This is a genomic window from Vibrio sp. 10N.247.311.12, assembly GCF_041467515.1.
Taxonomy (GTDB): domain Bacteria; phylum Pseudomonadota; class Gammaproteobacteria; order Enterobacterales; family Vibrionaceae; genus Vibrio; species Vibrio crassostreae_C.
The window spans coordinates 1-57671 of record NZ_JBFSUV010000022.1; the positions used below are offsets into that span (position 1 = coordinate 1).

Consider the following 57671-nt stretch of genomic DNA (forward strand, 5'->3'; position numbering starts at 1 on the left):
TGGTGACCTACTGATTACAAGTCAGTTGCTCTACCTACTGAGCTAAGTCGGCACACTAAATTCTTTATGCTTTTGTCCGTGTTGTTACTCCCTGTTAAAGAGTGTTGACACCAACAAATCAAATTGTGGTGCCCGGAGGCGGAATCGAACCACCGACACGAGGATTTTCAATCCTCTGCTCTACCGACTGAGCTATCCGGGCAACGGAGCGCTATTAAACGGATTTTCTGCATAACCGTCAACTCCTTTTTTGAAAATAACTAAAAAAACCGTTCGTTCGTTGTTTTTTTATTCAAAAGTGAGGGTTATGTTTTACCTTGGTTAAATTCTTTTTTGAATTGCGTTACTTTTTCGAGGTATCGGCGCGACTCTTTATTTGGATGCTTCTTGGTAAGCGCCCAGTAGGCTTGGCTCGGTTGCAGCGAGTTTAAGTCTTGCATTGCTCGCTTTCTGTCCTTACTGAAGGTATTGAGTACGCCACCAGTACCGCCGTTATAGGCTGAAATCATACTGTATTCAAGCGTTAATGGGTTTTTTACGTCTTTCAAATAACGATTTTTAAGGATGTAAAAGTATGCGGTGCCAGCATCAATGTTGTTTTCTGGATTGAATAAGTACTCAGGGCTTGGTTCACCAGGTTTCTTTTTGACGTGTTCAAATACATCTCGACCAGCGGTTTTAGGTACCACCTGCATAAGACCATAAGCATTAGCCCAGCTTACGGCGTACGGGTTGAAGCTACTCTCTGTCTTGATGATAGCGTAGATTAAATCTTCAGGGATGTCATAACGCTGAGACGCTCGTCGAACGATGTCGGCATATTGATAACTACGCTGGCTAGCGTGGTCGGCCACCATTGGGATTTCAACGTAGTAGGCTTTTTTAAAGTCGACTTCTTTGGTTTTTAGGTTATTCGCGATCAGGTAATCCGCAAACTGGTTCGCTCGCCAAGTCCATTGAATGGGCTTTTTTTCTTGGTCTACGACCTGATTATAGAGGAAAGGTTTGCCTTCTAGCTTGATGCTTTTAGAAGAGAATAGATCGACATGCGCCGGATCATCTGGCGTCAAAAGGGTCGTCATGATCGCATTTTTGAGGTGTTTTTTCGGTTCGGTAGAGGAAACCGTTTCCACCGTTATCAGGCCTTGGCTAAAATTCACTTCTGAACGACTTAAGTAATTATCTATGTATTTCACATAGTTACTCTTACCTGCTATCTTGATTTCACTGCTACCCCAACGTTTTTGAATGTTGCCTGAAAAGCCATCTATTAATGAATCTAGCGCCCCGGTATCTTTTTCAAATTGTCCGGGTAGCTCAGCTAAATTCTTCACAAACCGGTTGGTTGGCTCGTAATTGACATCATAAATGCTTTCGACAAATTCACGGCTGCAGCCAGTTAATAACATGGCTGTTAGGAAGTAACTTAGCTTTTTCATAGTTCCTCATACAAAAATGACATCGCAGCGTTAACCATGATGTCATTAAAAATTGCTTAAATAAATGTCTTATTCGCTTGGTGGAGTATAGCCATCAATTACGACATCTTTACCTTCAAAAAGGAAGTTAACCATCTCAGTTTCAAGAAGTTTACGATGCTCAGGATCCATCATGTTTAGCTTCTTTTCATTGATAAGCATAGTTTGCTTGCTTTGCCATTGTCCCCAAGCTTCTTTAGACACGTTGTCAAAGATACGCTTACCTAAGTCACCTGGGTAAAGTTGAAAATCTAGGCCTTCAGCATCTTTTTGAAGGCGAGCACAAAATACAGTGCGGCTCATAGTGGTTCCTCTTATCGCGTTCGTTGATTCAAACGTCGTCGTTCAGTTCAAAGGGTAGGCTCTCAATAAGCTGCTTTACAGGAGCGGCTAGGCCAATTTCTTCCGGTTTTGATAAGTTATACCAGAGACCTTTAGCCCCTTCCATTATCAAATCTGGTTGTTTATCTAATTTCACTAATACTGGCGTGATATCTAAGTGGTAGTGGCTGAAAGTGTGTCTAAACGCAATCATGGTCTTGATCGAATTGGTTTGAGTGTCTTTGATCGAACGAAGATCTAGTTGATGTTCGATCTCTGCGTTTTCATTTTGAGGGAAACAAAACAATCCGCCCCAGATACCAGATTGAGGGCGCTGTTCGAGCCACACTTGGTTGTCGTGATACAGAATCACAAACCATGTGTCTTTTACTGGCTTTTCTTTCTTAGGCTTTTTGCCAGGGAAGTCGAGCTGTCTATCGAGCTTCTTGGCCTCACACATGCTTTCAATCGGGCACAAGGTGCACTTAGGCTTGCTACGGGTACAAACCATGGCACCCATGTCCATCATTGCTTGGTTGTACTTATCGACATCTTTGTTCGGAGTATGTGCTTCGGCGTGTTCCCAAAGCTGGTTTTCGACTTTCTTTTGCCCCGGCCAACCTTCAACGGCAAAACTTCTCGCAAGCGTTCGTTTTACATTGCCATCAAGAATCGCATGAGGAAGTTTATGAACCGATGATAAGACGGCTGCTGCTGTTGAGCGACCAATCCCCGGTAGCGCGTTCATCTCTTCGATAGACAGCGGAAATTCACCACCATATTGCTCAGCAACGATCTTGGCTGCTTTATGTAGATTGCGAGCTCGTGCGTAATAACCAAGCCCTGTCCATAAGTGGAGTACCTCATCTTGTTCGGCGTTCGCTAGGTCGATAACCGTTGGAAAGCGTTCTAAGAAGCGTTGGTAGTATGGAATCACCGTAGCAACCTGAGTCTGCTGAAGCATGATTTCAGATAGCCAAACGGTGTAGGCGGTTTTGTTTTGTTGCCAAGGCAATTCTTTACGCCCGTAGGCGTCATACCACTTTAATATGGCGGTTGCGAAAGGAGTCACGACATGCTCTATGCTTTGCTATTATTAGAAGCGAAATTGCACCACACTTAACGTTGGATGTAAAACAGACAAATTGTGTGGGAATTTATCCACGGAAAGACTTGCACCGGAGGCAATTCTTTGGATAATCCCCGCTTTGATTAATCAATGTGCAGGCAAAAATCAATGAGTGAAGTGACCACTAACGAATATACTGAAGACGGCAAACTGGTTCGTAAGATCCGTAGCTTTGTTCGCCGCGAAGGCCGCTTAACAAAAGGCCAAGAGAACGCGATGAATGAATGTTGGCCAACAATGGGTATCGACTACAACCCAGAGCTTCTTAACTGGAAAGAAGTATTTGGCAACGATAACCCGGTTGTACTAGAGATTGGCTTCGGTATGGGTGCATCACTGGTTGAAATGGCAAAGAACGCACCTGAGAAAAACTTCTTAGGTATTGAAGTTCATAGCCCGGGTGTTGGTGCGTGTTTAGGTACAGCTCGCGATGCTGGCGTAACTAACCTGCGTGTAATGTGTCACGATGCTGTAGAAGTATTTGAACACATGATCCCAGATAGCAGCCTGCATACTCTGCAACTGTTCTTCCCTGACCCATGGCACAAAGCTCGTCACCATAAACGTCGTATCGTTAAGGCTGAGTTTGCAGAGATGGTTCGCGGCAAGCTTCAACTTGATACTGGTGTTTTCCACATGGCAACAGACTGGGAAAACTACGCAGAACATATGATTGAAGTGATGAACGTAGCTCCAGGCTTCGAAAACATCGCTGAAGATGGTGATTACATCCCTCGTCCGGATGAGCGCCCGCTAACTAAGTTTGAAGCGCGTGGCCACCGTTTAGGTCATGGTGTTTGGGACATTAAGTTCAAGCGTACTAAGTAACTTCGAATCAAATTAAGTGAAGGGTAATCCGACTTAGGGTTTAACCCCTACACTTTATGGGATTGATTAAAGCCAACATTATTGTAATGTTGGCTTTTTTGTCCTTAGGCTTTTATTTCAGTAAAGGCTTAACGACAGAAAGTAATACCAATCACAGTAAGTAAGTGATCAGAAATAGCGTAGGAAAAAGGCTTGAGAACAAGGCAGCATTTTTCGATAAGTAGTTACTCTACAATCAAAAATTCTAACGCAGTTATCGAGCATTTTAACAAGCTAGAGTGAGCAGTTATTTACTACGATTGGTATATGTTACACCCCTACAAAAATAACAATATAGAAGTAAGCGCACATGAAACCAACTCAAGCTATTTTGGCCGAGATCTTAGACGAAGTTCGTCCTTTAATTGGACAGGGAAAGGTCGCTGATTATATCCCTGCACTGGCTCGCGTATCGAACCAGAAACTGGCGATCGCGGTATACACCAATGAAGGTGAGGTGATTAAAGCAGGCGATGCTGAAGAAGCATTTTCTGTGCAATCTATTTCTAAAGCCTTGAGCCTGACGCTAGCTATGGTGCTATATAAGCCTGAAGAGATTTGGCAAAGAGTAGGCAAAGAGCCTTCTGGTCAAGCCTTTAACTCGATGATTCAGCTTGAGATGGAGTATGGTATTCCCCGCAACCCGTTCATCAATGCGGGGGCAATTGTCGTTGCAGACCTACTACAAAGCCGCTTGTCTGCGCCTAGACACCGTTTGTTAGAGTTTGTGCGTCAGTTATCGGGCGATACTCATATCGTGTACGACAAAGTCGTAGCGGCTTCAGAAATGATGCACAGCGATCGTAATGCTGCCATTGCTTATTTGATGCGTTCATTTGGTAATTTTGAGAATGATGTTATCCCAGTTCTGAATAACTACTTCCATGCTTGTGCGCTTAAAATGACGTGTGTGGATTTGGCGAAAACCTTTAGCTATTTGGCGAACAAAGGTGTGTCGGTTCAGACTAAGAAAGAGATCATCACGCCAGTTCAAACTAAACAACTGAATGCTTTGCTTGCGACATGTGGTTTGTACGATGGGGCGGGTGAGTTTGCTTACCGTGTTGGTATGCCGGGCAAATCGGGTGTGGGTGGCGGTATTATTGCCATCGTTCCGGGTGAGATGACCATCGCTGTGTGGTCTCCGGAGCTTGACCCTTCTGGTAACTCTCTTGCTGGTACTAAGGCTCTAGAGTTGCTTTCAGAGCGAATTGGTCGTTCTATTTTTTAGAAGAAAGATGCGAGATGTGAGCACGGACTTCGTCCTATAGAATAGAGCGCTTCGCTTCGAGATAGACTCATACAATAAAAAGGGTTGACCCTAAAGCCAACCCTTACGTAATACTTCTCTAATTATTCGTCTTCTTCCGCCATAAAGGCTTCCAGTAGATCATTTAGGAACAGCTTTCCTTTTTCAGTGATCTGCCAGTGAGTGTCGGTTTCGTTCAAGTAACCTAGCTCTTTTGCCCACTCAATCGTTGACTGAACAGCGTCAAAACCAAGCCCAGTAGTATCGATGAAATCTTGTTTTGGACACGCTTCCATTAACCTAAAGCGGTTCATAAAGAACTCAAAAGGGCGGTCTTCATTCGGCACTTCAAACTCATCAGATAGATAAGGCTTCACCATGTTTTGGTAAGCCGCTAAATAACCTCTAGGGTGTTTAACCTTAGTCGTGCGAATGATGCGTCCATCAGCAAAACTTAGCTTGCCATGAGAGCCACAACCAATACCTAGGTAGTCACCAAAGCGCCAGTAGTTGAGGTTATGTTGACACTGATATCCCGGCTTGCTGTAGCCTGAAATTTCGTACTGCACATACCCTGCGTCTGCGAGCTTCTTATGGCCTAGGTCGAAGATATCCCAAAGGTCATCATCATCAGGCAGCGTTGGTGTTTTGTAATAGAACATGGTGTTAGGTTCTATTGTTAGCTGATACCAAGATAAGTGCGGAGGGTCGAGTTCTATCGCTTTATCCAAATCAGCCAACGCTTGTTCAATACTCTGATCGGGTAAGCCGTGCATTAAGTCTAAGTTGAAACTATTCAATCCAATCTTATGCGCTAAATGAGCGGCATTTACCGCTTCATCTTGACCATGAATACGCCCAAGTCTTTCCAGTTTCTCTTGCTCAAAACTTTGCACACCCACCGAGATTCGAGTAATGCCTGCCTTTTGGTAACCTGCAAAACGCTCAGCTTCGATAGTTCCCGGGTTGGCTTCCATGGTGATTTCTATTTCAGGTTTGAACGGGATGCGCTGTTCAATGCCTTGTAACAATCGGCCAATTCCTTCAGGAGAAAACAGGCTTGGGGTACCGCCACCAATAAAGATCGAATGCAGTGGGCGAGGCATACCATTGAGCTGATATTTTTCGATATCAGTATCGAGATCCTCAAGCAGTGCATCGATATACTCTTTTTCAGGGATCTCGGCTTTCAGAGCGTGAGAGTTAAAATCACAATACGGACACTTTTGTACACACCATGGGATGTGTACATAGAGGCTAAGTGCGGGTGGTATTAGCGCTGCATTGTGCATTACAGAGCTTGCTCCTTGAGAGTCTTGAATAGTGACGCAAGCGCTTTACCACGGTGTGATAGTTGCTTCTTACGCGAAGATTCAAGCTCTGCTGAGGCGCAGTTATCTTCTGGTACAAAGAACACAGGATCGTAGCCAAAGCCATTCTCACCGTGTTCTTCAGTAAGAATACGACCTTCCCATTTACCGTGACACACTAGAGGTGTTGGATCATTCTCGTGACGCATTAGCACCAACACACAGTGGAAACGCGCAGTACGCTTTTCAGTTTCGACACCTTGCATCGCATCTAATAGTTTTTTGATGTTCTGCTTATCGGTTGCCCCTTCACCTGAGTAACGCGCTGAATAGATACCTGGCGCACCATTTAAGTAATCAACCTCTAAACCTGAGTCGTCAGCAATGGCTGGCAGCCCTGTTTCTTTCGCTGCGTGGCGAGCTTTGATGATGGCATTTTCAATGAAAGTCGTTCCTGTTTCAGCGACTTCTGAAACGTTAAATTCACTTTGCGCGACAACGTCAAAACCAAACTCAGACAGAATATCTGCCATCTCGCGAACTTTACCTTGGTTGCCTGTTGCTAAAACAATCTTACTCATGGGAATGTAGCTCTAAATAAGTTAATAAATGAAAAGTAAGGTTTGAGCTTACTCTTCTATATAGAATTTCTGTGTGAAACGCAGTGGACCAGTGCCTTTTAGGCCTGCGTTCACATCGATGTCGAAGGTGATGTTTTCTTCGTGAGTTACGGGGAACTCAGCAAGGTAATAAATCGCATCGCCTTCTTTGATTTCTCGAAACTTCAAAGTACGGGTGTTTCCAACGAGGTTCTTCGCTGTTCCCGTAATTTTAGCCGTTGTCGCAGGCTTGCCTAGAGAAGCCTTGTCTAACACGCTGATGTTGAGGATTGCTGAGTATCCATTTCGCTTAAGTTTGTATTGCTTAGCGACTTGCGAAGTTAAGAACGTGGAATTAAAAGCCGAGTAATGAACCTCGACATCCTTAATGTTCTTAAATTGCCCTGCTGAGCTTGGTAAGGCAACAAGAGCGGTGAGTAGTGCTGTTATCCATAAACGCATAATGACTCCAATAAATAGCAAAAAGCCATCATAGGATGGCTTTGACTTCAGTTGGGATTTGGCTTGGCGAGCATATTCGAACTTGCTTGTGCCTACCGAGATCTCCCTTTTCTATCTTAATTTGCCCTTTTGCGACCTTAAACTGTTTCGCAAGGTATTTCGCTAAATGGGCATTGGCTTTGCCATCAACCGGTGGTGCAGTAATGGCAATTTTCAGTTCCTGACCGTGCAAGCCGACAATTTTGTCTCGGCTTGCTTTGGGTTGGATATAGAGCCTAAGAAGAATATCGTCTTCCTCGGCCCAAACCGCTTTTGGCATCGTCAAAGTACCTGATGTTTGTACTTGAATTATAGCTGATACCAAATAGGGCCAATCATGTCGCCCATTAGGAAGTTCGCAAATTGCAGAACAATGAACAGAACCAGTACGCTTAGGTCGAAACCACCCATGTCCGGAAGGATACGGCGGATAGGCACTAGCATTGGTTCAGTCAGTTGATGGAACACGTACTCGATTGGGCTACGACCTTGGCTAACCCAGCTTAGGATTGCACGGATAAGTAGAACCCAGAAGAGCAAGCCACCAGCTGCTTTGAGCAGAGACAGTGCACCAAAGATTAGAAAGCTAATATCGAAAACGGCAGCGCCGCCAGAGATAATCAGGTTTAGAGCAACGAACTTAAGTACACACAGCACATAAGCGAAAACAACGGTCGCCAGATCAAGGCTGCCGATTGATGGAATAACTCGGCGTAGTGGGGCAACAACCGGCTGTGTCGCTTTTACGATGAATTGTGAGAATGGATTGTAGAAATCTGCACGTGATGCTTGTAGCCAGATACGCAAGATCACAACCATGATGTAAAGATCAAAAACGGTCGAGATCAGAAAGCTCATCGAGTTCATATTGTTTCCTTTTTCGGATTTACTTGTCGCTTAGATATAACCAGAGCGGCAAAATACTTGTTTATCTTGATTGGTACTAAAACAGTTTTTCCATCTCTTCAGCTCGAGCAACTGCCGCTTGCATGGCTTTTGCTACGATGTCTGATAGTTGATGTTCGTTAAACGTGCGTAGTGCTTCTGCGGTCGTGCCGCCTTTTGATGTCACTTGTTCACGCAGTGTTGATAATTCAGTATCTGGATTTGCTACGACCATCGCTGCCGCGCCTAATGCAGACTGCTGCACTAGCTTACGAGCGGTTTCTTGGTCAAAACCTTGGTTGATTGCTTCAGCTTGCATCGCTTCCATAAACAGGAAGAAGTAAGCCGGAGCACTACCCGCCGCCGCAATGATGTTATTGACACCAGACTCTTGCTCAACCCAGCTTACTTCACCAACAGCTTGCATCAGCTGAGAAGCAAAGTCTTTATCATCTTGGCTGACAGTTGCATCGGCATAAAGACCACTCATCCCTTTACCAAGCAGTGATGGCGTGTTTGGCATCACACGAACAAGGTTCAGTTGGCAGTTTAACATCTCATTGAGTCGATTCGCATTAATACCCGCGGCAATTGAGATAACCAGTTTGTTACTGAAGTCGATATCTTGTAAGGGTTTACATACATCAGCCATCATTTGTGGTTTCACGGATAACACCACAACGTCTGCTTGCTCTGCTGCTGCAATATTATCGCTGGTGGTATTGATGCCGTATTCTTGTTCTAACGGCAGCCTTCTGGTTTCTGAAGGTGCTGTTGCAGTAATCTTTTGCGCTGGGTAACCACTCGCGACTAAGCCCGCTACAATTGAGCGAACCATGTTTCCCGCCCCAATAAAGGCGATGTTCTTATGTACCATATATAAAATCCTGAGCGTGTCGCTGCGCGGATAAGGCGAAGCGGTATCAATACTTGTACTTGTCGTTACTTACTACGGCTATTTCGCGTAATCACGAGCGCCGAAAATAGCTGTTCCAATACGAACCATTGTGCTGCCAGCCTCAACTGCTGCATCCATATCACCACTCATCCCCATCGAAAGGGTATCAATGTCTGAATACTTCGCGGCTAGCTTGTCTTTAAGCTCTGCCAGTTGAGAAAATGCATTAAGCTGAGATTGATAGTCAGATACGTTTGCAGGAATCGACATCAATCCTCTTAAGGTGAGGTTGGGGAGCGATGAAATCAACTCCGCGAGTGCAAAAACTGTCTCTTCTGAGGTTCCAGATTTGGACTCTTCACCACTGGTGTTTACCTGAATCAACACTTGCAAAGGTGGAAGTTCGCTTGGTCGTTGATCATTAAGCCTTTGTGCGATCTTATCGCGATCGACGGAATGCACCCATTGAAAGCTTTCCGCGATTGGGCGGGTTTTATTGGATTGAATTGGACCAATAAAATGCCACTCTAAATTTAGGTTAGAATGTTGTTCTGAAAAGTGTTTTACTTTATCTACACCTTCTTGAACATAGTTTTCACCAAAGGCAACTTGGCCTCCGAGTGCGGCTTCTAGAATCGCATCAATAGGTTTAGTTTTGCTGACGGCTAAAAGTTGCACGGACTCTGGAGCTCGTCCGCACTTTTGCTCAGCACTACGAATCTGTGAGGTGATTTGTTCGATATTTTGTTGAATACTACTCATAGCTGACTTTACTTAAGGGAAAATAAATGGATATCACTGAGTTACTAGATTTTAGTGTAAAGCATAACGCGTCAGATCTACATCTTTCTGCGGGTGTATCTCCAATGGTACGTATAGATGGTGAAGTAAGGAAGCTTGGAATCCCAGCTTTGAGTCATGCTGATGTGCATCGTTTGGTTTTTGAGATCATGAGCGATTCACAACGCGGCGAGTTTGAAGAAAAACTGGAAGTCGACTTCTCTTTTGAATTACCCAATGTTGGTCGCTTTCGTGTTAATGCGTTTAACCAAGCCCGTGGCTGCTCAGCTGTCTTTCGAACTATCCCTGTCGAAATCCCGACTTTAGATCAGTTAGGTGCACCTGAGATCTTCGAAAGGATTGCTAACTACGAAAAAGGGTTAGTGCTCGTCACTGGTCCAACTGGCTCTGGTAAATCAACGACTCTTGCGGCGATGGTTGATTACGTAAATCGCAACCACAATAAGCATATTCTGACGATTGAAGACCCGATTGAATTCGTTCACACCAATAATAAATGCCTAGTCAACCAGCGTGAAGTTCACCGTGATACCCACAGTTTTAAAGCGGCACTGCGCAGTGCCTTACGTGAAGACCCAGACGTGATTCTGGTTGGTGAACTTCGTGACCAAGAGACGATTAGCTTAGCGTTAACCGCAGCAGAAACGGGTCACTTGGTCTTTGGTACTCTGCACACCAGTTCTGCGGCTAAAACGATCGACCGTATTATCGATGTGTTCCCAGGTAGCGATAAAGATATGGTTCGTTCGATGTTGTCTGAATCACTGCGCTCGGTGATAGCCCAGAAGCTGCTAAAGCGTGTTGGTGGTGGTCGTGTGGCGTGTCATGAAATCATGATGGCAACACCTGCGATCAGAAACTTGATTCGTGAAGATAAGGTTGCGCAGATGTACTCGATCATTCAAACGGGCGCAGCGCACGGCATGCAGACCATGGAACAAAATGCGAAGCAGCTGATGGCGCAGGGCTTGGTTGATTCGGAAGAGGTCGAGAAAAAGATCGAAATTGAAACCTCAATGTTTTAATCAAGGTGGACACAATGGAATTGAATCAAATCCTTGAGGGAATGCTTTCTCAAAAGGCATCGGATCTTTATATCACGGTTGATGCGCCAATCCTTTTTCGTGTGGATGGTGAATTACGCCCTCAAGGAGAGAAGCTGAATGCGGCTCAAGTTGCTCAATTACTTGATGCGATGATGGAACAAGACCGACGTGATGAATATCAGCAAACGCGTGAGGCTAATTTTGCGATTGTGCGTGACTTTGGTCGTTTTCGTGTCAGTGCATTCTTTCAGCGAGAGCTACCTGGAGCGGTCATTCGACGTATCGAGACTAACATCCCAACCTTTGAGCAACTAAAGCTTCCTGATGTACTACAGGACCTATCAATAGCTAAGCGCGGACTTGTGCTGGTGGTTGGTGCGACAGGCTCTGGTAAATCGACCTCAATGGCTGCAATGACAGGCTATCGCAACACCAATCGCTCGGGACATATCTTGACGGTTGAAGACCCTATTGAATTTGTGCACGAACATAAAAAGTGCATCGTGACGCAGCGTGAGGTCGGGCTCGACACCGAGAGTTACGAAGTCGCGCTTAAGAACTCGCTACGCCAAGCACCAGACATGATCTTGATTGGCGAAATCCGTAGCCGTGAGACCATGGAATACGCGATGACCTTTGCTGAAACGGGTCATTTGTGTATGGCAACACTGCACGCCAATAATGCCAACCAAGCGTTAGAACGTATTCTTCACTTGGTGCCGAAAGAGCAAAAAGAGCAATTCTTGTTTGATCTGTCGATGAACCTGCGTGGTGTCGTCGCTCAGCAACTCATTCGCGACAAGAATGGCAGCGGGCGTCATGGTGTATTCGAGATTCTGCTGAATAGCCCTCGTGTTTCTGACTTGATTCGTCGTGGTGAACTACACGAACTGAAAGCAACCATGGCTAAATCGAAAGAGATAGGTATGCAGACCTTTGACCAAGCTTTGTATGATTTAGTGATAGCAGGCAAGATCAGCGAAGAGGATGCGTTCCACAGTGCCGATTCTGCTAATGACTTGCGCTTAATGCTCAAAACTAGACGTGGTGATGACGACTACGGAACTGGGGCGTTGGCTGGTGTGAAGATAGATATGGGGTGATAAAAAACGCCTGATTTGATTCTAGGTTAAAATCAGGCGTTCATCATATTCATCGTTCGGCTGCGTCTGTATTATCAACGCTTCTTGTTCTTAGGCTCGCTGATTACGTCTGCGTCAGTCGAAGTATGATTCATATAACCTGCATTATTGGAGCTTGTCGAACTGCATGCTGATATTGCTAGAGCTACGAAGATTGCTAGAAAAATTTTCATGTGAACTCCCACTTACCTAATAATGAATTGCTTCGACATTACGTCGTAATATCATTATAGGATCACAAAGGAGTTTAATCTTTGAGCTCTTAATTTTCGTTATGAATATTGTGCTTCAAACCAGCTCTCTAAAATGACGACTGCAGACTGGTTATCGACATTGCCTTTGCTTAGCGCTTTATAGCCGCCCATTTCAAAAAGGTCGGCTCTTGCTTCTGTGGTCGATAGTCTTTCATCATGTAGTTCAACATCGACACCAAAGCGCCCTTTTAGGCGATTGGCAAACTTCTTCGCCCTTGGTGTAATCGCGGCTAGATCTTTACCATGAAGATCGGTAGGAAGACCAACCACGATAAGATTCGGCTGCCACTCCTTAATTTGCTTTTCGATATCGTCCCAATTTGGGATGCCATCTTTGGCTTTAAAAGCTTTTAGAGGGCTTGCGGTGCCCGTGATTTCTTGTCCTATCGCACTACCGATACTTTTTGTACCGTAGTCAAATGCCATAATTGTTCGTGACATGGGGTTTCCAAATTTATCTGTGTTTGAGAGTGTCTGTTTATTTTACTTAGTTGATTTGAGCTAGGCGTGACCAGCGTCTGCTGAAAGCTGAGCTGCATTAATGCCTAACATCTGTACAGCGACTTTCCAGCGGTCAGAAATCGGTGTATCGAAGATGACCTTCGGATCGGCTTCAACGGTTAACCATGAGTTCTCGGTCAGTTCTGTTTCCAGTTGTCCGGGTTCCCATCCTGCATACCCAAGTGCGACTAAATAATTCATCGGCTCATCTTCTGTGCCCAACACCATCAAGATATCTTTTGAGGTTGTCACTGAGATTTGATCCGTCATGCTGATACTGGATTGATAGTTGCCTTTAGGTTTGTGCAAAATAAACCCACGGTCTTCTGCGACCGGTCCACCATTCAATACAGGCTTATCAAGACTTGCTTGGTTGGGTTTTGGCTGATCAGAATCAACCTCAACTTGCTTAAGCATGCTACCGACAGTGACATCAATAGGGGCGTTGATCATCAAACCCATCGCGCCTTCGTCATTGTGCTCACAAAGGTAAATCACCGAATTTTGAAAGTATGGGTCTTTCATTCCGGGCATAGCAACCAGAAAGTGGTTCGTTAAATTCATAGAGCCTCCTGCCAGTGTGTTCCCAGTAAAGGAAAAAGAGCGGCGTAAAGCCGCTCATTGTTCTTTGCCTAGATATTTCTGTGTTTTCGAATAGCTAAGGCTTTCTTTAGTTTAGGCTATTTAGCGTTAACGCGACGCTCAATTGCATCCATTAATTTACCTGTAACTGAAATATCAAAAGCGGCTTCAATTTCACGGATACAAGTAGGGCTAGTCACGTTAATTTCAGTCAGCTTGTCGCCGATAACATCAAGCCCAACAAAGATTAAGCCTTTCTCTTTCAGTGCTGGAGCAACTGCTCTTGCGATAGCCCAGTCTGTTTCACTTAGAGGACGAGCTTCACCTGTACCGCCAGCAGCAAGGTTACCTCGAGTTTCCCCTTTTGCAGGAATACGCGCTAGACAGTAAGGCATTGGCTCACCGTCAACCACAAGAATACGCTTATCACCATTGCTGATGTCTGGAACAAAAGTTTGTGCCATTGCGTAGTTCTGACCGTGGTTGGTCAAGGTTTCAATAATAACTGATACGTTTGGATCGCCTTCTTTCACACGGAAGATAGACGCGCCGCCCATGCCATCAAGTGGTTTTAGAATCACGTCGCCGTGTTCTTCTCGGAACGCTTTAATTTTTTCAGCTTTACGAGTCACGATGGTGGTCGGTGTCAGTTCAGGGAACCATGCCGTGAACAACTTCTCGTTACAGTCACGTAGGCTTTGTGGTTTGTTGACGATCAGTGCGCCGTTCTCTTCAGCACGCTCAAGAATGTAAGTTGCGTAGATGTACTCAGTATCAAACGGAGGATCTTTACGCATTAGTACCGCATCTAAATCGGATAGCGCGATAGTCTGTTCTGATTTGAACTCGTACCAACCGTTTGGATCTTCTTTTAGTTCAACAACCTTAGTGTCAGCAATGGCTACGCCTTGATCTAAATGTAGATCATCCATTTCCATGTAATGGATTTCGTAACCACGACGCTGAGCTTCAAGCATCATGGCAAAGCTAGAGTCTTTTTTGATGTTAATGGATGAAATTGGATCCATTACGATGCCAAGTTTGATCATTTTTTTCTCCTAGCCTAGATCGCCAAAACGGACTTGTAAGGCAGTAATTGCGGTTAGAGCTGCTGTTTCGGTACGAAGTACACGTGGGCCGAGTAGCGTCTCTTCAAATTTGTATTGTTCTGTCATGCCGATTTCTTCAGCCGACAAGCCACCTTCAGGGCCGATCAATAGGCGTACCTTACTGATAGGTTCTGGAAGGGTATTAATTGAGTATTTTGCACGAGGATGTAAGTTCAGCTTTAATGCTTCACTCGGTTCGCTACACCACTCTTCAAGTTGCATGATAGGGCGAATGACTGGAACCGTATTGCGGCCACACTGTTCACACGCCGCGATAGCAATCTTTTGCCACTGTGCGAGTTTTTTCTCGAAGCGTTTTGTATCAAGCTTAACGCCACAGCGCTCTGAAATTAAAGGGGTAATGGTGTTCACACCAAGCTCAACCGATTTCTGAATCGTGAACTCCATTTTGTCGCCACGTGAAATCACTTGGCCTAAATGTAAGTCTAACGGAGATTCGCTGCTGCGTTCGATGCGTTCAGAAACATTAACGGTGACATTTTTCTTTGATACTTCGGCTATCGTCGCAGGGAATTCAGCGCCACTGCCATCAAATAGAAGGACTTCTTGGCCTTCTTTCATGCGAAGGACACGACCAACATGACCCGCGGCATCTTCGCCTAAAGCGAGTGAACCTAACTGATGAATGCGTTCTGGGTGATGAATACGAGGGATTCTCATGCTGGTAAACCTATAAATATGTTCATTTGGGTATTTTGTCTCTGCCTAACATGGATGCTTTTAGTTGAAAAAACAAGGGTAGAGCAAGAGTTTCAGGGGCAATTCTGAAACTCTTGTTTGAGATAGTTAGGAATGTTGATTGTACGAGCGACGTTATTTACAAGCAGGGTAAACAAATGGGTTGTGATTACCTTGGATGGCATAGATTCGCTCATCACGAGTACATTCCCACTTGTCGACAGGAAATTGCTTGTTCCACGCCATCATTAGGTTGGTTTGTTGCTTAGATAGTTTGAAACCATACTCTTGGCTCATGTAAAGGTAAGTACGCGCGATAGAGCCTTTTGCTCTGTCTGGCGGCATAACTTTACGCTGCTTGAAGTTGACCTGCATTTCACACTGACCATAGCTCACACCATCCATGCCATTCCACTGACTGAAGTTGTAGTTGGAGCGATCACCGTTAACCTCGCCAATGGCCGGAGTTAGGTTGTGAAGGTCGGCTTCCATGGATTTGAATATTTTGTCATTGCGAGTGCAGTTCTTGCGCCCACCATCTTGCCAACACTGACGCTGGTGGCCAAATTGCCAAGCTGGAACCACGTGTTCCCACTCAATTCGACTCGCCCGCTTTTGTTGTTTTCGGACTTGATAGCCACAGCCATCAAGGTCGGGAATCCCTTTCTTTTTGTCCTTCCATGTAATGTCACAGCCGCAATAAAATGAAGTCGGATGGTCGAGGTAAATCTTCACCGCTTCTCTTTTTGCTTTGGAAAATGAGCTCGGTGGTGCGGCGAGAACGCTTTGGGTTACCAGTAGGCCAAATACTATTGTTAAGTAAAAAGATACAGGTAGGCCAAATGCTTTGAAGGTGAGTTTTTGCATAGAAAAAGACTGATAAAAGTATGATAAACATCAGTCTAGCACTCAAATGTTAGATCTCTCTATTAGATTTGTTCTACCGAGTAAATCAACCTGTCACTAGCTTAGTTGAGTTCCCGTGAAAGCTAAGGTTTGCTGGCACAATTGGCAGCGGTAGGTCGATTGATTCCGAAGTACTTTGTTGTGTCGTCTGATTGATAATGGGTAAGTGGTGCACTCACATCGATATTCAAAGGTTTTCCCTTGAACTGACGCGATTTCAAAGCTGTGAGTTGTTCTGGCTGGCACGTTGAATACTTTTTCCATCACGTATTTCCACTCGTTTCCGTGAGGCCTAACACGTCCGAAAACCTGATGCGTGATCAGGTGTGCGAGTTCATGTGGCACAACCTCGTTGATGAAGGCATCTTCATTTTCAGAAAATAGTACGTGGTTGAGCTTAATTTCGTTGAGCTGAAGGTAGGCCTTTCCCGCCGCTTTGCCTCTTAACTTGAAGGTGATAGTTGGGTGTGGAAATTCACGAGAGAAATGTTGATTTGCGATAGCTAGGCATTCGGCCAATTTCTTATTTGCTCGGTGTTGTTGCGGGGTGTAAGACAAACGTTGTTAACTCCAAATAAAAGGCCTCAGCGTTTAAACCAAGGCCTAATCATAACATTGCTTGTTGATCTAGCGATGCTTTACACGTGATGTTTTTTCTTAATGATCTCGTGATAAGCGTGCCATGTAGCATAGCCAAGTAGCGGCATGGTGACGATCATTCCGATGCCGTAGGTGGCAAAACCCACCAAAATACCGGCACAAATAATACTCGCCCAAACCACCATTGCAGGGATGTTCGATTTCACGGCATTAAAGCTAGTGAAAATCGCACTCATCACATCAACGCGTCTCTCCATCATTAACGGAATTGAAAATGCTGAGATGCTAAATATGAGGCTTGCGATAACAAAACCAATCACAGAACCCGTAATTAAGAAGGGAGCGAACTCAGCCAATGGTGCGCCTTGCACTGAAGGGTAGAGCGCGTGCAATAACGCAGCGATACGCATCCAGAATATCATCGCAACCATCAACACAATCGCAAAGGCCCATTGGTGGGTCGAGTTGCGAGTGATGGCTTTCATTGAGTGCAGTAGGCTGGCGTTATGGCCTTTTTCTCTTTCCCAAGCTGCGTCATACAAGCCTAGGGCAAGAAACGGCCCTATCAGCATGTACACGATCAGGCTTGGCATCACGACTAAGTGTGTTCCTTGCCATTGGACAAGTTGAACAATCGCAATTGCCGCTCCCATAAAGCACAATCCGTAAAATGCGCTGATTAATGGCATTCTTACTAAGTCATGCAGAGCAAGCGACAACCAATGAAAGGGTGCGGAAATACTGATTTGGTTGCAAGGAATGGTGCGAGCGTAATCCTTATCGCTGACCTTGTGTTTTTTATCGTTCAGTTCGGATGGGTGCGCGGTACGAGGCATAGATCCCCCTAGTTAAATAACGTCCTAGTTATAATTCCATAAGGCTCATCGATGTGGCTTGTGTGAGAGTTATGGTGTTGAGCTAAATTGCTCTTTGTCATCCCAGTTATTGTTCTAGCGTGCATTTAACGAGCGTTATCAGACTGAATTAATTTAAGTTAAATGTGAGCTTGATCGCCTAGGAGTTACCTTAACTATTGTCAGTAGTGCTAGAAAACACAAATTATCAGCGGCTTTTTATACTAAGTGGTTAACGGTAAAGAAGGGCGTTAGGGAAGGGTATTGTGAGTGAAAGTTCGGTAAGTACATAAAAATAAAGCCCTTACTAAGCAGTAAGGGCTTTAAAGGAACACATCGCAGTGGCTAAATTATTTTAGGCCAGCGAAGTCCGCAAGGATTGCTGCTTTGTCAGTCGCTTCCCAAGGGAACTCTTCACGACCGAAGTGACCGTATGCAGCAGTTTGCTTGTAGATAGGCTGAAGAAGGTTCAGCATCTCTTGAAGGCCGTATGGACGTAGGTCGAAGTTTTGACGAACAGCTTCAATGATGATTTCGTGTGCTACTTTCTCAGTACCGAACGTTTCAACCATGATAGATGTTGGATCAGCAACACCGATAGCGTAAGACAGTTGAATCTCACAACGGTCAGCCATACCAGCAGCAACGATGTTTTTCGCAACGTAACGTGCTGCGTAAGCTGCAGAACGGTCAACTTTTGATGGATCTTTACCTGAGAATGCACCGCCACCGTGACGAGCTGCGCCGCCGTAGGTATCAACGATGATCTTACGACCAGTTAAACCACAGTCACCCATTGGGCCACCGATTACGAAACGGCCTGTTGGGTTGATGAAGAAGTTAGTATCTTTGTTGATCCACTCAGCAGGAAGTACTGGTTTGATGATCTCTTCCATTACTGCTTCACGTAGATCCGGTGTTGTTACTGAGTCGCAGTGTTGAGTCGAAAGAACAACAGCGTCGATACCAACGATTTTACCTTGGTCGTATTGGAACGTAACTTGAGATTTCGCATCAGGGCGAAGGAAGTCAAGTTTACCGCTCTTACGTACTTCAGCTTGCTTCTTAACAAGAAGGTGAGAGTAAGTAATTGGAGCCGGCATTAGGATTGGTGTTTCGTTAGTCGCGTAACCAAACATGATGCCTTGGTCGCCTGCGCCTTGCTCTTTAGGGTCTTCTTTATCAACACCTTGGTTGATGTCTGGAGACTGCTTACCAATTGTGTTTAGAACAGCACAAGAGTCAGCGTCAAAGCCCATATCAGAATGAATGTAACCAATTTCACGTACTGTTTCACGAGTGATTTCTTCGATATCAACCCATGCAGACGTTGTTACTTCACCGCCAACCATAACCATGCCGGTTTTAACGTAAGTCTCACAAGCAACACGTGCTTTTGGATCTTGTTCCAAGATGGCATCAAGAACAGCATCAGAGATTTGGTCTGCAATTTTATCTGGATGGCCTTCTGAAACAGATTCAGAAGTGAATAGGTGCTTAGCCATGAGAGCTCCACTTTTAGTTTTTGGTGTAAATAGTTTATGGCGTCGCAAGCTAGGAAGCGCGCCATTAAATACAGTATATTTTGTAGGTGTTTCTACATCTAGACGGCTATTCTAAATTCCAGCGGTCGAATTACAAGCTCTTTTTTATGATATGTCATAACTAATCGTTTGCGTATCGATTGAGATAAGCCACTGCCAAGTGATGTAAATGTTCGAAAATTGCGAAAAATGACTGTTAAAATGCCAGTAAAACGTTTGCAGTCGCAATAGTCGTTTGAGAGAATACCCGCGCTAATTAAAATGAAAACATTAGCACTATCTCTTTTTTAAATCGCTTATGTATCCAGGAGCAGACATGCCTTCTCGTAAAGATCTAGCCAATGCAATCCGCGCACTTAGCATGGACGGTGTTCAACAAGCAAATTCAGGCCACCCAGGCGCACCTATGGGTATGGCTGACATCGCTGAAGTTCTTTGGCGTGGCCACTTGAACCACAACCCTGCAAACCCAGAGTGGGCTGACCGCGACCGTTTTATCCTGTCTAACGGCCATGGTTCAATGTTGATTTACTCTCTGCTTCACCTTGCAGGCTACGAGCTTTCAATTGAAGATCTGAAAAACTTCCGTCAACTGCACTCTAAGACTCCTGGTCACCCAGAGTACGGTTACGCTCCTGGTATCGAGACAACGACGGGTCCTCTAGGTCAAGGCATCACTAACGCTGTTGGTATGGCAATGGCAGAGAAAGCACTGGCTGCACAGTTCAACAAAGAAGGCCACGACATCGTAGACCACTACACTTATGCATTCATGGGTGATGGCTGTCTGATGGAAGGTATCTCTCACGAAGCATGTTCACTAGCTGGTACGCTAGGCCTTGGTAAGCTAGTTGCTTTCTGGGATGACAACGGTATCTCTATCGATGGTGAAGTGGAAGGTTGGTTCTCTGACGATACTCCTAAGCGTTTTGAAGCATACGGCTGGCACGTAATCCCAGCAGTAGACGGTCACGATCCGGAAGCAATCAATGCAGCTATCGAAGCAGCTAAAGCAGACCCTCGTCCAACGCTTATCTGTACTAAAACTATCATCGGTTTTGGTTCTCCAAACAAAGCTGGTACGCACGACTGCCATGGCGCTCCACTAGGTGCTGATGAAATTACAGCAACTAAAGCAGCACTTGGTTGGGAACACGGTCCTTTCGAAATCCCAGCAGATATCGCAGCTGAGTGGAATGCGAAAGAAGCGGGCGCAGCAAAAGAAGCGGCGTGGAATGCTAAGTTTGACGCATACGCAGCGGCTTACCCAGAGCTAGCAGCAGAATTCAAACGTCGTACTAACGGTGAACTTCCAGCTGAGTGGGAAGAGAAAGCAAACGCAATCATTGCTGATCTTCAAGCTAACCCTGCAAACATTGCTTCACGTAAAGCATCTCAAAATGCTCTAGAAGCGTTTGGTCAAATGCTTCCAGAATTCATGGGCGGCTCTGCTGACCTAGCGCCTTCCAACCTAACTATGTGGTCTGGCTCTAAGTCTCTTGAAGCAACTGACTTCTCTGGTAACTACATCCACTACGGTGTACGTGAATTCGGTATGACGGCTATCATGAACGGCATCGCTCTGCACGGTGGTTTCGTACCATACGGCGCAACGTTCCTAATGTTCATGGAATACGCGCGTAACGCAATGCGTATGGCTGCTCTGATGAAAGTTCAGAACATCCAAGTTTACACGCACGACTCTATCGGCTTAGGCGAAGATGGTCCTACTCACCAACCGGTTGAACAGATCGCTTCTCTACGTCTAACGCCAAACATGAGCACATGGCGCCCATGTGACCAAGTTGAGTCTGCTGTTGCTTGGAAACTGGCTATTGAGCGTAAAGATGGTCCTTCATCTTTAATCTTCTCTCGTCAAAACCTTGCACAACAAGATCGTAATGCTGAGCAAGTAGCTAACATCGCTAAGGGTGGTTACATCCTGAAAGATTGTGAAGGCAAGCCTGAGCTAATCATCATTGCAACAGGTTCTGAAGTTGAGCTTGCTGTTGAAGCTGCTGCACAGTTAACCGCTGAAGGTAAAGCAGTACGCGTAGTATCTATGCCTGCAACTGACGCGTTCGACAAGCAAGATGCTGAATACCGTGAGTCTGTACTTCCATCTGACGTTACTGCTCGTATCGCAGTAGAAGCTGGCATCGCTGACTTCTGGTACAAGTACGTTGGTTTCGGTGGCAAGATCATCGGTATGACAACGTTCGGCGAATCTGCACCAGCAGGCGAGCTATTCAAGATGTTCGGTTTCACTACTGAAAACGTAGTAAACACCGCGAAAGAGCTTCTTGCTTAATCATTGATTGCTAGCTTAGTGCTAACAATGAAATGAATAAAAAAACCGAGCGCTGAGCTCGGTTTTTTGTCTCTGGGATTTGTTTCTCCTAGACTCATCTCTATAAGCAACAGATCAATCTGTCATGAACAAGCTGAGTTATTCAAGTAATGCCTTTTGGGTAGGATTCAGTTATCATCTGTTGCACGAAATTTTGGTTAGATGTACGGAACTATGCTAAAAGTCGCGATAAATGGATTTGGACGAATAGGGCGTAATGTATTGCGCGCTGTCTATGAAAGTGGCAAAAGCCAACAAATCAAAGTAGTAGCGGTCAATGAGCTTGCTCAGCCTGACGCTATGGCTCACCTATTGCAGTACGACACCAGTCACGGCCGCTTCGGTAAGAAAATCTCTAACGATCAAGAGCACATTTATGTCCATCATGGCATTGGTGCTGAAGACAAGGGTGAGTTTGATACCATTCGTATCTTACATCTTGCTGATATTGAGCTGTTGCCTTGGCGTGACCTTGAGGTGGATATCGTTCTCGATTGTACCGGTGTTTATGGTTGCCGAGATGACGGCCTCGCGCACATTGCTGCAGGGGCGAAAAAGGTACTGTTTTCTCACCCCGGTGCCAATGACCTCGATAACACCATTATCTATGGTGTGAACCACGATACCATCGAAGCGGACCACCAAATCGTTTCCAATGGTTCGTGCACCACCAACTGTATTGTCCCTATCATTAAGGTTCTTGATGACGCCTTTGGTATCGAGTCCGGTACGATTACGACTATTCACTCTTCAATGAATGATCAACAAGTTATCGATGCGTACCACAGCGATTTGCGTCGTACTCGAGCAGCAAGCCAATCGATCATTCCTGTCGATACCAAGTTGCATAAAGGTATTGAAAGAATCTTCCCGAAATTTTCCAACAAATTTGAAGCTATATCTGTGCGTGTGCCGACGGTAAACGTAACAGCGATGGATTTAAGTGTCACAATTAATGCAAATGTGAAAGTTAATGACGTAAATCAAACCATTGTTAATGCATCCCAGTGTACATTACACAATATAGTTGACTATACTGAAGCGCCGCTCGTTTCCATCGACTTTAATCACGATCCCCATAGCGCAATCGTTGATGGTTCACAAACGCGAGTGAGCAACGGCCACTTAGTTAAAATGCTAGTGTGGTGTGATAATGAATGGGGCTTTGCGAACCGAATGCTGGATACGGTTCTTGCAATGCAAGCTTCTGAAGGCAAGAAGTAAGACCTAGAAGCAAATGTGCGGATTATTTATTTTTTAGCTTGAAATAAATACTAAGAGTCCACATATTATTAGTAGTGAAAGAATTACCAGTTGAATAATTTATAGGCTTAGCAGGGTTGCTGAGTTTCCAAAACTTTATTTTTATTTAAATTTGAGAGGACAAATCATGTCTGTGATCAAGATGACTGACCTGGAACTTGCAGGTAAACGCGTATTTATCCGTGCTGACCTAAACGTACCAGTAAAAGACGGTAAAGTAACTTCAGATGCACGTATCCTAGCATCTCTACCAACTATCAAGCTTTGCCTAGAAGCTGGTGCAAAAGTAATGGTTACTTCTCACCTTGGTCGTCCTACTGAAGGCGAATACAACGAAGAGTTCTCTCTAGCTCCTGTAGTTAACTACCTAAACGACGCACTAGATTGCGAAGTTAAACTAGCTAAAGATTACCTAAACGGCCTAGAGCTAAACGCTGGTGAGCTAGTTGTTCTTGAAAACGTTCGTTTCAACGAAGGTGAGAAGAAGAACGAAGAAGCACTTTCTAAGCAGTACGCTGCGCTATGTGACATCTTCGTGATGGACGCATTCGGTACAGCTCACCGTGCACAAGCATCTACTCACGGTGTTGGTACTCACGCTCCTGTAGCATGTGCTGGTCCTCTTCTTGCTGCTGAGCTTGAAGCGCTTGGCAAAGCAATGGACAACCCAGAGCGTCCGCTAGTTGCTATCGTTGGTGGTTCTAAAGTATCGACTAAGCTAACAGTTCTTGAGTCTCTATCTAAAATCGCTGACCAGCTTGTTGTTGGTGGTGGTATCGCGAACACATTCATCGCTGCTGAAGGCCACAACGTAGGTAAGTCTCTATACGAAGCTGACCTAGTTGAAACGGCTCAAAAGCTAATGAAAGAGTGTGCTATCCCAGTAGCAACTGACGTTGCATGTGCTAAAGCATTCGACGAAAACGCAGAAGCTGAAATCAAGCACGTTTCTGAAGTTCAAGACGACGACATGATCTTCGACCTTGGTCCAGATTCAACTGCGGCACTAGCTGAAATCATCGGCAACGCGAAAACAATCCTTTGGAACGGCCCTGTAGGCGTATTCGAATTCAAGAACTTCGAAGCGGGTACAGCTGGTATCTCTAAAGCAATCGCTGAGTCTGCAGGTTTCTCTGTAGCAGGTGGTGGTGACACGCTAGCAGCTATCGATAAGTTCGGTATCAAAGCTGACGTTTCTTACATCTCTACTGGCGGTGGCGCTTTCCTTGAATTCGTTGAAGGTAAAGTACTTCCTGCAGTAGCAATGCTTGAAGAGCGTGCTAAAGCATAATTGATTTAGAAAGGCGAGATGTGAATCTCGCCTTTTAACGTTTGCTGCATATCACACTTTTTTGCTAGAATGGCATAAGTTGTGAGCAAACGATTGCAAGTTTTTAAACTTAAGTTTTTTAATCTTAAAACGATAGAATAAATAGGACTATTTCCATGTCTAAGATCTTCGATTTTGTAAAACCTGGTGTGATTTCTGGCGATGACGTACAGAAAGTATTTGAAGTAGCAAAAGAAAACAAATTTGCTCTTCCTGCTGTAAACGTTGTTGGTACTGACTCTGTAAACGCAGTACTAGAAGCAGCTGCTAAAGTTAAAGCTCCAGTAGTTGTTCAGTTCTCTAACGGCGGCGCTGCATTCTTCGCAGGTAAAGGCGTTAAACTTGAAGGTCAAGGCGCACAAGTTCTTGGCGCTGTAGCTGGTGCAAAATACGTACACGCTGTAGCTGAAGCTTACGGTGTTCCAGTTATCCTGCACACTGACCACGCTGCTAAGAAACTTCTTCCATGGATCGACGGTCTACTAGACGCTGGTGAAGAGTTCTTCGCACAAACTGGTAAGCCTCTATTCTCTTCTCACATGCTAGACCTTTCTGAAGAGTCTCTAGAAGAGAACATCGAAACATGTGCTAAGTACCTAGAGCGCATGGCTAAAATGAACATGACAATCGAGATCGAACTTGGTTGTACTGGTGGTGAAGAAGACGGCGTTGATAACTCTGATATGGACGCATCTGAGCTTTACACTTCTCCAGAAGACGTAGCATACGCTTACGAGAAACTAATGGCTGTTAGCCCACGTTTCACTATCGCTGCATCTTTCGGTAACGTACACGGTGTTTACCAAGCTGGTAACGTTGTACTTACTCCAACTATCCTACGTGACTCTCAAGCATACTGTGCAGAGAAGTTCGGTATCGCACCTAACGCTCTAAACTTCGTATTCCACGGTGGTTCTGGTTCTTCTGAAGCAGAAATCCAAGAGTCTATCGGCTACGGTGTTATCAAAATGAACATCGATACTGATACACAGTGGGCAACTTGGGACGGTATCCGTCAGTACTCTGCTGACAACTTCGATTTCCTACAAGGTCAAATCGGCAACCCAACTGGCGAAGCTGCTCCAAACAAGAAGTACTACGATCCACGCGTATGGCTACGTGCTGGTCAAGCTTCAATGGTTGCTCGTCTAGAGAAAGCATTTGCTGACCTTAACGCTGTAGACGTACTATAATTCTTTGAATTAAGTACTCTTTAAGTTTTAAAAACCCGCTCATTGAGCGGGTTTTTTTATATCTGATAAAAACTTGTACTAAATATGTGAAAAACCTAGCGTGCGGTGAATAAATTTCGTAGTCTTTTAGTTATCGGTATTTGTGTTTATCGGTAAGTTTTAATAATTCAAAAGCTTACATAAATATGACTTTGCAATCTGTCAAAGATAGGATATCGTGCCGAAAAACTGAACTTGGTTCAGTTTATAAAAAGGACTTGGCTTTAATTTACTTTTAACACAATGACTTAACGGTAATTACACTGTTTATTATATTGCAGAGTAAATGAGGCTTAAGGCAGTTTAGCCCATAGCATATTATATAGAGGATGCACATTATGGCTGATAGTTCGACAGTGATTGAGACTCCACTTGTGGATGGTTTGTCTCAAGCAGAGCAGTGGTTAACAAATAATTCAGATTTATTTATCCAATATGGCGTAAATATCATTTCAGCACTGATAATTCTATTTATTGGTAACCTTATTGTTAAAGCAGTAGCGAATAGCGTGTCTAAGGTTCTTCAGAAGAAGAAAATGGACCGAGCAGTTGTGGAGTTCGTCCATGGTTTAGTTCGTTACTTGTTGTTTGTGATTGTTTTAATTGCTGCACTTGGTCGTTTAGGTGTTCAAACGGCATCTGTAGTTGCTGTTATTGGTGCGGCTGGTTTAGCCGTTGGTCTTGCACTACAAGGCTCACTATCTAACTTTGCTGCTGGTGTACTTATCGTTGCATTCCGTCCATTTAAGTCTGGTGACTATGTGGAAATTGGTGGTGTGGCAGGTTCAGTTGATTCTATTCAAATCTTCCAAACGGTTCTAACAACGCCAGACAACAAAATGGTTGTAGTACCTAACGGTAGCGTTATCGGCAGCCCAATCACAAACTATTCTCGTCATGCGACGCGCCGTATTGATCTAATGATTGGTGTTTCTTACAACGCTGATCTTCAGAAGACAAAAGCGCTACTGACTAAGATCTGTGAATCTGATGAGCGTGTACTGAAAGAACCTGGCGTTCAAGTTGGTGTTCATACGCTTGCTGATTCTTCAGTTAACTTCGTTGTTCGTCCATGGGTTAGCACTGCTGACTACTGGAATGTTTATTTCGACCTGATGCAAGCAATCAAAGAAGGCTTGGATAACGAGGGTATCGAAATTCCATTCCCGCAAATGGATGTACACATGAATAAAGTAGAAGCTTAATTCCTAGTTAGTTTTTATAACTATAAGCTTTTATAAGGAAAGGCGGATAACTTAGGTTATCCGCCTTTTTTGTTGGTTTCATGAAGCTAAATAGATTTACCAGTATTGCTCAATAAGTCCATCGGTAAGCACCGTTGCTATGGCGAACATCATGGTTGCGACTGCGATATCAATGCCTTTCTTAACCTTAGGTTTAGATAGCGTCGGGCCTAGTTTTGCAGCGCCTAATGACAAAGAATAGAACCAGACGAACGAAGCCAATATAGTCCCCATAGCAAATGCAATTCTGTCGTTGCCTTCAAATTGCCCACCAATGGATCCAAGAATTACCACGGTATCCAAATAGAGATGTGGGTTTAATACTGTTACTGCCAATGCCCCTAAAATAACGGTGCGCTTGCCACGCGCTAATATCTCACCTTTCGACTCATCACTGGTGCGCACTTTGAATGCACTGCGTAGTGAGAGCAAACCATACACAGTCAGAAAAGCGATGCCACCTAGTGTCACTGAGGTAAGCAGTAATTCATTTTGCGACAAGATCGCTCCGCCGCCAAAAATGCCTAATGAGATAAACAGAGTATCGAGCAGGCTACAAATCGTTGCTGTCGTTAAATGATGATTGCGTTTTATCCCTTGATTTAGGACGTACGCATTCTGAGCGCCAATAGGGATAATCATACTTGCCCCTAGACCAAAACCTTGTAATAAAAACCAAAAACTCATTTTAACCTCCACTTATTTAACGATATTTACGTGCTATATGGCGAAGATACCCCGACCCTTTAAATAAGTATAATTAATGATTTTAATCCATTATTAGAGTTGCTAATGTGGTGATGAGTTAGCTTAAAAAGGAAGCAAATTGATGCGCGGATTGGATTATAAATGGATTGAAGCACTGGATGCTGTAGTAAAACAACGTAGCTTCGAAAGGGCTGCTGAGCAGTTATATATCTCCCAGTCGGCGGTATCTCAACGCATCAAACAGCTGGAAAAGTGGTTGGCTCAGCCAGCCTTGGTGAGAGAAAGCCCGCCTAGGCCAACGCCTGCGGGTAAAAAACTACTGGGCTTATATCGCCGTGTTCGTTTGTTAGAGCACGAGCTTGTGCCTGAGTTGATGAATGAAGAGGGTAATCAACCATTATCGATATCCATAGCCACCAACGCTGATAGTTTGGCGACATGGTTGCTACCAGCTTTGTCGGATGTGATTAAGTCTCGCCAAGTCGAGTTGAACCTCGCGATTCATGGTGAGTCGAGAACCATTGAAAAGATTAAAAGTGGCGAGGTGGCCGGTGCAATCAGTTTGGAGTCTCAAGCGATTCCTGGCTGCAGTGCTGACTATCTAGGTAGGATGGATTATGTGTGCGTGGCTAGCCCTGACTTTCATCAGCGTTACTTTGCAGAGGGCGTAAACTACGCCACCTTAAGCAAAGCACCTGCGGTTTCCTATGATCAATACGATGATCTGCATAAGAAGTTTCTGCATGATCATTTTAACGTCCCGAGAGACAGTGTGATCAATCATACAGTCGGCAGTTCAGAAGCATTTGTGCGCTTGGCATTATCGGGTGTAGCCTATTGCTTGATCCCCCGATTACAGATTATCGATGAGCTCGAGTCTGGTGCTCTGATTGATATTACCCCTGGCTTTCTGCTCTCTTATCGCATCTATTGGCACCATTGGCAGCTTGAGAGCGGAGTATTAAAAGAGGTATCTCAAGCGATATTAAATTATGCCCACAACCACTTACCTCAGTAAGCTGTTGGTTTTTGCAGCGTCAAAGTTCTGTTAGAAGTCCTGTAGCGGGATTGGTTATGTGACAAATTGCTCTATGATAAAAGGACATTTGTTTAGCATAGGTCATACCTAATGAAGCTTGTACCAAAGATGTTAGCAACGTCTCTTACTCTTACTGCGGCGTTGAGTGCTGTGAGTTTTCCATCATTGGCTGACTCTCCATCCTTTCCTCATATTTCAACGACAGGCTATGGTGAAGTGATCGCTACACCTGATATGGCGACATTCTCTGTGAGAGTCGTGGAATCGACGATGACTGCTGAACAGGCTAAAAATACCGTTGATAAAGTCGTGACAGGCTTTCTAAACAAGCTACATCAAGCTGGTGTTGATGAGGCGAGTGTACACAGCTCTAACCTGTATTTATCTCCTCAATATCATTACCCGAAAGATGGCAAACCGGAACTGGTTGGCTACCGCGCCTCACGTAATGTGACCGTTCAAGTGACTGAGCTAGCTAATCTTAATGAGTACATGGATATTGCGATTGGAGAAGGCATTAATCAGATCGACAACATCCAACTGCAAGTTCGCGACCAAGCTAAGTATCAAGAGCAAGCGCGCTTAGAAGCCATTAAAGATGCGACATCAAAAGCTAAATCATTGGCGAGTGGTTTTGAGCGCGAGTTAGGTGATGTATGGCGCGTGGATTACAACGCCCAATCTTCTCAGCCAGTACTCATGCGTTCAATGGCGATGGATGCAAGAACAGAATCGAACTCTTATGAAGACTCAACGATCACCATTCGTGATCGCGTGAATGTGATCTACCAGATCGAAGAGTAATGACAGTGCTATAGAAGGTTTTGGATCATGACGACCTAATTACCTACGATAGGCCAAATGCTAAAAAGGCTCTCATGATGAGAGCCTTTTTTATGCATTTTGAGTGCGATGATTAGTGAAGAAGACGAGCACGGATTGTGCCTTCGATCTCTTTCAGTTTAAGCAGTGCTTCTTCAGAGCGATCGGCTTCTACATCGATAACGACATAACCCATATCAGCCGCAGTCTGTAGGTATTGACCCGCGATGTTGATCCCTTCCTCAGCGAAGATGGTGTTGATCTGAGTTAGGATGCCTGGGCGGTTTTCGTGAATGTGTAATAAACGAGACGTTCCAGTATGCAGTGGTAGTGATACCTCAGGGAAGTTAACACTTGATAGCGTAGAGCCGTTATCAGAGTATTTCGCTAGCTTACCAGCAACTTCAACACCAATGTTCTCTTGTGCTTCTTGAGTTGAACCACCCACGTGAGGCGTTAGGATCACGTTATCGAACTGCATTAATGGAGACTCAAACGGGTCTGCATTGGTTTTTGGTTCTGTTGGGAAAACATCAATAGCCGCACCTGCAAGGTGTCCAGACTCCAGAGCGCCACACAGAGCAGGAATATCGACTACCGTGCCACGAGCTGCGTTGATAAAGATAGAACCAGGCTTCATGCGCTCGAACTCTTCTTTACCCATCATGTCTTTTGTTTCGTTGGTTTCAGGTACATGCAAAGAGATTACGTCACACTTGTTCAGTAATTCCGTCATGGTATGAACTTGCGTTGCGTTACCCAGAGACAGTTTGTTTTCAATGTCGTAGAAGTAAACACGCATGCCAAGGTTTTCAGCAATAATACCCAGTTGAGTACCGATGTGACCGTAGCCAATAATACCTAAACGCTTACCACGGGCTTCGTAAGAGTTGTCGGCACTCTTTTTCCAGATGCCACGGTGTGCAAGCGCGTTCTTTTCTGGAATGCCACGTAGTAGCAATAGAACCTGACCAAGAACGAGCTCAGCAACGCTTCGAGTGTTTGAGAACGGTGCGTTGAACACAGGGATACCGCGTTTTGCTGCTGCTTGAAGGTTGACTTGGTTAGTACCAATACAGAAACAACCGACGGCAACCAGCTTTTCAGCTGCATCAATAACTTCTTGGGAGATATTAGTGCGAGAACGAATACCAATGAAATGAGCATCTTTTACTGCTTCAAGAAGTTCATCTTCCGGTAGCGAGCCTTTGTGGTACTCAATGTTTGTGTAACCAGCGGCTTGCAGTACTTCTACAGAAGAAGGGTGAAGACCTTCTAGAAGTAGAATTTTAATTTTTTCTTTTTCCAGTGAAACTTTGGCCATTGTTCTCGTCCTTAAAATGGAAAGGTTGGGCAAATGCGGCGCACGTGCTACAAAATGGCTGAAAGGGGAACAAATTCACCACTTTGTTAGGAGACAAACGTTTTCCCTGTGCGTCTTCTGAACAATAAAGTAACAAAAAAAAAATGTTTTGGGTAAGAAAATTACGGAATAAGACATAATTTTACAGCAATAAAGCAAAAAAAACGGCGCCCTAGGGCACCGTATGTAATGAAGTAACAGAAAAACTCAATCTTCTATGATTTATTCTTCGATTTTTGCACCTTCAGGCGTGCCGGTGATAACCACATCAGCACCACGGTGAGCGAACAGACCAACCGTCACCACACCAGCTATACCATTGATGATATCTTCTAGTTGTTTCGGGTTTTCGATCGCCATGCCGTACACATCTAGGATCACGTTGCCGTTATCGGTTGTGCAGCCTTCGCGGTAAACTGGGTCACCACCAAGCTTAACCAACTCACGTGCCACGTATGAACGTGCCATTGGGATTACTTCAACAGGCAGTGGGAATTTACCCAACACATCAACTGCTTTAGTACCGTCAACAATACACACAAACTTATCAGAGATAGCCGCTACGATTTTTTCACGAGTCAAAGCAGCGCCGCCGCCTTTGATCATATCGCGAGTTGGGTTGATTTCATCTGCGCCATCAACATAGATGTCTAGCTTAGCGACATCGTTACACTCATACACTTTGATCTCTAGCTCTTCTAGTCGCTGCGTTGAAGCAACAGAGCTTGAAACCGCACCTTTGATTTTGTCTTTCATTGTGCCTAGTGCGTCGATGAAGTGATTTACTGTAGAGCCAGTACCTACACCTACAATGCTGCCTTCTTCAACATATTGAAGTGCTGCCCAGCCAGCTGCTTTTTTCATTTCATCTTGAGTCATGCCATTCTCCTGAATAAGGTCTTGCGCTTTGAATTAATCGTTCGCGTATTGAAGTTAACGTTTATATATCGAGGTTAACGTTTGCGGCGCGATTATAGCGCTTTAATGGTTGTTTTCCCATTGCCAAGTTTTACTCGGAGTCACGATTTTAGGTAACGGAATGTCCCATTCTTCAATCGGTAGCGTATCAACATGTTGGCAATCATGAGCCAAACCAATAGGAGCTGCACCTTCGCCCGTCTCGAACCACTTTGCCAAGGTGCGATCGTAATATCCGCCGCCCATACCTAAACGATGGCCATGGGAGTCAAAGCCGACAAGGGGCGTAAGAATAAGGTCGAGTTGCTGACAAGGTTTAACCAGCATTTGATTGAGCTGAGGTTCGACAATACCGTACTTATTCAAGACCGTCGGTGTGGTTGGCGAGTAGTGTAAAAACAGCAGGTGCCCGGCAGAGAAGGGGTGCAATACTGGTAAATAAGTTTGCTTACCTTGCGCCCATAACCATTCGATTAAAGGCTGAGTATCGAGTTCGCCATCGATAGAGATATAGAGGGCAATATGCTGAGCAGACTGAATTTCATCAAGCTGCATGCACTGCTTAACTAAGTCGATACCGGATTGAGTTTGTTGGTCGCCAGATAAGGCATTGCGTTTGATACGGATCTGTTTGCGAAATTCGCTGCGTGTGAGCGTCTTCATAAGAAGGGATACCCCAAAGTGCCGTTGAGAATAGATGGCCCTTGAACCAGCGAGTTCAAGGCGGATCAGCAATGATTACCGTAGGCTTCTCGGTCGGGCCGAGCATGCTCAATAGCACTCAAGTACTAACCCTTAGGGATTGCTTATCGGCTCGGGGACGTGAATCCTCTGACAAACACTCCAGGGTAAATTTTGTGTACGCTATTGCTGTCCGTGCTTAACTTTACTGAGGACATCTGAAAGTGATGTCGTGAGCTGTTCCATTCGCTCGGTCAGTGCGTTTTGTTCATCATTTGCTTCAAACTTCTTGGTTTGTAATTCGTAGCAAATATTCAGAGCTGCGATAGTCAGCAGCTTCACTTCATTGGTTACCTTAGTACGTTCAGCCATCTCTTTCAATCGATTATCAAGATCGGCCGCCGCTGCAATCAATGACTCTTCTTGCCCTGGTGGACAATTCACTCGAGTCAGTTTTCCTAATATTTCAACGTCTACCGCTTGATTACTCATGATGGATGAACTCTTTAACGCGCTATTTTAAGGCTGTTGCCCTTCGCCATTTTTTGAGAAAGAAAAAGTGCAAGTACCGATGAGGAAGCAATCTCCTCTGAGGGAGAAACTATAGGTAAACCGCTATTAAGATTCAAGCTTTTCAGAGTGACTGTTTGTAAATGAGAGCTTGAGCACACAGTAATTCAGCAAATTGAACAATTGGTAGTCAGTCATCCTTCAATTGCTGGGGATCGATGCTTACCAGAATTGGGGTGAAGTGGTACGATTATACTATCGATATAAAGAATAACTGAGCGAGCTATCTGATGAGCGAAACTACTTTACCTGACTACCTAACGGTTGCGACTGAACTTCAATCGGCAAGTCTAGCCGTAACCCCTGCTGAGATGCACGGTTTATTAACGGGTATGTTAAGCGGAGGCTTAAGCCTTGCAGATAAAAGCTGGCAACCACTGATCTTCGATTACACCAATGAAGGCATGGGTTGGCCAGATCGCGCATTAACGCTAGCGGAAGCGACACTGAAAGTAACGACCAGTGAAATCACAGGTTCGGGTATGGAATTGTCTATGTTGCTGCCTGACGAAGACGCAAGCGCAAGCCTGTTTGATCTTGCTGACGGTGTGTCTGATTGGATTAACCACTTTATTTCTGGCTTAGGCTTGGTTGGCGCTCAATTGAACAAAGCGTCTGACAGTACAAAAGAAGCATTAGCTGATCTAGAAGAGATGGCTAAGCTAGGCATTGACGAAGAAGATGATCTGGAAGAGCAAGCGCAGCTTTTAGAGCACGTTATTGAGCACGTAAAAGCGTGTGCACTAACGATTCATGCTGAATTTGGTGCTCGCCCATCTGAAGATGCGGCGCCTACCATTCATTAATTCGTTGGCCGGTTTGAGGTTATGATGGCTCAGTATGATGTTGTAATTGCTGGTGGCGCAATGGCAGGGGCAACCTTAGCCCTTGCTTTGAATCACCTAAGCCAAGGTTCACTGTCGATTGCGGTAGTGGAGCCTTATCAGGTTGATCATCAAGCTCACCCTGGGTTTGATTCTCGTTCGATTGCTTTGTCCTATGGCACGGTGCAGATCCTGGATTCTTTGCGCTTATGGCAATCTATCGCTCCGGTCGCGACCCCGATTAAAGATATCCATGTTTCGGATCGCGGGCATGCCGGAATGACAGACATCTACAGTGAAGAGCTTGCTGTAGATGCGCTTGGCTACGTGGTCGAGTTAGCAGATGTGGGTCGAATCTATCAGCAGAAACTTGAATCAGAAGCGGCAATTACCATGCTTTGTCCTGAGTCCGTTAGTAAAGTTGAACGTGAAGAAGCGTTGACGACGATTGAACTGACAAGTGGGCAAACAGTAACCACTAAGTTACTGGTTGCTGCTGACGGTGCAATCTCAACCTGTTGCCAACAGCTCAATATCTCATTGAGTGAGCACGACTTTGAGCAAGTCGCTGTGATTGCCAATATTTTGGCGAGTGAACCTCACCAAGGTCGCGCATTTGAGCGTTTTACCCATCATGGGCCAGTTGCTCTATTACCGATGAGTGACAACCGTTTATCGCTGGTTTGGTGTTTAACACCAGAGCAAGCACAAAAAGTGATGACGCTAAACGACAATGAATTTCTTGAGCAATTGCAGAATGACTTTGGCTGGCGACTTGGCCGATTAGAGAAGGTCGGCAAGCGCGCGAGTTACCCTCTGATTCTTCGTCACCGACAGCAAAATATCTCTCATCGATTTGCGATTATTGGTAATGCCGCTCAAACGCTTCACCCAATTGCGGGACAAGGCTTTAACCTAGGCATTCGTGATGTGGCTTCCTTGGCGGAAGAGTTGTGTACTCAACTCGATGATGTTGGGCGTTACAATGGTCTTGTTAACTTTAGAAAACGTAGAGAACAAGACCGAGACGCAACGATCACGTTGACTTCAAGCCTAGTTCACCTGTTCTCAAACGATTATATGACCGCTCGCATTGGGCGTAATCTTGGGTTAGCCGTAATAGATAACCTTCCACCACTTAAAGGTCCACTTTTGCGTCATACGCTTGGCCTAGTAGAAAGATAAGGTAATAAATAATGATGCAAAGTGTTGATATCGCGATTGTTGGTGGTGGCATGGTTGGTCTAGCGCTTGCTGCTGCCCTAAAAGACAGTGACCTAAGAATCGCTGTCATTGAAGGCAGAGCGCCTAGTGAAGGGCTGAGTGAGCTGCCTGATGTGCGTGTATCCGCGTTGAGTCGTTCTAGTGAAGTGATTCTTCGTAACCTAGGTGCATGGCAAGGTATCGAACAAAGACGCGCTGCACCGTATCAAGCGATGGAAGTGTGGGAACAAGACAGTTTCGCTCGTATTGAGTTTGACTCGACACGCTTGGCTCAGCCTAATCTTGGTCATATCGTTGAAAACCGTGTGATTCAATTAGCGCTGCTTGATCAGGTTAAGAAACAAGACAATGTCAGCCTGTATATGCCCGCAACGTGTAAAACGATGGCGATTGGTGAAAGTGAAGCTTGGTTAACATTGGACAATGGTCAAGCACTGACAGCTAAGTTAGTTGTTGGAGCAGACGGCGCAAACTCTTGGGTTCGTAAGCAGCAAGATATCCCATTAACACATTGGGATTACGGACACAGTGCGATTGTCGCGAACATCAAAACCACAGAGCCGCACCACAGCGTTGCTCGTCAAATCTTCACGCCTCAAGGCCCATTGGCATTCCTACCAATGCAACCAAGCAACATGAGCTCGATTGTTTGGTCTACGGAACCAAATCGTGCCGAGAAGCTGGTATCCATGTCGGATGTTGATTTTAATAAGCAGCTAACGGCAGAGTTCGACTCGAAGCTTGGATTGTGCGAAGTGGTTGGTGACCGTTTTGCCTTCCCACTGCGCATGCGTTATGCGCGTGACTTTGCGGTAGAGCGTGTGGCTTTGGTTGGTGATGCTGCTCATACCATTCACCCATTAGCAGGGCAGGGCGTGAACCTTGGCCTATTAGACGCAGCAAGCCTAGCGCAAGAGCTGTTAAAGCTATGGTCTGCGGGTGAAGACATTGGCACCAAGCGTAATCTTCGCGGCTACGAGCGCTGGAGAAAAGCAGAGGCGGCGAAAATGATTGCTTCAATGCAGGGCTTTAAAGATCTGTTTGAAGGCGATAACCCAGCTAAGAAGCTGATTCGTGGCATTGGTATGAAGCTTGCGGGCCAATTACCGGGTGCGAAAGATGAGATCATGAAGCGCGCACTGGGTTTGTCTGGCAATCTTCCTGACTTAGCTAAGCGTCCAGTGACTCATCGATAATGACATAGTGTTCTGGTGGTATATCGAATCATCATTGATACGAAAATTGGTACGAAAAAAGGGTTGGCATAATGCCAACCCTTTTTGTTTTTAATTCTGTAGATAATCAGGTCATGCGTACGCGCAGCGCAGTTTCATGATTTCACTATTTATTTCTTTCACTGTTTGAAAGTGACGTTTTTCTGCTCGGTCTGGTAGCACTAGCTTACCGTTATCAAACTCAAATTTTCCTACGCCGTAAATGTAGATTCGTCCTTTGAAAAGTCGACTTACATGTTTAGCAATCATACTCGGTGTATAGCGCTTAAACAGTCTCATTCTTAATTATCCTTATATTTACCTAGCCTGCATATTATAGAAAAACTCCGAGATAATAATTGTGATAAGCATGGAGTTATATGCAGTAGCGTTGACGTTAATTAGATATTTGTGCTGTTCTAAGCACTTTCTTCAGTAAATATCTATTTTTACGTGAGCTCCTCCCCAAAATAATACTGAGTAGTGAACTGCCGTGAACTTTTCTGTTCAGTATTAAGCAGTGATAATGTTACAAGTATAAGAATAGGCGGGATTTTTTTGTTTGTGTAATCAAATTGTAAATTTCGGACAAAAAAAAGCCCGTCTAAAACGGGCGAATAGTCACAGATGCATTACACAAAAGTGGATACTGATGTTACTCAGTGGATTCACTTGCACTGATTTGCTTAATAGCTAGTCAGTAAATTTACAATAACGCAAATTTAACTTTGTGACTACTTATGCTTTTATTTTGAGTAACTATTTATTAATGGTGTGTTCTTCTTATGACGAGGTTCACACTAAAAATGTACTCAATGAAATATTAAAATGAAGTTTGCGAAGCATGATCTAAACGATCATCGACTGATGTCCGCGACGGTCGGTGCACATAGCGCCATAAGATCATTGAGATCCAGCGCAACGCCAGCCATTCGGTCGCCGGAGCTAATGGTTACGGTCGAGTTGTTTTGAATGGAAGGATCAAAAATGATCGGCATGTGTCTCTTGAGAGCGAGCGGACCAACACAACCCACTTTAAAACCGGTGATCGCTTCAACATCAGCGAGCGACACGCAGGTCATTCGACGGCAATTCAGTACCGAGCGTACTTTCTTGGGGTCGACAGAGCGATCGCCAGCAGTACAGGCTAACGCATACTGGTTGCCCATATCCTTGAGCAGGATGCACTTCACCATTTGAGAGGCGTCGATGCCTCGCTCTTGTGCAGTTTCTTCAATGCTGGTGGTTGGCTTGCTTTGCATCAGCAGGCGATAATTCACCTGCTGTTGATCCAGCCATTGTGTAATCTGCGTTTCCACGTGGTTACTCGTCGTCAAGGCTGTACGGCAGTGGCAGGATATTCCATGTTTGATCAGGCTGCGCGGTCAGTCGCAGCTGAACATCGTCATCAAGGTTGTTTGGCAGTACCATCAAACCAATCGCTCGGTTATCAGCAAATTGATAGACGTTTAATAGTCGGCCTGCGCCACGCCAGTTCTCACCCACACTACGTTCCAGTTCAATAGGGTTTTCTAACGACAGCACGTCCGCAGTTGTGCCCGACACAATGCGCATCTCACGCTTGTTCATGCCACGGTACTTAGCACGAGCAACCGTTTCTTGACCTGTGTAACAGCCTTTTGAAAAGCTGATACCGCCAATCGCTTGCAGGTTAAGCGCTTGAGGGATGTGCTCGTTTTGCTCTGCTTTCGATAGGTTAGGCTGAGCATCAAGAATTTCATGATATTGCCAAAGTGTTTCTGATACTTTCTCCGCAGCGCTGTTTGATACCAAGGCTTCAGCGGCTTCTTCTGTCACAAGTAGAGCCCAGCGGTTATCTGCAACTTGAACCGCTGTACCACCAGAGATAGCACGCACATTACCTTGGCTTTCTGAAATAGAATCAATGTATTGATTAGCTGACGAACCCATCACACCGATAACAACGTCAGACGTTTGCTCGATATCGACCTTAGAGAACACCGCGTACTTCTTGATTTCAACGAGCTCGACTTCAATCGCTGATTTAGGTTGCATGAGTGCGTAGCCACCGTTGTGGTGGAACAAACGAAAGATACTCCATACCTTTCCTTTTGCATCACAGTGCGCGCCTAATGTGGATTCATCATTAGGAAGAGTGACGACATCGCACGTTACTTGACCCTGTAGGTACGACTTTTTGTCATCGCCTATCATGGTAATTGCACTCCAGTCTGACACGTGTGTCATCATCAGTTCTGGAAGCGATTCATTTTGCGTGTGAGCGAGTGGCTGAAATGTGTTTTTCCAATCCATTTTATCTTTCCTAAGAATTTTATTTGGCTCTATGTTAATCCGGTTCTGTTTCTTTGTCAGCCTAGGTTTTTTTGTGAGCTTAGATAGGGACTGTGACTCACATAGTAGTTACAGGGCGTATGACTTGTTACACTCCGAGAAAGAAAAATTATAGGTGAGGATAGCCAATGTACACTGCAGAGCAGAAAGCACGAATTAAATGGGGTTGCCGTCGCGGCATGTTAGAACTTGATGTAGTCATCATGCCATTTTTCGAAGAGTGTTTTGATTCATTGCAAGAGCAGGAACAGCGCGAGTTTGTTTCTCTATTAGAGTGTGATGACCCAGATTTGTTTACTTGGGTGATGGGACACGGACGCAGTGAAAACCTAGGCCATGCATCAATGGTTGATAAAATTGTCGCACACAACCTCAGCAAGGTTCGTTAAGCTCCAACTTAACCCTTCATATTCCGCATTATTCGCAAAGGGCACTGTTTTCGGGTGCCTTTTGTTTTTCATCGTCCTGTCTTCTATTCCACTTGTTGTCAGCCTTTATTGCTTGGCTTTAATGATCCGCTTGTTCAGAAACAATCATGTGATTTTAAATAGTGTCTATGGGCGTTTTGATTACAGAGAGGATGGTGATATTCGACTCAATGACCGAACTTACCGACTCAAGTCCGTTGATAAGATCTGGGCGCAGTTCTTCGTTAAATTGCAGTTTGAATGTGGGCACTCGGTACTGCTTTGGCGGGACAGCTGTTGCGAGCGAGAATATCGCCATTTTCTGGCGAACTTACAACGAGCGCGCTAGAGAAGCCAAACTATTCGATGAAAGAAAGTATTAGATAAAAGAAAGCGTTAGACAAAAGAAAAGGGAGCACTCGGCTCCCTTTCGTTTAATCATTTTCCGCTGACGGCTAATTCGCTAAGCACGTTTAACCAATTATTATGATTGGCGTTTCTCTGGCGTCAGAATCGTTGGGCCACTGTCTTCTGCAAGTTCAGGGTAATCCAACGTGTAGTGGAGGCCGCGGCTCTCTTTACGTTGCATTGCACAACGAACCATTAGTTCTGCCACTTGTAGCAAGTTACGCAGTTCTAATAGGTTATTCGAAACCTTGAAGTAGCTGTAGTACTCATGAGTTTCTTGTTGCAGCATCTGAATGCGACGCAATGCTCGCTCTAGTCGTTTATCCGTTCGAACAATGCCCATGTAATCCCACATGAATAGGCGCAGTTCGTGCCAGTTGTGTTGAATGATAACTTCTTCATCACTGTTGGTGACCTGGCTTTCATCCCATGCTGGCAGTTCAGCGCACAGTTGAGATTGGTCGATGTTCTCAACGATATCTTTTGCTGCTGCCCATGCGTAAACCACACACTCAAGCAGTGAGTTAGAAGCCATTCGGTTTGCACCGTGTAAGCCGGTGTAGCTCACTTCGCCAATCGCATACAAGTTCGTTAGGTCGGTTTGACCCTGCTTATTCACCATGACACCACCACACGTGTAGTGAGCGGCTGGTACGATAGGGATCGGCTCTTTGGTCATGTCGATGCCCAAGTCCATCAAGCGAGTATGGATCATCGGGAAGTGCGCTGTGATGAATTCTTCAGGCTTGTGGCTGATATCAACATACATACAGTCGGCACCCAAGCGCTTCATTTCGAAGTCAATTGCACGAGCAACCACATCACGTGGCGCCAGTTCACCGCGCTCATCGAAGTCCTTCATAAAGCGAGAACCATCTGGACGACGCAAGTAAGCACCTTCACCACGCAGTGCTTCCGTTAGTAGGAAGTTACGCGCTTCTGGGTGGAATAAACAAGTTGGGTGGAACTGGTTGAACTCAAGGTTTGCCACACGACAACCCGCACGCCAAGCGATAGCAATACCATCACCTGAAGAAACATCTGGGTTAGAGGTGTATTGGTAAACCTTTGAAGCGCCGCCTGTTGCTAATACAACAAACTTAGCGCGCACGGTTTCAACATGTTCTTGGTTACGGTTCCAAATGTAGGCACCGATCACCTTGTCTTTTGAACCACCAATCTTATCTTCCGTGATCAAATCTAGCGCATTGTGGCGCTCGAAGATCTCGATATTTGGGTGGTTGTTGACGTTATCTTGTAGTGAGGTTTGCATCGCCATGCCAGTTGCATCGGCAGCGTGCAGAATTCTGCGGTGACTGTGGCCACCCTCACGAGTGAGGTGATATTTTGGTTGGCCTTCTGTGCTGTTCTCATCTTTATCAAATGGAACACCACCATCAATCAGCCATTGCACACACTCTTTCGCATTTTCAGCAATGAATTGAACTGTATCTTCTTCGCATAACCCAGCCCCAGCGATTTGAGTATCCTCTACATGAGACTCAATACTGTCCGACTCATCGAACACCGCGGCGATACCACCTTGTGCGTAATACGTCGATCCTTCGCTGCGTGGTCCTTTGCTTAATACAATTACTTTTGCATGTTCTGCTACGCGTAAGGCTAATGACAAGCCTGCCGCACCACTTCCTACCACTAATACATCACACTGATGTTCACGGTTTGCGTTCATAAAACTTATTAAATCCCGGGCTATAGTCGAGTTGTCCACTCTCAATTGACTTTGTCTTGTTTTAGGAGTTTGGCTAAGACTGTTATAATCTCTCCAGAGTCATCCTTAAACGCTATGCAAAATCAATATATAGACAGCTATCTAGAAATATTTAATTGCTCAATACCATTGCTTTTGCTCAAGTTTCCCCAAATTGATAGGGATAGCTATTTTTATTACATCACATTGTGAAACAATAATGGCAAATAATTTTAAGAAAGTTGGAACTTTCGGTATTTGGCTTAGTCACAATAGTGCTCTTGTAGACGGTGGTGTCAATACTACATTTCGCATAATTAGTACCCATATCTGTGAAGGTGAGGGTTATAACAATAGGAGTACCCGCTCGAATGAACGAGCAGCTAACCGATCAAGTGTTGATTGAGCGAGTTCAGAGTGGAGATAAGCAGGCATTTAACTTACTAGTGGTTAAGTATCAAAACAAAGTTTGTAATCTTATCTCTCGATACGTGAATAATTCCGGTGATGTACCTGATGTAGCACAAGAAGCTTTTATTAAAGCTTACCGCGCGATACCTAACTTTCGTGGCGAGAGTGCCTTCTATACATGGTTATACCGAATTGCCGTGAACACCGCTAAAAATCATATCGTTGCCCAAAGCCGTAGGCCGCCAGCAACCGATGTAGATGCAGAAGATGCAGAATATTACGAAACAGGCAGCGCGTTAAAAGAAATATCGAACCCTGAGAACTTAACGCTGTCTAAAGAATTGAAACAAGTTGTTTTTGGAGCGATTGAAGCGCTACCAGAAGACTTAAAAACTGCAATGACGTTGCGAGAGCTCGAAGGTTTGAGCTACGAAGAGATTGCAGAAGTAATGGATTGCCCTGTAGGAACCGTACGTTCGCGTATTTTCCGAGCTCGTGAAGCGGTGGAAAAGAAAATCAAACCTCTTTTGCAACGCTAGAACTTGTAATAATTATGGTGAAAATAATGGCTGATAAAGAAAAGCTTTCGGCACTCATGGATGGTGAAACGATCGATAAAGCTCTCATTGTAGATCTAGAATCTGATCAAGAAAGCATGGATACTTGGCAGAGTTACCATTTAATTGGTGATGTTATGCGTGGGGATTCGCCAGAAACTCCAGAGTGGAACATTGCTAATAGTGTAGCGGCAGCGCTTGAGAACGAGCCTGCATATGGTTCAATGTCGAACCTGCACCAAGTGAATGTTGAACCTACTGTTGCTCCAATTGAAGAGCAACCTAAACCTCAGCAAGCGAAGCGTCAGCTTCCGGCGTGGTTACAACAGTTTGGACAAGTTGCCGTGGCAGCGTGTGTTTCATTAGCCGTTGTATTAGGTGTTCAACAATATGGTGGTAGCGACCCTGCAGCACCAGAGCAGTTGCCTGTACTCCAGACGATTCCATTTGCCGGTTCTGCGGAACCAGTAAGTTTAACGCGTGACTCTGTTGAGAAACCAGCATCTGAAGCTAACTTGCAAGAGCAGCGCAAACGCGTTCATGCATTGTTAGAAGATTATGAGCTGCAGCTAAGATTAAACAGTGATGCATCGCCAATGCAAGATGCACATCTAGAATCGGACATTGAATGAAGAAAATCCTGGTCAGTGCACTGACACTGTTCAGCTTGATGTCTCCAACAGCCTTTGCAGAGGAAACCACTGCAAAGGCCTTGTTGCATCAAATGAACGAGGCCAGTCAGCATCTAAATTACGAACTCTCCTACATTTTGATAAAGAAGAGCAGTATTGAGCCTCTTGTTTATCGCCATGCGGTTAACGACGACCAACAACTTGCACACCTTGTTTATCTAAGCGGCCCTGTTCGTGAAGTCATTCGACGTGGCAACGAAGTTAGCTACATCGAGCCGGGTACAGAGCCATTTACGATTCAGTCAGGCAGCATGGTTGCGCCTGTTATTCCGATGATTAATCGAGATATCGAATCTCTGAATCAGTACTACGACTTTGTGAAAGTTGGTCGCTCTCGTGAAGCAGGTAGCACCACTCAAGTGCTGCGTGTCGTGCCGAAAGATGGCCTTCGCTACTCTTACGTGGTTTGGGTAGACGAAAAAACGAATCTTCCTTTGCGTGCCGACCTTTTGGATCGTGATGGCGAAGTGCTTGAACAGTACCGCACTATCTCTTACGTGGTGAACGATAAGATTGCTGAGGCTATGGGTGGCTTGAGCCAAGCTCAATTGCCGAAAGTTTTATCATTACCGGAAGGCTTAGTGAGTGAAACTAACTGGCAAGCGTCGTGGATTCCTGAAGGGTTTAAATCAAAAGAGCTTAGCCGCTATCAAATGGCTGCGACCGATAAAATGGTTGAAAGTCAGCTTTTCAGTGATGGACTGTTTAACTTTTCGGTTTATATCGCGGAAAAAGATGAGCATTCATTGAAAGGGCAGCTGGTGCGTCAAGGGCGTAGAACCTTGCACAGCTTAGTGAATGGCGATAAAGAGATCTCTGTGGTTGGTGACATTCCGCCGGCAACTGCAAAACGTATTGCTCAGTCAGTTACATTTAATAAATCGGTACAAGCGCAATGATGACCGCGCTGGCGACCGTTAGCTCGGTTGAACAAAAAGGTAAGCAATACTTTGTTCAATTGAGCTGCGAACAACAAACCAGTTGTAGCAGCTGTTCTTCTCAAAAAAACTGCGGTACGGGTATTGTGACCAAGGCTGTTGGCAATAAATCTTTGTTTTGGCAGCTTAAAACCAAAAGCTTAGTCAAAGCTGGACAAATCGTAGAAATTGGCTTTCCAGAAAAAAGCCTACTTCAGTCGGCGGCGATTGTTTATCTCATCCCACTTTTCATGTTGATGATTGGTGCTGGTTTTGGGCAACTCTTGTTACAACCCTTACTCCAGGGGGGCGAGGGCATTGTTATCTTAAGTGCAGCACTGTTTACTGCTGGTGGGATTGCCTTAGCGAAGCGGTTAGCCAAACCCATGGAAGACAAATCCAAGCAAGTAGTCGTCTTGATTCGAATCCTAGGTGAGTCTCTCGTCTAATTTATGATGCTTCTTGCCCTTAAATTGGGTAGAATCTGCCAACTTGATTGAAATGCCGCCACCAATGCTGACTGTAGATTGGACGCGTCGCGGCTTTCTTATTATCCCTATTCAAAGAGTTTAGTCACACCAAGCCTATGAAGCACATTCGTAATTTTTCGATTATCGCCCACATCGACCACGGTAAGTCGACCCTTTCTGACCGCTTAATCCAAGTTTGTGGAGGATTAAGTGAACGTGAGATGGCAGCTCAAGTCCTCGATTCTATGGATATAGAACGCGAGCGTGGTATTACAATTAAAGCGCAGAGTGTGACTTTAGATTACAAAGCTAAAGATGGTGAAACTTACCAACTTAACTTTATCGACACTCCTGGACACGTAGACTTCTCTTACGAAGTATCTCGTTCTCTAGCGGCTTGTGAAGGCGCACTACTTGTAGTGGATGCTGGCCAAGGTGTTGAAGCACAAACTCTAGCAAACTGTTACACAGCAATCGAAATGGAACTGGAAGTAGTGCCAATCTTGAACAAGATTGACCTACCAGCTGCTGAACCAGAACGTGTTGCTGAAGAAATCGAAGAGATCGTTGGCATCGATGCGATGGAAGCGACTCGCTGTTCTGCGAAAACAGGTTTGGGTGTTGATGATGTTCTAGAAAACATCGTGACGGCAATCCCGCCACCGGAAGGTGATCCTGAAGCGCCTCTACAAGCGTTGATCATTGACTCTTGGTTCGATAACTACCTTGGCGTAGTTTCTTTGGTTCGTATCAAAAACGGTAAGCTGAAGAAGAACGATAAGATCAAAGTAATGTCGACAGACCAAGTATGGGGTGTTGACCGTCTAGGTATCTTCACGCCTAAGCAAATCGATACTACAGAGCTAAATACTGGCGAAGTAGGTTGGGTTGTTTGTGGTATTAAAGACATCCTAGGTGCACCGGTTGGTGATACGTTGACGCTTGCAAAAGGCGGCAGCACTGAACGTCTACCTGGTTTCCAAAAAGTGAAGCCTCAGGTATACGCTGGTCTATTCCCTGTATCATCTGATGACTACGAAAACTTCCGTGACGCGTTAGGCAAATTAAGCCTGAACGATGCATCACTGTTCTTTGAACCAGAAAGTTCAGCAGCACTTGGTTTTGGTTTCCGTTGTGGCTTCTTAGGAATGCTTCACATGGAGATCATCCAAGAGCGTCTAGAGCGTGAATACGACCTAGACCTAATCACAACTGCTCCAACAGTAGTGTATGAAGTTGTAAAAACAGATAAAACGGTTCTTTACGTTGATAGCCCGGCTAAACTGCCAGCGGTTAATGACCTAGAAGAAATTCGTGAGCCAATTGCACGCTGTAATATTCTGGTACCTTCGGATTACCTAGGTAACGTAATCACACTGTGTGTTGAGAAGCGTGGCGTACAAGTAGACATGGTCTACCACGGTAACCAAGTTGCTGTGACGTACGATCTTCCTATGGCAGAAGTAGTTCTAGACTTCTTCGACCGTCTGAAGTCAACGTCTCGCGGCTATGCATCATTGGATTACAACTTCCAACGTTACGAGCCATCAAACATGGTACGTGTAGACGTACTGCTGAATGGCGAAACAGTTGATGCACTAGCTATCATTACGCACAAAGATATTGCTCAGTCTCGTGGTCGTCTACTGGTAGAGAAGATGAAAGAATTCATCCCTCGTCAGATGTTCGATATCGCGATTCAAGCAGCGATTGGTAACCACATCATTGCTCGTTCTACAGTGAAACAACTGCGTAAGAACGTAATCGCAAAATGTTACGGTGGTGATATCAGTCGTAAGAAGAAACTTCTTAAGAAACAAAAAGAAGGTAAGAAGCGTATGAAGCAGATCGGTAACGTTGAACTGCCTCAAGAAGCTTTCCTTGCAATCCTTCATGTTGGCAAAGACTAGGTATCAATCGCACTAACTATCTGCTGAACATTACTGGTTAAAATCGTTTATTTCTTTGTTGCAAAGATTGCAATTAGGCCCACTAGTCACTGCACTTTGCGCCTCGAACTAAACGATTTTTCCTGCGTAATCTCCCCAGCATTTAGTCAGCATGATTGATACAGATTAGAAATATTAAGCAGAGTGAAAGGGTTATACTCTTTCACTTTCGTTATTTTTAAAGAAATGAAATTTAAGGGATATCAATGGCTAATACATTTTCGCTTATCTTAGTGATCGTAACTCTAGTGACCGGCATTGTATGGGCGTTGGAAAAGTTTGTGTGGGCGAAGAAGCGCCAGCAAAAGCTTGCTGACGTTGAAGCACAATCGAATGGCCTAGACGCTGAAACTAGCGCAAAAGTTACGGCTCAACCTTGGTGGGTTGAGAACAGTGTGTCCATTTTCCCGGTAATTGCATTTGTTTTGGTTCTGCGTTCATTTATTTATGAACCGTTTCAAATCCCTTCTGGCTCGATGATGCCAACGCTTTTGGTTGGTGACTTCATCTTGGTAGAGAAGTACGCGTACGGTCTAAAAGACCCAGTATGGCGCACTCAACTGGTAGAAACGGGCAAGCCAGAACGCGGTGACTCAATCGTATTTAAGTACCCACCTCAGCCAAACATCGACTACATCAAGCGTGTTGTTGGTATGCCAGGTGACACCATTCGCTACAGCAGTCGTAAAGAGATCTGCATTCAGGCGAAGGGTACAAGTAGCTGTGAACCAGTGAAACTAAGTAATGTTGAAGAGAGCCAATTTATTCAAGATGGTGTGCCTCTGATTCAGCTGAACGAACAGCTTGGAGACGTAGAACACCAGATTTTAGTTAACCCATTGCGCCGCGATCGTGTGCAAGCATATCAGCCTCGCAATGGTGTTAACGAATGGGTCGTTCCAGAAGGCCAGTACTTTGTGATGGGTGATAACCGTGACAACAGTGCCGATAGCCGTTACTGGGGCTTTGTCCCTGAAGCAAACCTTGTTGGTAAGGCCGTTGCTATTTGGATCAGCTTCGAATTCGAACGCGGTTCAGACAGTGTACTTCCAACATGGATTCCTACTGGTGTGCGTTTTAATCGCATCGGTGGGATTCATTAATCGATCACATAACACATCGAGAGAGCATGAATTCTCCAATTGATAAACTAGAGAGAAAGATTGGCTATCAGTTTAATGATGCCGATCTTATCCACTTGGCGCTGACTCACCGCAGCGCCGCAGGTAAACATAACGAACGTCTTGAGTTTCTGGGCGATTCAATTTTAAGTTTTGTTATCGCTGATGATCTTTACCACCGTTTTCCTAAGGTAAACGAAGGTGATATGAGCCGCATGCGCGCAACATTAGTACGTGGTCATACATTGGCAGAACTAGGTCGTGAATTCGAACTAGGAGATTACTTAAAATTAGGTCCAGGTGAGTTGAAGAGTGGCGGTTTCCGTCGTGATTCTATTCTAGCGGATGCGGTTGAAGCGGTCATCGGCGCTGTCTATTTAGATAGTGATACCGAGACGGTTCGCGGCATTATTTTAAGCTGGTACCAATCTCGCCTAGATGCTATTCAGCCTGGAGTATCTCAAAAAGATCCGAAAACTCGCCTACAAGAGTTTTTGCAAGGTCGAAGAAATCCTCTACCTGTCTACACAGTGACTAATATTAAAGGTGAAGCACACAACCAAGAGTTTACGGTTGAGTGTGAAGTGGCAGGTGTGGATAAACCTGTTATCGGTAAAGGCACTAGCCGCCGCAAGGCAGAACAAGCGGCTGCTGAAACAGCATTAGAGCAACTAAGCAATGTCTGATAACAACCAAGATTTCGATATCGATGCATTCTTTTCATCTGATAGCAAAAAAACAGGCCTACCGGAAAACCAACACTGTGGCTTCATCGCTATTGTCGGTCGCCCAAATGTAGGTAAGTCGACGCTTCTGAACCATATTCTGGGTCAGAAGATTTCTATTACATCACGTAAACCACAGACGACACGTCACCGTATTATGGGCGTTGAAACTGAGGGTGATTACCAAGCGATCTTTGTTGATACTCCTGGACTTCATATTGAAGAAAAGCGTGCCATCAACCGCTTGATGAACCGTGCGGCGAACAGCTCATTGAGTGATGTAAACCTAGTATTCTTCCTTGTCGATGGTACTCACTGGACTGACGACGATGAGATGGTTCTGAACAAACTGAAGAAGACTGACTTCCCAGTTGTACTTTGCATCAACAAAGTAGATAACGTTCAAGACCGTACTAACGTGATGCAGCACATGATGGAAGTCTCTAAGAAGATGGACTTCATTGATGTAGTGCCAATCTCAGCGAAGCAAGGTAAAAATATTGATGTACTGCGTAAGCACGTACGTGAACATTTACCTAAAGCGACACACCACTTCCCTGAAGAATACGTGACTGATCGCTCGCAACGTTTTATGGCCTCTGAAATTATCCGTGAAAAGCTGATGCGCTTTACGGGTGACGAGCTACCTTACTCGGTAACGGTTGAAATCGAACGTTTCGATTACAACCCAGATAACGATGGCTTCCACATCAATGCACTGATTCTTGTTGAGCGTACAGGCCAGAAGAAAATGGTGATTGGTAAAGCGGGCGAGAAGATCAAAACGATTGGTCGTGAAGCGCGTATCGATATGGAAGAGCTATTCGGCCGTAAGGTTTACCTAGAGACTTGGGTCAAGGTTAAATCTGGCTGGGCTGATGATGAGCGTGCACTTCGCTCGTTAGGCTACATCGACGATCTATAATATATTGAACGTCACTTTCTGAGATTAAGAAAGTTGAACTGAAGATAAATCCAAGAGAGAGTGCGAACTCTCTCTTTTTGTATCTGTAATAAGGGTAAGTGATTGAGCGAAGGGTTACAGCGATGCTTTGTGTTGCACCGTCGACCATACAGTGAGTCGAGCCTGATCTTGGACGTCTTCAGCGAAGAGTTCGGTCGGGTGACGTTGATGTCTAAAGGCGCTCGCAGCAAGCGTTCCAATTTGAAAGGTGCATTACAACCTTTTACGCCGCTATTGCTTAAGTGGTCTGGTAATGGTTCGATGAAAACCTTACGCCAAGCTGAACCCATCAGCTTGGGGCTCCCTCTCGCCGGTATTAATCTGTATTCAGGCATGTACGTGAACGAGCTTATCGGTCGGGTATTGATGGCGGAAGTACCGATGCCTGCACTTTTTCACGACTATCTTCATGCTTTAACAGAGCTGGCGCATAATGATAATCCTGAGCCAGCACTGCGTCGCTTTGAGCTGGCTCTTTTATCTGCTATGGGTTACGGCGTCGACTTTTTACACTGCGCGGGCACTGGCGAAGCGATTGATCCGAGCATGACTTATCGCTATCGAGAGCAGAAAGGTTTCATCGCTTCAGTACGTCGAGATAACCTGACTTTTATGGGCGATGAACTTATTGCAATCAGCGAACGTAGGTTTATCACTAAAGAGCAGTTAAAAGCGGCAAAACGCTTTACACGCATAGCCTTAAAGCCGTATCTTGGCGGCAAACCATTAAAAAGTAGAGAGCTATTTATGCCAACAATAGCCCTCTCCAGAGCACGGAGTATTGGAAAATGAGCTCAATCCTTTTAGGCGTTAATATCGACCATATTGCAACACTACGTAATGCACGTGGTACTAAATACCCAGATCCAGTACACGCAGCTGAAATCGCTGAACGTGCTGGTGCAGATGGCATTACTATTCACCTGCGTGAAGACCGTCGTCACATCGTTGATCGCGATGTGCGTATTCTGGCTGAAACACTTCAAACTCGCATGAACTTGGAGATGGCCGTAACGGACGAGATGGTTAAAATTGCACTCGATACTAATCCTGAGTTTGTTTGTCTGGTTCCTGAAAAACGTGAAGAGCTAACCACTGAAGGTGGCTTGGACGTAGTTGGTCAACTAGAGAAGATCAAAGCGGCGACACAAAAACTGTCTGCAGCAGGTATCAAGGTATCTCTGTTTATCGATGCTGACCGTGAGCAAATCGATGCTGCAAAAGCGTGTGGCGCACCGTTCATTGAACTGCACACGGGTCACTATGCTGATGCTAAGACAGAAGAAGATCAACAAGACGAGCTTAAGAAGATCGCAGCAGGCGCAAGCTATGCAGATGACTTAGGTATCACAGTCAATGCGGGTCATGGTCTGACTTACCACAACGTAGCACCGATTGCGGCACTTCCAGAGATCTACGAGCTGAACATCGGTCACTCGATCATGGGACGTGCAGTGTTTGATGGCTTAAACAAAGCCGTTGCAGACATGAAAGCAATCATGGAAACAGCACGTAACAACGCTTAGTTCGGCAAGTCGTCGGCACTAAGCGATGTACAGTTAATCATTAGACAGAAGTTAAGTAGTAGAGGAAACATGGCAGTTGTTGGATTAGGTACAGATATCGCAGAAATCGAACGTGTCGAGAAGGCGCTGTCGCGAAGTGGCGACGCTTTTGCTCAGCGTATTTTGACGGATTCTGAGTTTGAAGTATTCCAACAGTTGAAGCAAAAAGGCCGTTACCTTGCAAAACGTTTTGCTGCTAAAGAAGCTGCATCTAAGGCGTTAGGTACGGGGATTGCGCTGGGTGTTACCTTCCACGACTTTGAGATTTCAAACGATGAGCATGGTAAGCCAGTATTGAGCTTACACAAGAAAGCGCGTGAAATCGCAGAGGCGAATGGCACAACATCGATTCATCTGACTATCTCGGATGAGCGTCACTACGCTGTGGCAACGGTGTTACTCGAATCGTAAACAGATTATCGCGACTTTATATCTAGTGCTCTTGGCTCTAGACAGAAAAAAGCAGAGCTCATGAGCTCTGCTTTTTTATTGGCGGGTAAACCCTCTAAAGAATACTAGTGAGTAACAAGTACCCGCTAGGCCTTCGCCTGTTTCAAGTAGTGAATCGCGGTTGCTTGAACCTTATCTAATTCATCCTGAAGCTCGAAAAGCTCAGGTTCAATGTCTTCAACAGAAGTACCTGAACGCAGCTCTTTCTCTATTGTCGCACATACCGATTTTAGCCTTGGTACGCCGCTGTACGAGCTGCTGCCATGCATCTTGTGAATGATGTGTATCAGCTCTTCAACTGGATAGTCACTGTCTTCTATCGCTTTGTCTGCTGCCTCATACACCTCTGGAATAAAGTCGACGAGCATTTGCAGCATATCGCGTGCGAGGTCTTCTTTATTGGCGGCTTGTTTCATCGCAGCTTGCCAATCAATGATGATGTTTGTGTGCACGCTGGCTTCAGTTTCTGACACCGGACCGTTGTCGACTTCAGCAGAGACCGCTGGGTGGTCTGGATCTATTTTTTCGATGTGCTCAACCTCAGAGGTCGAGCTCCAATGAATCAGAACCTGCTGTAAAACATGCTCTTCAATAGGTTTGGTTAGGTAGTCATCCATGCCCGCTTCAAGCAGTCGATCTCGTTCGCCAATCATTGCATGTGCGGTCACGGCAATTACAGGTGTATTCGCATTGTTCGCCAGTTTTTTGATGTTCTGACAAGCGGTTACACCGTCCATCTGTGGCATTTGAATATCCATGAAGATGATATCAAATGGCGTCTCTGTCGCTTTGTCTATCGCCTGCTGACCACTGGTACAACTGATGACGGTTTCTACACGCTCTTTAAGCAGCGCGGTAATCAACTTAAGGTTGGCTGGGTTGTCGTCTACTGCCATCACAGTAAGCGGTAACTTCTCTTCAGAATGCGTTTCAATCGCTGGTGCAATCAAGGTAGGTGCCTGATTCGATACCAGAGTTTGCAGCAACTTCTTACGAGAAAGAGGCTTGGTGATGCACTGAACATCGACCTCTTTCATTAGTTGCTCACCCAACGCTAGCTCGGTACTTGGTGTACCAATAATCACGTTTTGAGCAATCTTCTTCGCACCGATCGCCCAACCACTCACAGTATCAAATTGATACTCTTGGTTGGCGGCTAGGTTAAGCAGAACGTAGTCATACGAGGTCGTCTCATCTGGCATCACCGAACGATACGTTACCACTAAGCCTTCTTGGGTTAGGATTTGCTGAGTAATCGATGCCGCTTGCATGTTTGGCTCGATAAGCAGCAGTTGTTTGTCTTGCAGACACTGCGTCTCAATCAGCTCTGTCATCGGCATATCAGTCGTTGATAGTCTCAAGGTGAACCAGAAGGTAGAGCCTTGGTGAAGACGACTGGTTAGGCTGATCTCTCCGCCCATTTGGCTGACCAGTTTTTGGGTGATAACCAGACCTAAGCCTGTACCACCATAGCGACGAGAGATACTTGCATCGGCTTGGCTGAAGGCTTGGAACAGCTGAGCTTGTTGACGCTCCGAGATACCAATACCCGTATCGCGAACCATGAACTGCAGCTCGATGTTGTCTTCGCTTTGTGAACGCAGCTCAACGCTGATATCAATATTGCCGCGCTCGGTAAACTTGATTGAGTTACCCACTAGGTTGGTTAGGATCTGCTGAATACGCAGTGGATCGCCCACCACACCTGGCGGTACTTTAGGGTCGATCTTCAGTGTCAGTTCTAGGCCTTTCTCATGAGCGTTGGTTGCTTGAAGGTTTACTACCTCTTCAAGGCTGGCTTGGAATTCAAATGGGATGTTCTCTAGGGCTAATTTACCGGCTTCAAGTTTCGAGAAGTCCAAGATATCGTTGATGATGCTAAGCAGGTTGTTTGCCGAGCGTTCAATGGTTTGTAGGTAATCGGTTTGACTGTTCGATAGGTGAGTCTTGAGCATTTGACGAGTAAAGCCAATCACACCGTTCAGCGGCGTTCTCAATTCGTGAGACATATTCGCTAAGAACTCAGACTTAACACGAGCCGCTTCTTGAGCGCGTTTCTTCGCGATGTCTAACTCAACGTTTTGAATCTCTAGCTGTTCAAGAGTTTCACGCAAATCTGATGTGGCCTGGTCGATACTGTGCTGCATCTCGACGTGATACTCTGATAGCGATACCGCCATCGCATTGATACCGTTTTTCAGCGAGTCTAGCTCACCATGCATCTTACCTTCGATACGCACATCTAGGTGACCTCGACGAATTCGGTCGACCATGTTTTTCATGTGTGTGATCGGTTGAGTGACATCGTGCATTAAGCGGAACGCAAACACGCCCGATAAACCAAGCCCGAGAATCAACACTAAGAATGCAGAGAACACTTCTTGATATTGCTGCAATCGAAGTGATGAAAGATCTAATTCAATCGCAATGTAGCCGATCGCTTGATTAGCTTGAGACTGACCGTTGGCTGAATTGATGTACTGGCCTTCGGCGATGATAGGTGTCCGCAGAATCAGCGTATTATCGAGAAGGTTCGATGAGCTTAAATGCGGGATCGGTTTATCTTTGGGGTAGGTCAGGCTTTCAAAATCGGGGTGGAAGTTTGAGGTTACAAACAACTCATGACGCTCATCAAACACCGCGATACTGCGCACTAGCTTAGAATTCTTTCGATGCGCATAGCTAATAAGCTGACGAACAGACTCTCGACTTTCGAGCTTCATGCCTGATTCACTCGTAATCGCAAGTGGCTCAATGATGCTAGTACCAGTGTTAACCACTTGACCTTCAAGGTCTTGATAGCGGTTAAATGAGAAAAATGCACTCAATAGCAACCCAATAATCAGGGTTGGAGCTAGAGTTAAGGTAATTACACGGGCTCTTAAGCCATATCTGGTCATGTTCTTTAATTACATCGAGGTCTGGATATGGGAAAATAACGCACACAATGGCGGTTAAGTGAACGGTAAGCTTAATCAAAGCCGTGACGTTCGACAATGATTCCAAGACATAATAGTGAGTCCTGGATACCAATTACTTATTAAAAGATACATTAGGCACAAGCAATGGCACGTTTTTTCCAACCAAAAAAGAAAACTCAACTCGAGACCAAGCATCAATCGGTTTTGGTTGAACGAATGGATCACAATGGCGCTGGCATCGCTTATCAAAAGAATAAACCGGTTTTCATTGATGGCGCATTGCCCGGTGAGCAGGTGGTTATTCAACTTACTGAGAGCAAAAGTAAGTTTTCGCGAGCTAAACTCATCAAGTTATTGAAGCCGAGCGAGCAGCGTTTAAAGCCGTTTTGTAAGCACTTTAATCAGTGTGGTGGCTGTCACCTTCAACACCTAGGTTACTCTTCTCAGGTTGAGCATAAATCGCAATCTCTGACGCACCTGATGAGCCAATACCAAACGGCGAACACTGAAGTTGCACAACCTATTGTCGGTGATGAAACCGGTTATCGACGTCGCGCACGTATCAGCCTATTTGTTGATAAGAAGACACAACAGCTTCAATTCGGTTTCCGTAAGAAGCAGAGTAAGCAGATTGAAAACATCACCGACTGTGCCGTGCTTGATCCTCGCCTTAATGTGTTGCTGCCAAAACTGAAAAATTTACTGAACACTTTCAACAGCCTTACGTCTTTAGGACACGTTGAATTGGTGTTGGGCGATACTGGCCCTGTTATGGTGCTACGTCACCTTAAGCCTCTGGTTGAAAAAGATGAGCAAGCGCTGATTGCGTTAGCAAAAGAAGAAGGCGCTACGCTGTATTCGATGCCTGAAACCGATAAGTTGGTTCGCTTAGTCGGCGATACACCTTCTTACAGCGAAACTGGCGTGACGTTACCGTTTGAGCCAAACCACTTTATCCAAGTAAACCAGAAAGTGAATCAGCAGATGGTGGCTCAAGCGATTGAGTGGCTAGAACCTCAAGCGGATGAGCGAGTGCTCGACCTGTTTTGCGGCTTAGGGAATTTCAGTTTGCCTATCGCGCAACAATCGGCGTTTGTGGTTGGCGTAGAAGGCGTTGATGAAATGGTTCAGCAAGCCACATCTAATGCAGCGTTAAACCAGTTAAGCAATACGGAATTTTACCAAGCTAACCTTGAAGAAGACTTATCTTCACAGCCTTGGGCAAAAGAGAAATTCGATAAAATATTGCTTGACCCGGCACGTGCGGGAGCGAGTGGGATCGTTGATCAAATTTCAGCGTTAGGAGCGAAGCGTGTGGTTTATGTTTCGTGTAATCCTGCTACTCTAGCTAGAGATTCAGAGAGCTTAGAAAAGCAAGGCTACCAATTAGCCAAACTTGGTATGTTGGATATGTTCCCACACACTAGCCATTTAGAATCGATGGCTCTCTTTATCAAGGCTTAAAGGCCCGTAAATAAGGCTTAAAAATGAATGACAAAGGCGCAGGGACACCTGCGCTGATATCAATATGGTCGAACTAACTTGGAACCAGTTAGTCATATTGAATTGGGTATAAAACAGAATAACTAGGAAGGCACGATGGTTGCGGTACGAAGCGCACATTTAAACCCAAGCGAACAGTTTGAGCTAGAAAGTTGGATTGCGTCATTAAAGCAAGACGCAAAAACCTCGAATAAACTGAACAAAGTTTATCGTCACTGTGAAGAGCTATTAAAAGATCACGAGCAAGCATCACTCTTGCTATGGCGTGGACGCGAGATGATTGAAATCTTGGTCACGCTGTCGATGGATCGTGCAACATTAGTCGCAGCACAACTCTTCCCAGTGGTATCAAGTGGCGTTTTTGAACGCGAAGCCTTCGAAGAAAGCTACGGCAAAGAAATCGTTAAGCTGATTGACGGCGTTGAAGAAATGGCGGCCTTGGGCCAGCTAAACGTGACCCTTGAAGGCAGTGCTGCCTCGGGTCAAGTTGATAACGTTCGCCGTATGCTACTGGCGATGGTCGATGATTTCCGCTGCGTAGTCATCAAACTCGCTGAACGAATCTGTAACCTTATCGAGGTAAAAAAAGCGCCTGATGCTGTGCGTCGCGCGGCCGCAAAAGAGTGTTCTAACATCTATGCCCCACTGGCAAACCGTTTAGGTATCGGCCAACTTAAGTGGGAAATCGAAGATTACGCATTCCGCTACCAACAACCAGATACCTACAAGCAGATTGCAAAACAGCTGTCTGAGCGTCGTATCGTTCGTGAACAATACATCACAGATTTCGTTGATGATTTAACCGCAGAAATGCAGCGTTCAAACATCAATGCTGAAGTGAGTGGCCGACCAAAACACATCTACAGTATCTGGCGCAAAATGCAGAAGAAAGGCTTGGACTTCGATGAGCTTTTTGACGTACGAGCAGTACGTATTATCGCTGACCAGCTTCAAGACTGTTACGCCGGCCTTGGGGTGGTACACACTAAATACAAGCACCTCCCGAGCGAATTTGATGACTATGTGGCGAACCCTAAGCCAAATGGTTACCAGTCGATTCATACCGTAGTACTTGGCCCTGAAGGCAAGACCATTGAGATTCAGATCCGTACTAAGCAAATGCACGAAGACTCTGAGCTTGGTGTGGCGGCGCACTGGAAGTACAAAGAAGGAGCTTCAAGCGGCCGTAGTGGCTACGATGAGAAAATCACTTGGTTGCGTAAACTTATCGACTGGCAAGAAGAGATGTCGGACTCTGGCGAGATGCTGGATGAGGTACGTAGCCAAGTCTTCGATGACCGTGTATACGCATTTACTCCACGTGGTGACGTGGTCGACTTACCAATGGGCGCAACCCCGTTGGATTTCGCCTACCACATCCACTCGATGGTCGGACACCGCTGTATCGGTGCCAAAGTAGCGGGGCGTATCGTACCGTTCACTCATAAACTATCGATGGGCGATCAAGTTGAGATCATCACGCAGAAAGAGCCGAACCCATCTCGTGACTGGTTAAATCCAACCACAGGTTTTGTTCATTCTGGTCGAGCTCGAGCGAAAATCAACGCTTGGTTCCGCGCACAAAGCCGTGAGAAAAACCTAGAAGCGGGTCGTGATATCCTGGAAGTTGAGCTAGCGAAAGTAGGCGCAACCCTAAAAGATGCTGATCAATACGCACTAAAACGCTTTAACGTGAATACGCCAGACGAACTCTATGCAGGTATTGGTAGTGGCGACTTGCGTATTAACCAAGTGGTTAATCACATCAATGCGCTAGTGAATAAGCCAACGGCGGAAGAAGAAGACAAGAAAGCGCTAGAGAAACTGCTTGAGTCGGAAAACAAGCCGGCACAACAGAGTCGTCCGAAGAAAGATGCGGTAGTGGTTGAGGGCGTTGATAACCTAATGACGCACCTAGCGCGTTGCTGTCAGCCAATCCCAGGTGATGTGATTAAAGGTTACATCACTCAAGGTCGTGGTATCTCAGTGCACCGCGCTGACTGTGAACAGCTAGGCGAGCTAAGCGTGCATGCGCCAGAACGTATCATTGATACCGTTTGGGGTAATGGCTTTGTCGGTTCATACATCCTAACGCTGCGTGTTGAAGCGCTAGAACGTAATGGCTTGTTGAAAGATATCACCTCACTGTTCTCGAATGAAAAGATCAGCGTGACCACAATGAAGAGCCGCATCGACTACAAGCGTCAGCTATCGGTAATGGATTTCGATTTGGAAGTGACCAATATTGAAATTCTGAGTCGCGTTACCAGCCGAGTAGAACAAATCAAAGATGTTATGTCAGTCAAAAGGTTGGGGTAGGCCAAAATACTATCCACGTCATTCCCTACAGTGAGGGACGAACGTGATAGGGAATCTCGTAAAGCGATTTGAGATCCCCAACTCGCTCATTCTTCGCTCTTGGGGATGACGGAAAGAATAGAAAGGTGAGTGGTTTTGGCTGCTCGCCTTTTTTAGTTTTAGAAGACGTTATAAATTTAAAAATCAAAGA

At 45.2% G+C, this 57671-nt stretch carries 58 protein-coding genes, 1 tRNA gene and 1 other RNA gene; 29 read left to right on the plus strand and 31 right to left on the minus strand.

Translation table 11 applies throughout. The features are described 5' to 3' along the window. Positions 1-126: 126 nt before the first annotated feature. The 4 genes from AB6E30_RS11325 to mutY all read right to left on the minus strand — a co-directional run bounded on the left by AB6E30_RS11325 (position 127) and on the right by mutY (position 2871). A tRNA-Phe gene (locus AB6E30_RS11325) sits at positions 127-202 on the minus strand. A gap of 103 nt (positions 203-305) precedes the next feature. Beyond that, a complete protein-coding gene (mltC, locus tag AB6E30_RS11330; RefSeq protein WP_372103637.1) occupies positions 306-1439 on the minus strand; it encodes a membrane-bound lytic murein transglycosylase MltC in 1134 nt (377 codons plus the stop codon). Between the two features lie 69 nt (positions 1440-1508). Then, on the minus strand, positions 1509-1781 hold the full coding sequence (locus AB6E30_RS11335) for an oxidative damage protection protein (RefSeq protein WP_010435637.1): 273 nt from the start codon (positions 1779-1781) through the stop codon (positions 1509-1511). 28 nt (positions 1782-1809) lie between these two features. Then, the gene (gene mutY, locus AB6E30_RS11340; protein ID WP_065584120.1) at positions 1810-2871 is read right to left on the minus strand and encodes an A/G-specific adenine glycosylase; all 1062 of its coding nucleotides are present in this window, start codon (positions 2869-2871) and stop codon (positions 1810-1812) included. A 165-nt stretch (positions 2872-3036) separates the two neighbouring features. On the opposite strand from mutY, the gene trmB reads away from it, so the two are divergent. Next, entirely contained in the window at positions 3037-3756 is a 720-nt protein-coding gene (trmB, locus tag AB6E30_RS11345) for a tRNA (guanosine(46)-N7)-methyltransferase TrmB (RefSeq protein ID WP_017062250.1), read from the plus strand. 349 nt (positions 3757-4105) lie between these two features. After that, positions 4106-5026, plus strand: coding sequence for a glutaminase B (gene glsB / locus AB6E30_RS11350; RefSeq protein ID WP_017062249.1), 921 nt, complete (start codon positions 4106-4108; stop codon positions 5024-5026). Between the two features lie 122 nt (positions 5027-5148). Here the strand turns inward: glsB and hemW are convergent, their stop codons facing one another. The 7 genes from hemW to AB6E30_RS11385 form a co-directional block, all read right to left on the minus strand. Then, a complete protein-coding gene (gene hemW / locus AB6E30_RS11355; protein WP_372103640.1) occupies positions 5149-6336 on the minus strand; it encodes a radical SAM family heme chaperone HemW in 1188 nt (395 codons plus the stop codon). Further along, positions 6336-6935, minus strand: coding sequence for an XTP/dITP diphosphatase (locus AB6E30_RS11360; protein ID WP_017062247.1), 600 nt, complete (start codon positions 6933-6935; stop codon positions 6336-6338). Before AB6E30_RS11360 ends, hemW begins: the two co-directional genes overlap by 1 nt. 48 nt (positions 6936-6983) lie before the next feature. Further along, positions 6984-7415 carry a DUF4426 domain-containing protein gene (locus AB6E30_RS11365; RefSeq protein WP_017062246.1) on the minus strand — a complete coding sequence of 144 codons (432 nt, stop codon included), beginning with the start codon at positions 7413-7415 and terminating at the stop codon, positions 6984-6986. Between the two features lie 28 nt (positions 7416-7443). Further along, positions 7444-7734: a DUF167 family protein YggU gene (yggU, locus tag AB6E30_RS11370; protein ID WP_017067797.1), complete on the minus strand. Its 291-nt coding sequence runs from the start codon at positions 7732-7734 to the stop codon at positions 7444-7446. Between the two features lie 29 nt (positions 7735-7763). After that, entirely contained in the window at positions 7764-8321 is a 558-nt protein-coding gene (locus tag AB6E30_RS11375) for a YggT family protein (RefSeq protein WP_372103643.1), read from the minus strand. A gap of 76 nt (positions 8322-8397) precedes the next feature. Further along, a complete protein-coding gene (proC, locus tag AB6E30_RS11380; RefSeq protein ID WP_372103645.1) occupies positions 8398-9216 on the minus strand; it encodes a pyrroline-5-carboxylate reductase in 819 nt (272 codons plus the stop codon). A 78-nt stretch (positions 9217-9294) separates the two neighbouring features. Next, positions 9295-9999, minus strand: a complete 705-nt coding sequence (locus AB6E30_RS11385) for a YggS family pyridoxal phosphate-dependent enzyme (protein WP_017062243.1) — start codon at positions 9997-9999, stop codon at positions 9295-9297. Positions 10000-10025: 26 nt separating this feature from the next. Between AB6E30_RS11385 and AB6E30_RS11390 the strand changes: the two genes are divergently transcribed. Both AB6E30_RS11390 and AB6E30_RS11395 read left to right on the plus strand, forming a co-directional pair. Further along, positions 10026-11063, plus strand: coding sequence for a type IV pilus twitching motility protein PilT (locus AB6E30_RS11390; protein ID WP_017062242.1), 1038 nt, complete (start codon positions 10026-10028; stop codon positions 11061-11063). Between the two features lie 14 nt (positions 11064-11077). Then, positions 11078-12187 (plus strand): PilT/PilU family type 4a pilus ATPase, encoded by a 1110-nt coding sequence (locus AB6E30_RS11395; RefSeq protein ID WP_017062241.1) that lies wholly within the window; start codon positions 11078-11080, stop codon positions 12185-12187. 74 nt (positions 12188-12261) lie between these two features. Here the strand turns inward: AB6E30_RS11395 and AB6E30_RS11400 are convergent, their stop codons facing one another. The 9 genes from AB6E30_RS11400 to metK all read right to left on the minus strand — a co-directional run bounded on the left by AB6E30_RS11400 (position 12262) and on the right by metK (position 19236). Further along, a complete protein-coding gene (locus tag AB6E30_RS11400) occupies positions 12262-12399 on the minus strand; it encodes a hypothetical protein (protein WP_170791814.1) in 138 nt (45 codons plus the stop codon). A gap of 99 nt (positions 12400-12498) precedes the next feature. Beyond that, on the minus strand, positions 12499-12921 hold the full coding sequence (ruvX, locus tag AB6E30_RS11405; protein ID WP_004735480.1) for a Holliday junction resolvase RuvX: 423 nt from the start codon (positions 12919-12921) through the stop codon (positions 12499-12501). A gap of 60 nt (positions 12922-12981) precedes the next feature. Continuing rightward, positions 12982-13545: a YqgE/AlgH family protein gene (locus AB6E30_RS11410; protein WP_017062239.1), complete on the minus strand. Its 564-nt coding sequence runs from the start codon at positions 13543-13545 to the stop codon at positions 12982-12984. 116 nt (positions 13546-13661) lie between these two features. Then, positions 13662-14612, minus strand: a complete 951-nt coding sequence (gene gshB, locus AB6E30_RS11415) for a glutathione synthase (protein WP_004735482.1) — start codon at positions 14610-14612, stop codon at positions 13662-13664. A 9-nt stretch (positions 14613-14621) separates the two neighbouring features. Beyond that, on the minus strand, positions 14622-15353 hold the full coding sequence (rsmE, locus tag AB6E30_RS11420; RefSeq protein WP_017062238.1) for a 16S rRNA (uracil(1498)-N(3))-methyltransferase: 732 nt from the start codon (positions 15351-15353) through the stop codon (positions 14622-14624). Between the two features lie 153 nt (positions 15354-15506). Next, positions 15507-16238 (minus strand): endonuclease, encoded by a 732-nt coding sequence (locus AB6E30_RS11425; protein WP_017063198.1) that lies wholly within the window; start codon positions 16236-16238, stop codon positions 15507-15509. A gap of 96 nt (positions 16239-16334) precedes the next feature. Continuing rightward, on the minus strand, positions 16335-16835 hold the full coding sequence (locus AB6E30_RS11430) for a SprT family zinc-dependent metalloprotease (RefSeq protein WP_017062236.1): 501 nt from the start codon (positions 16833-16835) through the stop codon (positions 16335-16337). 80 nt (positions 16836-16915) lie between these two features. Further along, positions 16916-17713: a DUF2189 domain-containing protein gene (locus AB6E30_RS11435; RefSeq protein WP_017062235.1), complete on the minus strand. Its 798-nt coding sequence runs from the start codon at positions 17711-17713 to the stop codon at positions 16916-16918. A 368-nt stretch (positions 17714-18081) separates the two neighbouring features. Further along, complete coding sequence (metK, locus tag AB6E30_RS11440; RefSeq protein WP_372103648.1) at positions 18082-19236, minus strand: methionine adenosyltransferase; 1155 nt, start codon at positions 19234-19236, stop codon at positions 18082-18084. A 355-nt stretch (positions 19237-19591) separates the two neighbouring features. Here metK and tkt point away from each other — a divergent pair, with 355 nt between their 5' ends. From tkt to mscS, 5 genes are all read left to right on the plus strand, one after another. Continuing rightward, positions 19592-21586, plus strand: coding sequence for a transketolase (gene tkt / locus AB6E30_RS11445; RefSeq protein ID WP_120459683.1), 1995 nt, complete (start codon positions 19592-19594; stop codon positions 21584-21586). Between the two features lie 213 nt (positions 21587-21799). Further along, positions 21800-22849, plus strand: a complete 1050-nt coding sequence (gene epd / locus AB6E30_RS11450) for an erythrose-4-phosphate dehydrogenase (protein ID WP_032545627.1) — start codon at positions 21800-21802, stop codon at positions 22847-22849. 166 nt (positions 22850-23015) lie between these two features. Further along, the gene (locus AB6E30_RS11455) at positions 23016-24179 is read left to right on the plus strand and encodes a phosphoglycerate kinase (RefSeq protein ID WP_017068708.1); all 1164 of its coding nucleotides are present in this window, start codon (positions 23016-23018) and stop codon (positions 24177-24179) included. 155 nt (positions 24180-24334) lie between these two features. Further along, positions 24335-25411 (plus strand): class II fructose-bisphosphate aldolase, encoded by a 1077-nt coding sequence (fbaA, locus tag AB6E30_RS11460; protein ID WP_010435694.1) that lies wholly within the window; start codon positions 24335-24337, stop codon positions 25409-25411. 377 nt (positions 25412-25788) lie between these two features. Then, positions 25789-26655, plus strand: a complete 867-nt coding sequence (gene mscS / locus AB6E30_RS11465) for a small-conductance mechanosensitive channel MscS (protein ID WP_372103650.1) — start codon at positions 25789-25791, stop codon at positions 26653-26655. A gap of 96 nt (positions 26656-26751) precedes the next feature. Here mscS and AB6E30_RS11470 read toward each other — a convergent pair whose 3' ends face one another. Then, entirely contained in the window at positions 26752-27381 is a 630-nt protein-coding gene (locus AB6E30_RS11470) for a LysE/ArgO family amino acid transporter (protein WP_372103653.1), read from the minus strand. A gap of 142 nt (positions 27382-27523) precedes the next feature. Here AB6E30_RS11470 and AB6E30_RS11475 point away from each other — a divergent pair, with 142 nt between their 5' ends. Both AB6E30_RS11475 and AB6E30_RS11480 read left to right on the plus strand, forming a co-directional pair. Further along, entirely contained in the window at positions 27524-28420 is an 897-nt protein-coding gene (locus AB6E30_RS11475; protein WP_372103656.1) for a LysR family transcriptional regulator ArgP, read from the plus strand. Between the two features lie 111 nt (positions 28421-28531). Beyond that, positions 28532-29245, plus strand: coding sequence for an oxidative stress defense protein (locus AB6E30_RS11480; protein WP_017059059.1), 714 nt, complete (start codon positions 28532-28534; stop codon positions 29243-29245). Between the two features lie 112 nt (positions 29246-29357). Here the strand turns inward: AB6E30_RS11480 and serA are convergent, their stop codons facing one another. From serA to zapA, 5 genes are all read right to left on the minus strand, one after another. Beyond that, positions 29358-30587 (minus strand): phosphoglycerate dehydrogenase, encoded by a 1230-nt coding sequence (gene serA, locus AB6E30_RS11485; protein WP_017059058.1) that lies wholly within the window; start codon positions 30585-30587, stop codon positions 29358-29360. A 261-nt stretch (positions 30588-30848) separates the two neighbouring features. Then, complete coding sequence (gene rpiA / locus AB6E30_RS11490; RefSeq protein ID WP_017059057.1) at positions 30849-31505, minus strand: ribose-5-phosphate isomerase RpiA; 657 nt, start codon at positions 31503-31505, stop codon at positions 30849-30851. A 102-nt stretch (positions 31506-31607) separates the two neighbouring features. Continuing rightward, on the minus strand, positions 31608-32207 hold the full coding sequence (locus AB6E30_RS11495; protein WP_017059056.1) for a 5-formyltetrahydrofolate cyclo-ligase: 600 nt from the start codon (positions 32205-32207) through the stop codon (positions 31608-31610). Positions 32208-32213: 6 nt separating this feature from the next. Continuing rightward, positions 32214-32397, minus strand: a non-coding RNA gene (gene ssrS / locus AB6E30_RS11500) — 6S RNA. An 11-nt stretch (positions 32398-32408) separates the two neighbouring features. Beyond that, entirely contained in the window at positions 32409-32717 is a 309-nt protein-coding gene (gene zapA, locus AB6E30_RS11505) for a cell division protein ZapA (RefSeq protein WP_004735366.1), read from the minus strand. Positions 32718-33025: 308 nt separating this feature from the next. Here zapA and AB6E30_RS11510 point away from each other — a divergent pair, with 308 nt between their 5' ends. From AB6E30_RS11510 to AB6E30_RS11520, 3 genes are read left to right on the plus strand one after another with little or no spacing between them, the layout of a single operon-like run. Further along, complete coding sequence (locus AB6E30_RS11510; RefSeq protein WP_017070457.1) at positions 33026-33601, plus strand: YecA family protein; 576 nt, start codon at positions 33026-33028, stop codon at positions 33599-33601. A 24-nt stretch (positions 33602-33625) separates the two neighbouring features. After that, on the plus strand, positions 33626-34804 hold the full coding sequence (ubiH, locus tag AB6E30_RS11515; protein ID WP_372103690.1) for a 2-octaprenyl-6-methoxyphenyl hydroxylase: 1179 nt from the start codon (positions 33626-33628) through the stop codon (positions 34802-34804). Positions 34805-34815: 11 nt separating this feature from the next. Continuing rightward, positions 34816-36039 (plus strand): FAD-dependent 2-octaprenylphenol hydroxylase, encoded by a 1224-nt coding sequence (locus AB6E30_RS11520; RefSeq protein ID WP_102321427.1) that lies wholly within the window; start codon positions 34816-34818, stop codon positions 36037-36039. A gap of 111 nt (positions 36040-36150) precedes the next feature. Here the strand turns inward: AB6E30_RS11520 and AB6E30_RS11525 are convergent, their stop codons facing one another. From AB6E30_RS11525 to ygfZ, 3 genes are all read right to left on the minus strand, one after another. Next, positions 36151-36357 carry a DUF1107 domain-containing protein gene (locus tag AB6E30_RS11525; RefSeq protein ID WP_009847660.1) on the minus strand — a complete coding sequence of 69 codons (207 nt, stop codon included), beginning with the start codon at positions 36355-36357 and terminating at the stop codon, positions 36151-36153. Between the two features lie 557 nt (positions 36358-36914). After that, positions 36915-37376, minus strand: a complete 462-nt coding sequence (locus AB6E30_RS11530) for an aminoacyl-tRNA deacylase (RefSeq protein ID WP_029235114.1) — start codon at positions 37374-37376, stop codon at positions 36915-36917. Positions 37377-37380: 4 nt separating this feature from the next. After that, positions 37381-38352, minus strand: a complete 972-nt coding sequence (gene ygfZ, locus AB6E30_RS11535; protein WP_017068701.1) for a tRNA-modifying protein YgfZ — start codon at positions 38350-38352, stop codon at positions 37381-37383. A gap of 167 nt (positions 38353-38519) precedes the next feature. On the opposite strand from ygfZ, the gene AB6E30_RS11540 reads away from it, so the two are divergent. Continuing rightward, entirely contained in the window at positions 38520-38780 is a 261-nt protein-coding gene (locus tag AB6E30_RS11540; protein WP_004735374.1) for a succinate dehydrogenase assembly factor 2, read from the plus strand. Further along, positions 38728-39147 carry a protein YgfX gene (locus AB6E30_RS11545; protein WP_372103658.1) on the plus strand — a complete coding sequence of 140 codons (420 nt, stop codon included), beginning with the start codon at positions 38728-38730 and terminating at the stop codon, positions 39145-39147. The genes AB6E30_RS11540 and AB6E30_RS11545 overlap by 53 nt, the downstream gene beginning before the upstream one ends. A 135-nt stretch (positions 39148-39282) precedes the next feature. Here the strand turns inward: AB6E30_RS11545 and nadB are convergent, their stop codons facing one another. Then, positions 39283-40899 carry an L-aspartate oxidase gene (gene nadB, locus AB6E30_RS11550; RefSeq protein WP_017059049.1) on the minus strand — a complete coding sequence of 539 codons (1617 nt, stop codon included), beginning with the start codon at positions 40897-40899 and terminating at the stop codon, positions 39283-39285. 389 nt (positions 40900-41288) lie between these two features. Here nadB and rpoE point away from each other — a divergent pair, with 389 nt between their 5' ends. From rpoE to acpS, 11 genes are all read left to right on the plus strand, one after another. Next, positions 41289-41867 carry an RNA polymerase sigma factor RpoE gene (gene rpoE / locus AB6E30_RS11555; RefSeq protein ID WP_008223963.1) on the plus strand — a complete coding sequence of 193 codons (579 nt, stop codon included), beginning with the start codon at positions 41289-41291 and terminating at the stop codon, positions 41865-41867. 26 nt (positions 41868-41893) lie between these two features. Beyond that, positions 41894-42517: a sigma-E factor negative regulatory protein gene (locus tag AB6E30_RS11560; RefSeq protein ID WP_171732419.1), complete on the plus strand. Its 624-nt coding sequence runs from the start codon at positions 41894-41896 to the stop codon at positions 42515-42517. Further along, positions 42514-43476 carry a sigma-E factor regulatory protein RseB gene (gene rseB, locus AB6E30_RS11565; protein ID WP_372103661.1) on the plus strand — a complete coding sequence of 321 codons (963 nt, stop codon included), beginning with the start codon at positions 42514-42516 and terminating at the stop codon, positions 43474-43476. The genes AB6E30_RS11560 and rseB overlap by 4 nt, the downstream gene beginning before the upstream one ends. Beyond that, the gene (locus tag AB6E30_RS11570) at positions 43473-43943 is read left to right on the plus strand and encodes a SoxR reducing system RseC family protein (RefSeq protein WP_372103664.1); all 471 of its coding nucleotides are present in this window, start codon (positions 43473-43475) and stop codon (positions 43941-43943) included. Before rseB ends, AB6E30_RS11570 begins: the two co-directional genes overlap by 4 nt. Before the next feature lie 137 nt (positions 43944-44080). Continuing rightward, positions 44081-45874 (plus strand): translation elongation factor 4, encoded by a 1794-nt coding sequence (gene lepA / locus AB6E30_RS11575; RefSeq protein WP_017059045.1) that lies wholly within the window; start codon positions 44081-44083, stop codon positions 45872-45874. Positions 45875-46119: 245 nt separating this feature from the next. Continuing rightward, positions 46120-47016, plus strand: coding sequence for a signal peptidase I (gene lepB / locus AB6E30_RS11580; protein ID WP_017068697.1), 897 nt, complete (start codon positions 46120-46122; stop codon positions 47014-47016). Positions 47017-47042: 26 nt separating this feature from the next. After that, complete coding sequence (rnc, locus tag AB6E30_RS11585) at positions 47043-47720, plus strand: ribonuclease III (RefSeq protein WP_017066012.1); 678 nt, start codon at positions 47043-47045, stop codon at positions 47718-47720. Then, positions 47713-48684, plus strand: coding sequence for a GTPase Era (gene era, locus AB6E30_RS11590; protein ID WP_017059042.1), 972 nt, complete (start codon positions 47713-47715; stop codon positions 48682-48684). The genes rnc and era overlap by 8 nt, the downstream gene beginning before the upstream one ends. 102 nt (positions 48685-48786) lie before the next feature. Continuing rightward, a complete protein-coding gene (gene recO, locus AB6E30_RS11595; RefSeq protein ID WP_019826299.1) occupies positions 48787-49515 on the plus strand; it encodes a DNA repair protein RecO in 729 nt (242 codons plus the stop codon). Continuing rightward, on the plus strand, positions 49512-50249 hold the full coding sequence (gene pdxJ, locus AB6E30_RS11600) for a pyridoxine 5'-phosphate synthase (RefSeq protein WP_372103667.1): 738 nt from the start codon (positions 49512-49514) through the stop codon (positions 50247-50249). The genes recO and pdxJ overlap by 4 nt, the downstream gene beginning before the upstream one ends. 69 nt (positions 50250-50318) lie before the next feature. Next, positions 50319-50699 carry a holo-ACP synthase gene (acpS, locus tag AB6E30_RS11605; protein ID WP_017059039.1) on the plus strand — a complete coding sequence of 127 codons (381 nt, stop codon included), beginning with the start codon at positions 50319-50321 and terminating at the stop codon, positions 50697-50699. Between the two features lie 125 nt (positions 50700-50824). Here acpS and barA read toward each other — a convergent pair whose 3' ends face one another. After that, positions 50825-53638 (minus strand): two-component sensor histidine kinase BarA, encoded by a 2814-nt coding sequence (gene barA, locus AB6E30_RS11610; RefSeq protein ID WP_372074332.1) that lies wholly within the window; start codon positions 53636-53638, stop codon positions 50825-50827. 165 nt (positions 53639-53803) lie between these two features. On the opposite strand from barA, the gene rlmD reads away from it, so the two are divergent. Further along, on the plus strand, positions 53804-55123 hold the full coding sequence (gene rlmD / locus AB6E30_RS11615) for a 23S rRNA (uracil(1939)-C(5))-methyltransferase RlmD (RefSeq protein WP_372103670.1): 1320 nt from the start codon (positions 53804-53806) through the stop codon (positions 55121-55123). A gap of 135 nt (positions 55124-55258) precedes the next feature. Continuing rightward, a complete protein-coding gene (gene relA / locus AB6E30_RS11620) occupies positions 55259-57481 on the plus strand; it encodes a GTP diphosphokinase (RefSeq protein ID WP_372103673.1) in 2223 nt (740 codons plus the stop codon). Positions 57482-57671: the final 190 nt, after the last annotated feature.

Bases quoted from the DNA above. Each gene is read 5' to 3' on its own strand.
- mltC (WP_372103637.1), bottom strand. From the start codon at position 1,439: ATGAAAAAGCTAAGTTACTTCCTAACAGCCATGTTATTAACTGGCTGC.
- AB6E30_RS11335 (WP_010435637.1), bottom strand. From the start codon at position 1,781: ATGAGCCGCACTGTATTTTGTGCTCGCCTTCAAAAAGATGCTGAAGGC.
- trmB (WP_017062250.1), top strand. From the start codon at position 3,037: ATGAGTGAAGTGACCACTAACGAATATACTGAAGACGGCAAACTGGTT.
- glsB (WP_017062249.1), top strand. From the start codon at position 4,106: ATGAAACCAACTCAAGCTATTTTGGCCGAGATCTTAGACGAAGTTCGT.
- hemW (WP_372103640.1), bottom strand. From the start codon at position 6,336: ATGCACAATGCAGCGCTAATACCACCCGCACTTAGCCTCTATGTACAC.
- AB6E30_RS11360 (WP_017062247.1), bottom strand. From the start codon at position 6,935: ATGAGTAAGATTGTTTTAGCAACAGGCAACCAAGGTAAAGTTCGCGAG.
- AB6E30_RS11365 (WP_017062246.1), bottom strand. From the start codon at position 7,415: ATGCGTTTATGGATAACAGCACTACTCACCGCTCTTGTTGCCTTACCA.
- yggU (WP_017067797.1), bottom strand. From the start codon at position 7,734: ATGCCAAAAGCGGTTTGGGCCGAGGAAGACGATATTCTTCTTAGGCTC.
- AB6E30_RS11375 (WP_372103643.1), bottom strand. From the start codon at position 8,321: ATGAACTCGATGAGCTTTCTGATCTCGACCGTTTTTGATCTTTACATC.
- proC (WP_372103645.1), bottom strand. From the start codon at position 9,216: ATGGTACATAAGAACATCGCCTTTATTGGGGCGGGAAACATGGTTCGC.
- AB6E30_RS11385 (WP_017062243.1), bottom strand. From the start codon at position 9,999: ATGAGTAGTATTCAACAAAATATCGAACAAATCACCTCACAGATTCGT.
- AB6E30_RS11390 (WP_017062242.1), top strand. From the start codon at position 10,026: ATGGATATCACTGAGTTACTAGATTTTAGTGTAAAGCATAACGCGTCA.
- AB6E30_RS11395 (WP_017062241.1), top strand. From the start codon at position 11,078: ATGGAATTGAATCAAATCCTTGAGGGAATGCTTTCTCAAAAGGCATCG.
- AB6E30_RS11400 (WP_170791814.1), bottom strand. From the start codon at position 12,399: ATGAAAATTTTTCTAGCAATCTTCGTAGCTCTAGCAATATCAGCATGC.
- ruvX (WP_004735480.1), bottom strand. From the start codon at position 12,921: ATGTCACGAACAATTATGGCATTTGACTACGGTACAAAAAGTATCGGT.
- AB6E30_RS11410 (WP_017062239.1), bottom strand. From the start codon at position 13,545: ATGAATTTAACGAACCACTTTCTGGTTGCTATGCCCGGAATGAAAGAC.
- gshB (WP_004735482.1), bottom strand. From the start codon at position 14,612: ATGATCAAACTTGGCATCGTAATGGATCCAATTTCATCCATTAACATC.
- rsmE (WP_017062238.1), bottom strand. From the start codon at position 15,353: ATGAGAATCCCTCGTATTCATCACCCAGAACGCATTCATCAGTTAGGT.
- AB6E30_RS11425 (WP_017063198.1), bottom strand. From the start codon at position 16,238: ATGCAAAAACTCACCTTCAAAGCATTTGGCCTACCTGTATCTTTTTAC.
- AB6E30_RS11435 (WP_017062235.1), bottom strand. From the start codon at position 17,713: ATGCCTCGTACCGCGCACCCATCCGAACTGAACGATAAAAAACACAAG.
- metK (WP_372103648.1), bottom strand. From the start codon at position 19,236: ATGGCTAAGCACCTATTCACTTCTGAATCTGTTTCAGAAGGCCATCCA.
- tkt (WP_120459683.1), top strand. From the start codon at position 19,592: ATGCCTTCTCGTAAAGATCTAGCCAATGCAATCCGCGCACTTAGCATG.
- epd (WP_032545627.1), top strand. From the start codon at position 21,800: ATGCTAAAAGTCGCGATAAATGGATTTGGACGAATAGGGCGTAATGTA.
- AB6E30_RS11455 (WP_017068708.1), top strand. From the start codon at position 23,016: ATGTCTGTGATCAAGATGACTGACCTGGAACTTGCAGGTAAACGCGTA.
- fbaA (WP_010435694.1), top strand. From the start codon at position 24,335: ATGTCTAAGATCTTCGATTTTGTAAAACCTGGTGTGATTTCTGGCGAT.
- mscS (WP_372103650.1), top strand. From the start codon at position 25,789: ATGGCTGATAGTTCGACAGTGATTGAGACTCCACTTGTGGATGGTTTG.
- AB6E30_RS11470 (WP_372103653.1), bottom strand. From the start codon at position 27,381: ATGAGTTTTTGGTTTTTATTACAAGGTTTTGGTCTAGGGGCAAGTATG.
- AB6E30_RS11475 (WP_372103656.1), top strand. From the start codon at position 27,524: ATGCGCGGATTGGATTATAAATGGATTGAAGCACTGGATGCTGTAGTA.
- AB6E30_RS11480 (WP_017059059.1), top strand. From the start codon at position 28,532: ATGAAGCTTGTACCAAAGATGTTAGCAACGTCTCTTACTCTTACTGCG.
- serA (WP_017059058.1), bottom strand. From the start codon at position 30,587: ATGGCCAAAGTTTCACTGGAAAAAGAAAAAATTAAAATTCTACTTCTA.
- rpiA (WP_017059057.1), bottom strand. From the start codon at position 31,505: ATGACTCAAGATGAAATGAAAAAAGCAGCTGGCTGGGCAGCACTTCAA.
- AB6E30_RS11495 (WP_017059056.1), bottom strand. From the start codon at position 32,207: ATGAAGACGCTCACACGCAGCGAATTTCGCAAACAGATCCGTATCAAA.
- zapA (WP_004735366.1), bottom strand. From the start codon at position 32,717: ATGAGTAATCAAGCGGTAGACGTTGAAATATTAGGAAAACTGACTCGA.
- AB6E30_RS11510 (WP_017070457.1), top strand. From the start codon at position 33,026: ATGAGCGAAACTACTTTACCTGACTACCTAACGGTTGCGACTGAACTT.
- ubiH (WP_372103690.1), top strand. From the start codon at position 33,626: ATGGCTCAGTATGATGTTGTAATTGCTGGTGGCGCAATGGCAGGGGCA.
- AB6E30_RS11520 (WP_102321427.1), top strand. From the start codon at position 34,816: ATGATGCAAAGTGTTGATATCGCGATTGTTGGTGGTGGCATGGTTGGT.
- AB6E30_RS11525 (WP_009847660.1), bottom strand. From the start codon at position 36,357: ATGAGACTGTTTAAGCGCTATACACCGAGTATGATTGCTAAACATGTA.
- ygfZ (WP_017068701.1), bottom strand. From the start codon at position 38,352: ATGGATTGGAAAAACACATTTCAGCCACTCGCTCACACGCAAAATGAA.
- AB6E30_RS11540 (WP_004735374.1), top strand. From the start codon at position 38,520: ATGTACACTGCAGAGCAGAAAGCACGAATTAAATGGGGTTGCCGTCGC.
- AB6E30_RS11545 (WP_372103658.1), top strand. From the start codon at position 38,728: ATGCATCAATGGTTGATAAAATTGTCGCACACAACCTCAGCAAGGTTC.
- nadB (WP_017059049.1), bottom strand. From the start codon at position 40,899: ATGAACGCAAACCGTGAACATCAGTGTGATGTATTAGTGGTAGGAAGT.
- rpoE (WP_008223963.1), top strand. From the start codon at position 41,289: ATGAACGAGCAGCTAACCGATCAAGTGTTGATTGAGCGAGTTCAGAGT.
- AB6E30_RS11560 (WP_171732419.1), top strand. From the start codon at position 41,894: ATGGCTGATAAAGAAAAGCTTTCGGCACTCATGGATGGTGAAACGATC.
- rseB (WP_372103661.1), top strand. From the start codon at position 42,514: ATGAAGAAAATCCTGGTCAGTGCACTGACACTGTTCAGCTTGATGTCT.
- AB6E30_RS11570 (WP_372103664.1), top strand. From the start codon at position 43,473: ATGATGACCGCGCTGGCGACCGTTAGCTCGGTTGAACAAAAAGGTAAG.
- lepA (WP_017059045.1), top strand. From the start codon at position 44,081: ATGAAGCACATTCGTAATTTTTCGATTATCGCCCACATCGACCACGGT.
- lepB (WP_017068697.1), top strand. From the start codon at position 46,120: ATGGCTAATACATTTTCGCTTATCTTAGTGATCGTAACTCTAGTGACC.
- rnc (WP_017066012.1), top strand. From the start codon at position 47,043: ATGAATTCTCCAATTGATAAACTAGAGAGAAAGATTGGCTATCAGTTT.
- era (WP_017059042.1), top strand. From the start codon at position 47,713: ATGTCTGATAACAACCAAGATTTCGATATCGATGCATTCTTTTCATCT.
- pdxJ (WP_372103667.1), top strand. From the start codon at position 49,512: ATGAGCTCAATCCTTTTAGGCGTTAATATCGACCATATTGCAACACTA.
- acpS (WP_017059039.1), top strand. From the start codon at position 50,319: ATGGCAGTTGTTGGATTAGGTACAGATATCGCAGAAATCGAACGTGTC.
- barA (WP_372074332.1), bottom strand. From the start codon at position 53,638: ATGACCAGATATGGCTTAAGAGCCCGTGTAATTACCTTAACTCTAGCT.
- rlmD (WP_372103670.1), top strand. From the start codon at position 53,804: ATGGCACGTTTTTTCCAACCAAAAAAGAAAACTCAACTCGAGACCAAG.
- relA (WP_372103673.1), top strand. From the start codon at position 55,259: ATGGTTGCGGTACGAAGCGCACATTTAAACCCAAGCGAACAGTTTGAG.